57 protein-coding genes (2 of these 57 cut by a window edge) are annotated in these 57,671 nt (G+C 56.6%); 16 read left to right on the top strand and 41 right to left on the bottom strand.

Going from position 1 to position 57,671, the window contains the following annotated elements; all coding sequences use genetic code 11:
- The 4 genes in view from KJ970_06700 to KJ970_06685 are tightly spaced (each overlapping or abutting the next) and all read right to left on the bottom strand, a layout consistent with a single transcriptional unit that may run on beyond the window.
- Positions 1–118: the start of a S1C family serine protease gene (locus KJ970_06700; protein ID MBU2690602.1), read on the bottom strand. 1,190 nt of this gene lie to the left of the window's left edge; 118 of the gene's 1,308 nt are visible here — the first part of the coding sequence; its start codon is at positions 116–118; its stop codon lies off the left edge, out of view.
- Complete coding sequence (locus KJ970_06695) at positions 99–761, bottom strand: zf-HC2 domain-containing protein (GenBank protein MBU2690601.1); 663 nt, start codon at positions 759–761, stop codon at positions 99–101. The genes KJ970_06700 and KJ970_06695 overlap by 20 nt, the downstream gene beginning before the upstream one ends.
- Positions 751–1,494 (bottom strand): sigma-70 family RNA polymerase sigma factor, encoded by a 744-nt coding sequence (locus KJ970_06690; GenBank protein MBU2690600.1) that lies wholly within the window; start codon positions 1,492–1,494, stop codon positions 751–753. Before KJ970_06690 ends, KJ970_06695 begins: the two co-directional genes overlap by 11 nt.
- Positions 1,491–3,278, bottom strand: coding sequence for a tetratricopeptide repeat protein (locus tag KJ970_06685; protein MBU2690599.1), 1,788 nt, complete (start codon positions 3,276–3,278; stop codon positions 1,491–1,493). Before KJ970_06685 ends, KJ970_06690 begins: the two co-directional genes overlap by 4 nt.
- Before the next feature lie 197 nt (positions 3,279–3,475).
- On the opposite strand from KJ970_06685, the gene KJ970_06680 reads away from it, so the two are divergent.
- Positions 3,476–3,955 carry a hypothetical protein gene (locus KJ970_06680; protein MBU2690598.1) on the top strand — a complete coding sequence of 160 codons (480 nt, stop codon included), beginning with the start codon at positions 3,476–3,478 and terminating at the stop codon, positions 3,953–3,955.
- 34 nt (positions 3,956–3,989) lie between these two features.
- Positions 3,990–5,303, top strand: coding sequence for an outer membrane protein transport protein (locus KJ970_06675; protein MBU2690597.1), 1,314 nt, complete (start codon positions 3,990–3,992; stop codon positions 5,301–5,303).
- Positions 5,304–5,319: 16 nt separating this feature from the next.
- Here the strand turns inward: KJ970_06675 and rnc are convergent, their stop codons facing one another.
- From rnc to KJ970_06595, 16 genes are all read right to left on the bottom strand, one after another.
- A complete protein-coding gene (gene rnc / locus KJ970_06670; GenBank protein ID MBU2690596.1) occupies positions 5,320–6,081 on the bottom strand; it encodes a ribonuclease III in 762 nt (253 codons plus the stop codon).
- A 91-nt stretch (positions 6,082–6,172) separates the two neighbouring features.
- Positions 6,173–7,414, bottom strand: a complete 1,242-nt coding sequence (gene fabF / locus KJ970_06665) for a beta-ketoacyl-ACP synthase II (GenBank protein ID MBU2690595.1) — start codon at positions 7,412–7,414, stop codon at positions 6,173–6,175.
- A 49-nt stretch (positions 7,415–7,463) separates the two neighbouring features.
- On the bottom strand, positions 7,464–7,700 hold the full coding sequence (acpP, locus tag KJ970_06660; GenBank protein MBU2690594.1) for an acyl carrier protein: 237 nt from the start codon (positions 7,698–7,700) through the stop codon (positions 7,464–7,466).
- 72 nt (positions 7,701–7,772) lie between these two features.
- On the bottom strand, positions 7,773–8,522 hold the full coding sequence (gene fabG / locus KJ970_06655; GenBank protein MBU2690593.1) for a 3-oxoacyl-[acyl-carrier-protein] reductase: 750 nt from the start codon (positions 8,520–8,522) through the stop codon (positions 7,773–7,775).
- The gene (gene fabD / locus KJ970_06650) at positions 8,519–9,484 is read right to left on the bottom strand and encodes an ACP S-malonyltransferase (protein MBU2690592.1); all 966 of its coding nucleotides are present in this window, start codon (positions 9,482–9,484) and stop codon (positions 8,519–8,521) included. Before fabD ends, fabG begins: the two co-directional genes overlap by 4 nt.
- A complete protein-coding gene (locus KJ970_06645) occupies positions 9,484–10,485 on the bottom strand; it encodes a ketoacyl-ACP synthase III (GenBank protein MBU2690591.1) in 1,002 nt (333 codons plus the stop codon). Before KJ970_06645 ends, fabD begins: the two co-directional genes overlap by 1 nt.
- Positions 10,463–11,488: a phosphate acyltransferase PlsX gene (gene plsX / locus KJ970_06640; protein MBU2690590.1), complete on the bottom strand. Its 1,026-nt coding sequence runs from the start codon at positions 11,486–11,488 to the stop codon at positions 10,463–10,465. Before plsX ends, KJ970_06645 begins: the two co-directional genes overlap by 23 nt.
- 67 nt (positions 11,489–11,555) lie before the next feature.
- A complete protein-coding gene (gene rpmF / locus KJ970_06635) occupies positions 11,556–11,735 on the bottom strand; it encodes a 50S ribosomal protein L32 (protein ID MBU2690589.1) in 180 nt (59 codons plus the stop codon).
- A 15-nt stretch (positions 11,736–11,750) separates the two neighbouring features.
- Positions 11,751–12,287, bottom strand: a complete 537-nt coding sequence (locus KJ970_06630; protein ID MBU2690588.1) for a DUF177 domain-containing protein — start codon at positions 12,285–12,287, stop codon at positions 11,751–11,753.
- Entirely contained in the window at positions 12,272–12,676 is a 405-nt protein-coding gene (gene ndk / locus KJ970_06625; protein ID MBU2690587.1) for a nucleoside-diphosphate kinase, read from the bottom strand. Before ndk ends, KJ970_06630 begins: the two co-directional genes overlap by 16 nt.
- A gap of 28 nt (positions 12,677–12,704) precedes the next feature.
- Positions 12,705–13,577 (bottom strand): succinate--CoA ligase subunit alpha, encoded by an 873-nt coding sequence (gene sucD, locus KJ970_06620; protein ID MBU2690586.1) that lies wholly within the window; start codon positions 13,575–13,577, stop codon positions 12,705–12,707.
- Positions 13,574–14,728, bottom strand: coding sequence for an ADP-forming succinate--CoA ligase subunit beta (sucC, locus tag KJ970_06615; GenBank protein ID MBU2690585.1), 1,155 nt, complete (start codon positions 14,726–14,728; stop codon positions 13,574–13,576). Before sucC ends, sucD begins: the two co-directional genes overlap by 4 nt.
- Positions 14,729–14,772: 44 nt before the next feature.
- A complete protein-coding gene (locus tag KJ970_06610) occupies positions 14,773–16,080 on the bottom strand; it encodes a cyclic 2,3-diphosphoglycerate synthase (GenBank protein MBU2690584.1) in 1,308 nt (435 codons plus the stop codon).
- Positions 16,081–16,230: 150 nt separating this feature from the next.
- The gene (gene rfaE2 / locus KJ970_06605; protein MBU2690583.1) at positions 16,231–16,710 is read right to left on the bottom strand and encodes a D-glycero-beta-D-manno-heptose 1-phosphate adenylyltransferase; all 480 of its coding nucleotides are present in this window, start codon (positions 16,708–16,710) and stop codon (positions 16,231–16,233) included.
- Between the two features lie 34 nt (positions 16,711–16,744).
- On the bottom strand, positions 16,745–17,761 hold the full coding sequence (rfaE1, locus tag KJ970_06600) for a D-glycero-beta-D-manno-heptose-7-phosphate kinase (protein MBU2690582.1): 1,017 nt from the start codon (positions 17,759–17,761) through the stop codon (positions 16,745–16,747).
- Positions 17,758–19,128 (bottom strand): tryptophanase, encoded by a 1,371-nt coding sequence (locus tag KJ970_06595; GenBank protein ID MBU2690581.1) that lies wholly within the window; start codon positions 19,126–19,128, stop codon positions 17,758–17,760. The genes rfaE1 and KJ970_06595 overlap by 4 nt, the downstream gene beginning before the upstream one ends.
- Before the next feature lie 189 nt (positions 19,129–19,317).
- Between KJ970_06595 and KJ970_06590 the strand changes: the two genes are divergently transcribed.
- The gene (locus KJ970_06590) at positions 19,318–20,490 is read left to right on the top strand and encodes a saccharopine dehydrogenase NADP-binding domain-containing protein (protein MBU2690580.1); all 1,173 of its coding nucleotides are present in this window, start codon (positions 19,318–19,320) and stop codon (positions 20,488–20,490) included.
- A gap of 16 nt (positions 20,491–20,506) precedes the next feature.
- Here the strand turns inward: KJ970_06590 and KJ970_06585 are convergent, their stop codons facing one another.
- Positions 20,507–21,355, bottom strand: coding sequence for a transglutaminase-like domain-containing protein (locus KJ970_06585; GenBank protein MBU2690579.1), 849 nt, complete (start codon positions 21,353–21,355; stop codon positions 20,507–20,509).
- Positions 21,356–21,631: 276 nt separating this feature from the next.
- On the opposite strand from KJ970_06585, the gene KJ970_06580 reads away from it, so the two are divergent.
- The 12 genes from KJ970_06580 (at position 21,632) to KJ970_06525 (ending at position 39,031) form a co-directional block, all read left to right on the top strand.
- On the top strand, positions 21,632–22,789 hold the full coding sequence (locus KJ970_06580) for a hypothetical protein (protein ID MBU2690578.1): 1,158 nt from the start codon (positions 21,632–21,634) through the stop codon (positions 22,787–22,789).
- Positions 22,790–22,938: 149 nt separating this feature from the next.
- Positions 22,939–25,023, top strand: coding sequence for a hypothetical protein (locus KJ970_06575; GenBank protein ID MBU2690577.1), 2,085 nt, complete (start codon positions 22,939–22,941; stop codon positions 25,021–25,023).
- Between the two features lie 16 nt (positions 25,024–25,039).
- Positions 25,040–26,065 carry a tRNA dihydrouridine synthase DusB gene (dusB, locus tag KJ970_06570; protein MBU2690576.1) on the top strand — a complete coding sequence of 342 codons (1,026 nt, stop codon included), beginning with the start codon at positions 25,040–25,042 and terminating at the stop codon, positions 26,063–26,065.
- The gene (locus tag KJ970_06565; protein MBU2690575.1) at positions 26,025–26,531 is read left to right on the top strand and encodes a cytidine deaminase; all 507 of its coding nucleotides are present in this window, start codon (positions 26,025–26,027) and stop codon (positions 26,529–26,531) included. Before dusB ends, KJ970_06565 begins: the two co-directional genes overlap by 41 nt.
- 39 nt (positions 26,532–26,570) lie before the next feature.
- Positions 26,571–27,140: an RpiB/LacA/LacB family sugar-phosphate isomerase gene (locus KJ970_06560; protein MBU2690574.1), complete on the top strand. Its 570-nt coding sequence runs from the start codon at positions 26,571–26,573 to the stop codon at positions 27,138–27,140.
- A 253-nt stretch (positions 27,141–27,393) separates the two neighbouring features.
- A complete protein-coding gene (gene deoC, locus KJ970_06555) occupies positions 27,394–28,068 on the top strand; it encodes a deoxyribose-phosphate aldolase (protein ID MBU2690573.1) in 675 nt (224 codons plus the stop codon).
- A 120-nt stretch (positions 28,069–28,188) separates the two neighbouring features.
- Positions 28,189–31,107: a TonB-dependent receptor gene (locus KJ970_06550; GenBank protein ID MBU2690572.1), complete on the top strand. Its 2,919-nt coding sequence runs from the start codon at positions 28,189–28,191 to the stop codon at positions 31,105–31,107.
- Positions 31,108–32,130, top strand: a complete 1,023-nt coding sequence (locus tag KJ970_06545; GenBank protein ID MBU2690571.1) for a PorV/PorQ family protein — start codon at positions 31,108–31,110, stop codon at positions 32,128–32,130. It abuts the gene before it with no gap.
- 43 nt (positions 32,131–32,173) lie between these two features.
- Positions 32,174–33,148: an NHL repeat-containing protein gene (locus tag KJ970_06540; GenBank protein ID MBU2690570.1), complete on the top strand. Its 975-nt coding sequence runs from the start codon at positions 32,174–32,176 to the stop codon at positions 33,146–33,148.
- A gap of 82 nt (positions 33,149–33,230) precedes the next feature.
- Positions 33,231–35,312, top strand: coding sequence for a hypothetical protein (locus KJ970_06535; protein MBU2690569.1), 2,082 nt, complete (start codon positions 33,231–33,233; stop codon positions 35,310–35,312).
- Between the two features lie 12 nt (positions 35,313–35,324).
- Positions 35,325–36,845, top strand: a complete 1,521-nt coding sequence (locus KJ970_06530; GenBank protein MBU2690568.1) for a hypothetical protein — start codon at positions 35,325–35,327, stop codon at positions 36,843–36,845.
- 221 nt (positions 36,846–37,066) lie between these two features.
- A complete protein-coding gene (locus tag KJ970_06525) occupies positions 37,067–39,031 on the top strand; it encodes a T9SS type A sorting domain-containing protein (GenBank protein ID MBU2690567.1) in 1,965 nt (654 codons plus the stop codon).
- A gap of 108 nt (positions 39,032–39,139) precedes the next feature.
- On the opposite strand, the gene KJ970_06520 is transcribed toward KJ970_06525, so the two are convergent.
- From KJ970_06520 to KJ970_06435, 18 genes are all read right to left on the bottom strand, one after another.
- Positions 39,140–39,313 (bottom strand): hypothetical protein, encoded by a 174-nt coding sequence (locus tag KJ970_06520; protein MBU2690566.1) that lies wholly within the window; start codon positions 39,311–39,313, stop codon positions 39,140–39,142.
- 42 nt (positions 39,314–39,355) lie between these two features.
- Complete coding sequence (locus tag KJ970_06515; GenBank protein ID MBU2690565.1) at positions 39,356–40,081, bottom strand: rhomboid family intramembrane serine protease; 726 nt, start codon at positions 40,079–40,081, stop codon at positions 39,356–39,358.
- Positions 40,082–40,149: 68 nt separating this feature from the next.
- The gene (locus KJ970_06510) at positions 40,150–40,590 is read right to left on the bottom strand and encodes a polymer-forming cytoskeletal protein (GenBank protein ID MBU2690564.1); all 441 of its coding nucleotides are present in this window, start codon (positions 40,588–40,590) and stop codon (positions 40,150–40,152) included.
- Between the two features lie 97 nt (positions 40,591–40,687).
- Positions 40,688–42,481, bottom strand: coding sequence for a SpoIIE family protein phosphatase (locus tag KJ970_06505; GenBank protein ID MBU2690563.1), 1,794 nt, complete (start codon positions 42,479–42,481; stop codon positions 40,688–40,690).
- 76 nt (positions 42,482–42,557) lie between these two features.
- A complete protein-coding gene (locus tag KJ970_06500) occupies positions 42,558–42,965 on the bottom strand; it encodes a hypothetical protein (protein ID MBU2690562.1) in 408 nt (135 codons plus the stop codon).
- Entirely contained in the window at positions 42,937–43,407 is a 471-nt protein-coding gene (locus tag KJ970_06495) for a PTS sugar transporter subunit IIA (GenBank protein MBU2690561.1), read from the bottom strand. Before KJ970_06495 ends, KJ970_06500 begins: the two co-directional genes overlap by 29 nt.
- A 153-nt stretch (positions 43,408–43,560) precedes the next feature.
- A complete protein-coding gene (locus KJ970_06490; GenBank protein ID MBU2690560.1) occupies positions 43,561–44,334 on the bottom strand; it encodes a hypothetical protein in 774 nt (257 codons plus the stop codon).
- Entirely contained in the window at positions 44,331–46,181 is a 1,851-nt protein-coding gene (locus tag KJ970_06485) for a BatD family protein (GenBank protein ID MBU2690559.1), read from the bottom strand. The genes KJ970_06490 and KJ970_06485 overlap by 4 nt, the downstream gene beginning before the upstream one ends.
- A gap of 38 nt (positions 46,182–46,219) precedes the next feature.
- On the bottom strand, positions 46,220–48,070 hold the full coding sequence (locus tag KJ970_06480) for a VWA domain-containing protein (GenBank protein MBU2690558.1): 1,851 nt from the start codon (positions 48,068–48,070) through the stop codon (positions 46,220–46,222).
- A complete protein-coding gene (locus KJ970_06475; GenBank protein ID MBU2690557.1) occupies positions 48,067–49,047 on the bottom strand; it encodes a VWA domain-containing protein in 981 nt (326 codons plus the stop codon). The genes KJ970_06480 and KJ970_06475 overlap by 4 nt, the downstream gene beginning before the upstream one ends.
- Positions 49,048–49,053: 6 nt before the next feature.
- Positions 49,054–50,064, bottom strand: coding sequence for a hypothetical protein (locus KJ970_06470; GenBank protein ID MBU2690556.1), 1,011 nt, complete (start codon positions 50,062–50,064; stop codon positions 49,054–49,056).
- Positions 50,061–51,089, bottom strand: a complete 1,029-nt coding sequence (locus KJ970_06465) for a DUF58 domain-containing protein (GenBank protein MBU2690555.1) — start codon at positions 51,087–51,089, stop codon at positions 50,061–50,063. Before KJ970_06465 ends, KJ970_06470 begins: the two co-directional genes overlap by 4 nt.
- Positions 51,046–52,026 (bottom strand): MoxR family ATPase, encoded by a 981-nt coding sequence (locus KJ970_06460; GenBank protein MBU2690554.1) that lies wholly within the window; start codon positions 52,024–52,026, stop codon positions 51,046–51,048. Before KJ970_06460 ends, KJ970_06465 begins: the two co-directional genes overlap by 44 nt.
- Before the next feature lie 132 nt (positions 52,027–52,158).
- Positions 52,159–52,503, bottom strand: coding sequence for a histidine triad nucleotide-binding protein (locus KJ970_06455; protein MBU2690553.1), 345 nt, complete (start codon positions 52,501–52,503; stop codon positions 52,159–52,161).
- Between the two features lie 36 nt (positions 52,504–52,539).
- Positions 52,540–52,980 carry a ribose 5-phosphate isomerase B gene (gene rpiB / locus KJ970_06450; protein ID MBU2690552.1) on the bottom strand — a complete coding sequence of 147 codons (441 nt, stop codon included), beginning with the start codon at positions 52,978–52,980 and terminating at the stop codon, positions 52,540–52,542.
- A gap of 14 nt (positions 52,981–52,994) precedes the next feature.
- The gene (locus KJ970_06445; GenBank protein MBU2690551.1) at positions 52,995–53,489 is read right to left on the bottom strand and encodes a low molecular weight protein arginine phosphatase; all 495 of its coding nucleotides are present in this window, start codon (positions 53,487–53,489) and stop codon (positions 52,995–52,997) included.
- A 134-nt stretch (positions 53,490–53,623) separates the two neighbouring features.
- On the bottom strand, positions 53,624–54,565 hold the full coding sequence (locus tag KJ970_06440) for a hypothetical protein (GenBank protein MBU2690550.1): 942 nt from the start codon (positions 54,563–54,565) through the stop codon (positions 53,624–53,626).
- A gap of 156 nt (positions 54,566–54,721) precedes the next feature.
- Positions 54,722–55,378, bottom strand: a complete 657-nt coding sequence (locus KJ970_06435) for a threonylcarbamoyl-AMP synthase (protein MBU2690549.1) — start codon at positions 55,376–55,378, stop codon at positions 54,722–54,724.
- A 133-nt stretch (positions 55,379–55,511) separates the two neighbouring features.
- Between KJ970_06435 and KJ970_06430 the strand changes: the two genes are divergently transcribed.
- Entirely contained in the window at positions 55,512–56,630 is a 1,119-nt protein-coding gene (locus tag KJ970_06430) for a deoxyhypusine synthase family protein (GenBank protein ID MBU2690548.1), read from the top strand.
- A gap of 1 nt (position 56,631) precedes the next feature.
- Here KJ970_06430 and purE read toward each other — a convergent pair whose 3' ends face one another.
- The gene (gene purE / locus KJ970_06425) at positions 56,632–57,162 is read right to left on the bottom strand and encodes a 5-(carboxyamino)imidazole ribonucleotide mutase (GenBank protein ID MBU2690547.1); all 531 of its coding nucleotides are present in this window, start codon (positions 57,160–57,162) and stop codon (positions 56,632–56,634) included.
- Positions 57,162–57,671: the final stretch of a phosphoribosylamine--glycine ligase gene (purD, locus tag KJ970_06420; GenBank protein ID MBU2690546.1), read on the bottom strand. It continues 921 nt past the right edge of the window; only the last 510 of its 1,431 coding nucleotides appear in the window; the start codon falls outside the window, past its right edge; the stop codon is at positions 57,162–57,164. Before purD ends, purE begins: the two co-directional genes overlap by 1 nt.

The following is a 57,671-nucleotide window of genomic DNA, read 5'->3' as shown; positions in this document are numbered from 1 at the left end:
CGCCGGCAGCCCGGAGAGGGGCCGGGCTCGAAATGAGAGACAAGAGTCCCAAAAGCAAGACCAGAAAGCCTCTCGTTACGAGGATCGGATCTCGAGTTTTAGAATGTGATCGTATCATCTTTGGGAGAAGCATCGCGAACATTGAAGACGCCCCGAGGATAAAGTGGAACAGCGACCTGCCTCAACTCATCCTCCATAATGTAGGGATCCAGGACGAATTCCGGAGCCGTGTTTGCAAGGGAATCGCTCGGTTGAATCACTGCGGCGCCAGCCGCATCCGCCATCCCTACCACCGGTGTCTCACGATCTCCATCGACCGCCAAAGTGGGTGCTTCGCTGCGGGCGATCACGCCGCCCGGCGTTGAATCGCTCTCGCCGGTGAGATGTCCGCCCAGAACCTGGTAGATACCGGCGCCGACAACAAGTCCCAAAACAAGCGTCGCCGCCATTCCAAAAATGGGTCGCGGCGCTTTCTCAAAACGGAACCATTGCGCCAACCGATCACCCCATGGCAGGGACTCCTTCAGAGGCGCCGCGTCGCCCGCGGTCCGGATTCTCCGCATAACACTCTGGCTGAACGCCTCCCCCGGGTCGTCTTGGGGAAGCTGCCCCATGAGATTCACCATATTACGAAGTTTAACAAACTCCGCATGGCACTGGGGGCACCCGTTCAGATGCTGCTCGATGCGATCTTCTTCCTCTATCATCAGCTCGCCGTCGAGGTATGCGCTGAACAGATGGATGACCTTCTTACACTGCATCCTTATCTCCTCCCAGAATCGGTTCCAAACGTTCCTTGAGCGCCTGGCGCGCTCTATTGATGCGTGACCTTACCGTTCCGCCGGGAATACCGACGACTTGCTCGATCTCCTCGTAAGAGAGTTGCTGAATATCTCTGAGGATGAGCACCTCCCGATACTTCGGGGGCAGTGTGGATATGGCCGTCGTAACGATGCGCTCCACCTCTCTTTGGTGCGTTCGACGATCGGGTTTCGGCCGGTCGTCGGCGAAGAAGGGGGCGGAATCCCCCGTCATCTCCAGCAACGCATCGAGGCTCATTTGGCCCCGCAACCTTACCTTTCGCCGAATCTCATTTTTGGCAAGATTAACGGCGATGGTGTAGATCCATGTGCTGAACTTCCCACTGCGCCGATACCTTTTCCTGTGGACAAAAACCCTGAGGAAGACCTCTTGCGATAACTCCTGCGCCCGCTCGCGGTCATTGATGAAGCGGTGCACCAAATTAATAATCTTGCCTCGGTAACGCCGGACCAATTCTTCAAAGGCGTCTTCCCGACCCTGAACGATCACGCCCATGAGATCCTCATCGGCGATGGCGTTCAGCTGCAAGATATCATCGGCTGCGTTTCCAGGTTCCATCGGCCTCTTGTCCGGTCCCTCACTTGTTACCTTGTCGGCGGCTTCCGGTTCCCCGGAAGTTAGATCCGGCGGATCGACTTTGGATCGGATAGGTTTCGATTCACTTGGTCTCACTGGACGCCCTCCCGAACCCCCTCCAAATCCTGCAAAAACTGCAGGGCGCCGACGTGATCGGGACGGTGCCGCAGCACCCGGTGCACCCAGTCGATAGCTTCGTCGATCCGGCCCAATTCTTTCAAGACTCCGGCAACATGAAGATAGATCTCAGGATCATTTCCACCTCCCTCAACCGACTTCAGCAGCCAGGTCAGGGCGTCGTTATATTGCTTCAATTGATAATAACCCCACCCCAGGCTATCGAGATAGGCTGGTGTATCGGGCCTAATCTCCAGGGCCTCCTTGATCCACTCCATCGCCTCCGGGAGATGAATCCCCAGATCGATACACATGTAACCCATGTAATTGAGAGCCTGATGGTTATCAGGCTCCATGGCAATGAGTCTTTGAAAGGTATCGATCGCTTCATCAAAACGGCCGAGACGTTCCAGTGAAACACCCTCTTGAAAGAGGGCCCGAACCCTCGTTGAGTCGATCTCCAAGACAAGCCTGAAGGCCTGAAGGGCATCCTCCCAATGATCTCTCCGGGATTCGATTTCTCCGAGGAGCATATATCCCTGAATATCCCTCGGATACCTCTTCAGAAGATTCCCCAGCATTTCCAGGGATTCTTCGATCCGTCCCGAGTCAGCCATGGCCGCCGCACCGACACGCAGCCCCTCGGCATCCCCAGGCACGAGATCGAGCAAATCCCGGCTGGCCCGATAAACATCACTCGGCGATCCTTGAAGGATGAGGGTTTGCATCCAGACACGCCGGAGTTCGGAACTGTCGGACGACTCTTTTTTCAGGAATTCGAGGAGCGCCTTCGCCTTGGCTGGCTCGTTCTGGCTCAGGAGCCACTGAGCGAGTTTCAGCATCTCCTGGTCCGTGGAGCCGCTTCCGTCATTGAGAAGGCTCAAGACATCGGCGGCATCCTCCCACTTCTCCTCGAAGATCAATAAAGGCAAAACCTGCCGCGCGATCTTTGGGCTCTCCGGTCGCAATCTCAGAGCCTGAAGATAGGCTTCCGCCCCTTCAGCGGGTCTTCCCGATTTGCCCTCAATATCACCGATCAAGATCCAGGCCTCTGCATTCTGTGGATCGTTTTGTACAACCCGGCGAAACATTTTCAGGGCGGATGATTCATGGTTGCGCTGTAACAGGTACATTCCAAGACGGAAGAGCCAACGGGAGGACTCGGAACCTGTTCCTAGGATCCTTTCGAGGGTCTCCGTCGCCAGATCCATCTGACCCGCCGCCGTGAGAACTTGTATGAGGCTCCCCAGATAGAGATCCTTTGAAGGCTCAAGACGGACGGCGTCTTCCAAATCAGGCAAAGATTCCTGGAGAAGATTGGACCGCGCCAGTGACAATCCCCTGATCCAATGCGCCTCAGCCTGGGTGGAATCGGCTTCGAGGGAACGGAAGGCGATCGCGGCCGCCTCATCGAACTGCTTCAACTCCATGTGGCAGGCGGCGGCGCGGGCCAGGAGATAGGCATTTTCTGGATCGGCGCGGAGCGCTTTGACATAGGCTGCCAGCGCGCTCTCGTACTCTCCCTTCATCTCGAAATGGAGACCGGCCGTAAAGGCATCGAGATCAGCCGCGAACGGAGCCGGCGACAATGATGGCGGCAACAAGGGCGATGGCGGCGGAGGGGAGCCGGCGCAGCTGAGCCAGAAGAATGAGATCAGGGGCAGGAAAGAGACGGCCCAACGACAGGCCCGGCGACCTTCGCTTCTATCCCGACCGCCATTAAACCGATTGATACGCCTGCCGATACACCTGCCTGTCAGCACCCGGTAAACCTCCTAACCCGCGAGATCGGAACCCTCGCCGATCCTTGCGGGTATGCATCCTTGAGACGATGGAATCCTCACCTTATCAGCATTGGGATTCGATTGCAGTCTTGTGGAAGATGGCGTCTCTTTGACACTCCTGACCCACAAGCCTATACTTGAATTCAAGTTTGGCCAAGGACATGGGAGTATTGAAAATGAATAAATGGCAACGGTGCATCTCAGGCGCTTGCTTCATTCTCATCGCCGCCTTCCTATTTGTCGGCTGTTACACGGTGCTTCGCCATCCACAGATCGAATCCAATTCGGAAGCAGAGACCTATGAGTGTGCGACCTGCCATGCTGATGCCGATCTCTATCACTTCCGTGATCCATTCCTCCACTCCGGCGGCTACTACGATCGGGAATATAGCCCTTGGTATGGATACTATGTCGTACCCTGGTGGTATGACGGGTATTGGTACTACCCTCAAGACGGCGAAGAAGGTTCCCAAGTTCGATCCGGCGACGGACGGCTATGGGATCGTGGTTCCCATCCGGACCAGGCGCCCATCCCCAGAATAGGCTCCGCGCCGCCGAGCGATCAGCCCGCTCAGCCCAGCGCCGAAAGCGGCAAGAAAGAGGAAGAGAAGAAAGACGAAAAGAAGAAACGGCGCCTCTGGGGCCGCGGCAAATAGTCAACGATTACCCGTCATAGAAGGAGACGCACCCTTGCAGAGCTCTCAAGGTATGGTCGGTTCCGCCTGTTCTTTTCTCCGCATCGCAACCATCGCCCTGTCCCTGCTGGCGACGATATTCGTCACGATCGGCTGGGCTCAGATCCCCCAGGAAATCCCCCTGGCCGACCGGACGGGGGTCGGCGCCCGGGCCATGGGAATGGCGGGGGCTTACTCGGCCGCCGCTGATGACGCCACCGCCCTCTATTACAATCCCGCGGCCCTCGCCCGTGTGGAGCGAATCGAGTTATCGGCGGTCCTGACGCATCACCAGACCACAAAAACGACCAACTATCTCGGCACAAAGTCAGAGAAAACGATGAGCCCGTCTCGGATCTCCCAGATGGGTTTTGTGTACCCCTTTCCGACATACCGGGGATCTTTTGTCGTCGGCCTTTCTTACCACCGGATCACCGATCTCGATCAGGATTATCTGCGCCGTGGCGAGGGGGGGCGCGTTCTCTTCGAAGATGAAAATATCTTTGAAGAAGGGTCCCTCGGCGCCTGGTCGGCCGGATTGGCATGGGATGCCTCACCGCGGGTCTCCATCGGCGCGGCCGCGACCCTTCTCGCCGGAACCTCGTACCGCGAGCGAAGATATGACTACGAGGCCTCCAATGGGGCTTTTGATAACTCCCTCTTCATTGATGATTCAGAATTCAGCGGGGTGACGGGATCGGTCGGCGCCTTGATTCATGTGGCGGACAACGGCCGGTTCGCCTTGACCATCGATCTCCCCAAGGCGTTGGATTTTACCGGGACGGCTTCAGAGGATGTTCAGTACAGTTACCCGAGCGCTGATTCAACCATTGATGTCGATTATATCGACGATTTCGATTTCGAAGACAATATGACGCTTCCCTTCTCCGTCACGACGGGGCTCGCGTGGCTCTTCGGACCTCTGCTCGTCGCCGGAGATCTGCAATTCACCGACTGGACTCAACTCCGTTATTCCGGACCGATGAGAACGCCTTGGCCCGACCAAGAATATGCTTATCGTGAGGTGATCGCGTTAAGGCTCGGCGCCGAGTACTCACCGGAGATCTGGCCTGTCCGTTTCCGCGCCGGGATCTCCCGGGATCCTATCCCGTACAAGCTGATCTTCACCGATGTTTTCAACGGCGGATATGAGACAGCGGCGTTTTCACCGGAGCGCTGGGAGTTTGCTTTTGGCTTTGGCGCGCTGCTTGAGGAATCCTTCACGATTGACGCCGCCTATACACATCGCTGGTACGAGAGAGAGGGCACCGGCATTATTGAGGGAACGAATGAAGATAAGATTTATTTGGGGGCGGCCTTCCGGTTCTAGAAGGTGAGGGATTCTCTCAGGAAAGGCCCTTTTCCAGCGCATCCCGGGCTGCGTTCTGCTCGGCTTCTTTCTTGTTGGAACCAGCCCCGCTTCCCAAGACCTGTCCCTTTAATTCCACCTGAATGGTAAACTGCTTCCGGTGCTCAGGACCCACCTCTCCCACAACACGGTACCGAGGAGGAACCTTGTATCGCGATTGAATAATCTCCTGAAGTTCACTTTTATAATTGCGATGATCCCTGTCCCGCAGCAATCCTTCCGCATTGGCCAGAATCCGGGAATTGACAAAGTGCTGCGACGCATCGAGGCCCTGATCAAGAAAGATCGCCCCAAGAACAGCCTCAAAGGTATCGGCCAGGATTGAAGCTCTTTCACCACCTCCCGAATCCCTCTCGGCGCTGCTCATGAGAATATATTGTCCCAGACCCATCATCTCGGCCCTTTCGGCCAGAACATTCCTGCTGACCAAGAGAGATTTTTTACGGGTTAATTCACCTTCCAGATCATCAGGAAACCGCTTGAAGAGATCATCAATTACCGTCAATTCCAAGACCGCATCACCGAGAAACTCCAACCGCTCATTGGAATCACGGGGATCAAAATCGGTCGAACCCAGAAAAGACCGATGCGTCAGGGCCAACCGCAGAAGATCGGGATTCTGAAACCAAACCCCGGTCCGCCGCTGGAACTCGGTAATCCGTTCTTCATCCTTAAGATTATAGAACTTTCTCTTGCGGGATCCGGTTAGGAAGTTCCTGAAATGGCGCCAAAAATTCATGACAATATCTATGCGAAACAAAATCGACTTCGAATGAAGAAACGAGACATGATAGAGTGATCCTTATATTGCCGTTCTAATAAAGAGATCCTCAATCCACGTATTTTTTGAGTAAGAGAGAGACATTGTGGCCCCCAAACCCGAGAGAATTGGACAGTATCACCTGAACGGGCTTCCTCCGGGCTTCGTTCGGAACAAAGTCCAAATCGCAGTCGGGATCCGGATTTTCATAATTGATCGTCGGGGGGACGATATCCGTCAATAGGGATTGCACGCAGGCAACCGTTTCGATTCCACCGGCGGCTCCCAGAAGGTGCCCCGTCATCGATTTTGTTGAACTCACCATGAGTTTCTTCGCGTGAGCGCCGAAGACATGCTGAATAGCCATTGTCTCGAATCGGTCGTTAAGAGGCGTGGAAGTCCCATGCGCGTTGATATAATCCACATCCTCCGGTTTCATTCCCGCTTCAGCCATGGCTCCCTTCATGGCGCGCGCAGCCCCCTCCCCGCCGGGCGCCGGTGCGGTCAGATGATGCGCATCGGCCGTTGCGCCATACCCACACAGCTCTGCTAGAATCGTCGCCCCACGCGCTTTGGCGAATTCCAAAGTTTCCAACAAAAGGATCCCCGCTCCTTCCGCCATCACGAACCCATCGCGATCCTTGTCGAAGGGCCGGCTCGCCCTCTCAGGATCGTCATTGCGGGTGGAGAGGGCCTTCATTGAACAAAAGCCTGCCAATGCCAAAGGAGAGAGGGGAGCTTCCGCACCGCCCGTCAGCATCACATCGGCAAGACCTTCCCTTAAGACACGGAAAGCTTCCCCAATGGCATGGGCCCCGGAGGCGCAGGCCGAAACGGTGGCAAAGTTAGGCCCCTTCGCGTTCATCTTCATGGAAACCTGCCCGGAAGCCATGTCGGCAATCATCATCGGCACGAAGAAGGGGCTGACCCGATCCGGTCCCCTCTCCATGAGAACTGAATGTTGGGTTTCCAGCGTATTGATGCCACCGATGCCGGAGCCGATAATGACACCGAAACGTTCGGGATCGATTCCTTCCGATTTGAGTTTGCCATGATCGAACGCTTCCTGCGCGGCGACAAGAGCATATTGTACAAAGGCATCGGTACGCCGAGCTTCCTTGGCTCCCAAACAGGCGACCGGATCGAATCCCTTCAGCTCACCCGCAATCTGGGCGGAAAACGCCGAAGGATCGAACTTTGTGATTCTCGTAATACCGCTACGACCCTCAATAAGGGAATCCCAAAAATCTCCGGTATTGAGTCCCACAGGAGAGAGGACACCCAGTCCTGTGATCACCACCCGCCTTTTCATCCATTACCTCACCAACTCCGGCTTCGCTGCCAGGTGAAAGCGATGTCACCTACTTTGCGCGTTCCCGAACATATTCGAGTGCGTCTCCGACCTTCTCCATTTTCTCTGCATCTTCATCGGGGATTTCGAGTTTAAAAGCCTCCTCGAGCGCCATAACCAATTCCACCGTATCCAGGGAGTCAGCCCCCAAATCATCGATGAAGGATGCTTCCGGGGTCACCTGCTCCGGTGAGACGCCCAGCTGTTCAACGATGATGTCTTTGATTTTTTGTTCGAAATCGTCCATGACCATTCCTCCGCACCTCTATTGAGTCTCGATTCCCCTACCAACCCCAGAAAGGCGATACAGCACCGCCTCCTAGGACATAACCATACCGCCATCCACATTCAGGACCTGTCCGGTAATATAGCCGGCTTGATCTGAAGCGAAAAAACCAACGGCCGACCCGACATCCTCACATTTCCCCAAACGGGAGATGGGGATCAAGGGAAGAAGAGCCTCCCGGGCCTTCTCCCCGATGGCGTCGGTCATTGCTGTTTCGATAAATCCGGGCGCCACCACATTCACGGTGATTCCCCGGCCCGCGAGCTCACGGGCCAGACTGCGGGATAAACCGATCATTCCCGCCTTTGCGGCCGCATAATTAACTTGCCCGACATTTCCTCGCTGGCCGACAACCGAGGAGATATTGATGATCCGCCCCCAGCGGGCCTTCATCATATCCCGGGCGAAGGCCTTGCAGCAGAGAAAGGCCCCCTTGAGATTGATATCCAGGACTTTATCCCAGTCCTCTTCGCTGAGCCTTACAGCCAGTTGATCCCTGGTGATTCCAGCATTGTTGACCAGAATCTGCACCGGTCCAAGTGATTCTCTGGCCTTCGCTGCAGCTTCCTCCACCGAGGCGCCCCTGGAAACATCACAGGCAATGTGCCGGCACTTCCGGCCGAGGGCCCGGATATCCTTGACTGTTTGGCCTTCAGGATCTCCCGTCCGATCCATTAAGACAACATCAGCCCCAAGATGAGCTAATTCAAGCGATATGGCGCGTCCGATCCCCCGGCTTCCACCGGTCACCACCGCCACCCGTCCTTCCAATGACGCCGTCATCTGCTTGTCCCTTTCGCGGATTGGAGGTCCTGAGAACGGGTTCGCCAAACCACAAGACTACTCACATCTCCAACAGCCAAGCTGAGGTCCTCGCCATGAATTTGCCGTTGAAGGCCAGATAATACACGACCCGATCCAATCTCAAGAAATAATCTTCCGCCCCACTCCAAAAGATTCCTCATCGAGGCATCCCATTGCACCGCGTTGAGAAGTTGATCTGTCATCGCCTTGCGAATATCCGCCGGTTCCTGAACAAATCTTCCGGAAACATTGGCCATGATCGGGACTCTGGCCCGCCGGACAAAGACCCCATCCAGGGCTTCCTTGAGACCTTCCGCGGCAGATCCCATAAGAGGTGAATGAAAGGCGCCCCCGACGGAGAGGGGAATAACCCTCTTCGCCCCCGCCTCCCGAGCTTTCTCCATAGCCGCTTCGACCGCGGCGACCTCTCCAGATATAACGATCTGCTTGGGAGAATTCAGGTTGGCAACCACGACGGACCCAGGGGTCCCTGCACAAACTTCCTCAATCGTATCCCTGGAAAGCCCCAGAATGGCGGCCATCGTTCCGGATTGCTCAGCGCCCGCCTTCTCCATCAACTCCCCGCGGCGCCGGACAAGGCGGAGCCCATCCTCAAAATCAATCGCCCCTGAGGCGACCGCGGCCGTCCATTCCCCGAGACTGTGCCCGGCGACGGCCGATCCCTCTTCCGGCTGGATCTCCATCGCGGCCAGAGTCGCCATGGAATGGACAAAGAGAGCCGGTTGGGTTACCTGGGTATGTTTAAGCTCTTCCTCGGGGCCTTCAAAACAAAGCTTTGAAAGCGAGAAGCCGAGGATTTCATCGGCTTTATCAAAGATCTTGCGGGCGTCCGGGACGGTCTCAACGAGATCCAATCCCATTCCGACGCGTTGGGATCCCTGCCCGGGAAAAAGAAAGACGATTCCTTTTTGATCGATCATTAGGCCCACCTAATGACACTGGACGCCCAGGTGACGCCTCCGCCGAAGGCGACGGTGAGGACCGTATCTCCTGATTTAATTTTTCCGGAACGCCGGCCTTCATCCAAACCGATGGCAACCGATGCGGCCGATGTATTGCCGTAATGATCTATATTGATGATGACCTTATGATGGGCAATTTCGAGCCGCTTGGCCAGTGCTTCGATGATCCGAATATTCGCTTGATGCGGTATGAGGATATCAACATCCTTCGTGGTCAACCCGGTCTTATCCAAGACCTGCCGGCAAGCATTCTCCATGGCGCGGACACCAATCTTGAAAACTTCATTGCCCCGCATTTTAAGATATTGAAGACGGTTGTCCAGAGCCTCTTGAGACCAGGGAACCCGGCTGCCACCGGCGATCTGCTGAATCAGAGGGCCGAAGGATCCGTCGGCGCCAAGGATCGTTCCCAGAATTCCCGTCTCGGGCGGTCCCGGCCGCAGAACAGCAGCCCCGGCGCCGTCGCCGAATAGAATACAGGTGGTCCTATCTGTATAATCTGTAATTTTCGATAGCGACTCGACGCCAATAACAAGGACGGTCTTCATCTCCTGCGCCATGATAATGCACCGCCCCACATGGAGGGCGTAAAGAAATCCCGAACAGGCGGCCGAAACGTCAAAGGCCAGGGCGTTATTTGCACCAAGCTTGTATTGTAAAAGACAACTTGCATTGGGGAAAAAATGATCGGGGGTCACCGTCGCGACAATAATCGCGTCGAGTTCCAGCGGATCGATGCCGGCATCCTCGAGGGCGCGGCGGCTGGCCATCTCGGCCAGATCAGATGAGGCCTGTTCGGGAGAGCTGATCCGGCGTTCGTGGATACCGGTCCGGGTCACGATCCATTCATCGGTCGTATCCACAATTTTTTCGAGATCAGCATTCGTCAGGACTCGCTCGGGCACATAAGACCCAGTTCCAACAATTTGTACATTTTTAACCGGCTGCTTCGCGGGCATTGGGCTCACCCTGGATCTCCTCTCTAATGAGGTCCTGAATCCTGAGTCGTGCGGAGCGCGCGGCCGTCTCTACCGCATTCCGAATAGCCGTCACTGAGGAGCTACCATGCGCGATAACGGTGATCCCATTGACTCCCAGAAGAGGCGCTCCCCCGTATTCCTCATAATTAAACCGGGACCGGATACGGGAGATCACCGGTTTCATCAGCAAAGCGCCGATTTGAAGCTTGAGATTGTTTTGCAGTTCCCGCCGGGTGGTTTCAATAACCAGACCAAGAACCGATTCGGCAAACTTCAGAATAACATTTCCAACAAATCCGTCGCAGACGACAACCTCAGCCGTTCCCCGCAGAACATCCCTTCCTTCCACATTGCCGATGAAGTTTAACTTTTCTTTGTTCTCATCCAGCAATACGAAAGTCTGCTGCGTCAGATCGTTCCCCTTTGAACTCTCCTCGCCGATATTCAGGAGCCCGATACGTGGTTTGTCGACACCGAATAGATACTTGGCGTAAACCCGGCCCATGATCGCGAATTGCAGAAGATGAACCGGCCGGCAATCGGAATTCGCTCCCGCATCCAGCAGAACGCAATGACCCTTCGGTGTCGGGACGATGACCGCGATGGCCGGTCTAAGGACTCCGGGGATCCGACCCAGGTTGAGAAGGGATGATGCCACAACACCGCCTGTATTGCCGGCGCTGACAACGGCATCAAGTTCCCCTTTCCGGAGCAGCCGGGACGCCACCACAATCGAGGCGTCTGGGCTGCGCCGGATGGCCTCAACCGCACGATCCGACATCTCGACCTTCTGAGTCGTGTGGACGATGGCGATTTTCTTTTCGTCGGCCTTGAGAGCCTCTAAATGAGGCCGGATCGCCTCACGGTCGCCAATGAGAACAACCTGCCACTCATTTTCATGAGCGCGGGCCGCTTCAACGGCTCCACGAACGATCCTTTCGGGAGCATGATCTCCCCCCATGGCGTCGACACCGATTCGCAAGAGCTTGGTCATACACGGGTTCCTTGGAAATCAAGGTGTTTGGTGTGACTCGGCATAGCTCTTCAATCTATGTCGAAACAACAACCATTTCCTGCCCCCGGTAGTAGCCACAATGAGGACAGATGCGGTGCGACCGTTTGGGCTGTCCACACCGTGCGCAGCTCGATGTGCTCGGCCGAGCCAATTTCCAATGCGTCCGGCGCTTCCTCTGCCGGGTATTTGAATGTCTTCTTTTCGGTAACGCCATGAAACCAACTCCTCTTTATTGCCGGTCTTCCTCGCGCAGCTTCTCGAGAGCCGTCCAGCGTGACTCAACCGGGCCCGGCCGGCAACCACACGCACCCTGATTGAGGTTTTTTCCGCAGCGGGAACATAACCCGCGGCAATTGTCAGCGCAAACGGGATTCCAGGGCAATTCCAAGAGTATCGTTTGGCGAATCTCCTCATAGAGATTCAGAACCATCCCATCATGGAAAATCAATCCGCTGTCTTCCAGGGATTGACCATCCTCCTCTGATAATTCCCCTTCACTTCTTTGACAATAAAAATCGAAGTCACCCTCGATAAATCGATCACCGGTTTCCAAACACCGTGAGCAGACGACGCTGATCTTGCAGGCAAAATGCCCGCGGCATCGAATGGAATCACCGGCGCGAAAGAGATCCAAATGAATCTCAATCGGGGACTTTAGCTCCACCTGCTCTAATCGGGCATCCAGCAACTCACCCGATATTTTGACATCCCGGGAGCTCTCCCCTTGGGGAACTCCAAACAGGTCAATCGTTAAGGCTTCCGCCATATCTCATCTAGACCATAATAAGCGATTTCGCTTACAGCGCTCGCTTCGGAATCAGAAGCATGAACCGAGTTTTCTTGTACATTGAGCCCCACCTCACCCCGGATGGTACCGGGTTCAGCTTTTGCCGGATCGGTGGCGCCGACGATTTTTCGCAGCCCCAGGATGGCGCCCTCGCCCTCCAGGACAGCAACGACGATGGGACCGGAAGACATATATTCCACCAGATCGTTCAAAAATGGTTTCCCTTGGTGAACATGATAGAAACCCTTTGCCGCTTCCGGTGTCAGATGAATCAATGTCATTTGCCGGATGCTGAGACCCGCTTCTTCCACAGTTTTCAAGATCCAGCCGCAGAGGTTCCGCCGGACCGCATCCGGCTTGATCATCATTAAGGTCCGTTCCAACTCGGCTTCCTCCTTAAATACGCAAGGCTTTCTTCATGAGGGGGCCGATTTCGGATGGCAACCGCGCGACGCGGATGCCGGCCGTTTCCAGCGCCTTGATCTTTTCGGCGGCGGTTCCCGATCCCCCGGAGATAATCGCGCCGGCATGCCCCATCCGTCGGCCGGGAGGCGCCGTCTGTCCCGCGATGAAGGCCACCACAGGCTTTCCGAGTTTCTCCTTGATATAAACCGCCGCTTCTTCTTCGGCCGTGCCGCCGATTTCACCAAGGAGGACGACGCCCTTGGTCTCCGGGTCATCTTTGAACATCATCAAAGCGTCCATGAAGGTCGTTCCGATGACAGGATCACCGCCGATGCCCAGACAGGTGGTCTGTCCCAAACCGCTCTTTGTCAATTGGTCGACCATCTCATAGGTCAGGGTGCCGCTGCGTGAAACAACGCCGACCGGGCCCGGTCTGTGAATCTCCGCCGGCATAATCCCAAGCTTACACTTTCCCGGACTGATCAATCCGGGGCTGTTGGGGCCGACAACCCGGGCGCCCTTGGCGCGAACCTCTTCATGAACCGCGCACATTTCGAGCGCCGGCACACCCTCGGTCACCACGACGACCAGCTTGATACCGGCGTCGATCGCCTCCCGGACAGCGTCGGGGGCGAACCCTGGGGGAACAAAAATGCCCGAGGCGTTGGCTCCGGTCTGCTCCACCGCTTCGCGCACCGTCTCAAAAACCGGGATCCCATCAAGGGACTGTCCACCCTTCCCTGGGGTCACTCCAGCCACGACATGGGTTCCATACGCCTTCATCGCCTTTGCATGAAACGATCCATCGCGCCCTGTGATACCTTGCACAACCACTTTTGTGGATTTATCAATTAGGATACTCACCGCTGCGCCCCCCCGCCGGCGTTTGTCAGCTCAACAGCACGCCGAACAGCATCTTCCATGGTTCCCTGCGCCTCCACTCCGCTGACCTTCTTCAGGAACTCGCGTGCTTCAGCCTCATTCGTACCCGTGAGACGAATGACGATAGGCAAGGCCACCGGTTTTATTTCAAGCGCTTTGGCAAGACCCTTCGCGACATCATCGCACCGGGTTATCCCACCAAAAATGTTAAAGAGGATAACTTTGACACTGGGATCCTTTGTGATGATATCCAGCGCGGTCACCACCTTATCGGGATTGGAGGATCCGCCGATGTCCAGAAAGTTCGCCGGTTCTCCGCCGAAATGTTTTACCAGGTCCATTGTCGCCATCGCCAAACCCGCGCCGTTCACGATGCAGCCAATATTTCCCTCGAGACGGATAAAGGAAAGACCGTCGCGCCGGGCGCGATCTTCATCCTTGTCTTCCTCATCCATGTCACGAAGCTCAGCAAGATCCGGATGTTTGAAGAGACCGCTGTCATCCAGCGTCATCTTCGCGTCAAGGGCCAGGAAAGAGCCATCTTTTAACCTGACCAGCGGATTAATCTCCGTCAAGGAGGCGTCGCAGTCGACATAGCACTTGGCAAGTTTTGTTAAAATCGCGGCGATGGACTTACGCCCCGCCGGATCGCTTTCGATCCCTCCGGCCAGCCATCGGGCATCGTAGGAACGGAGACCGACACTCGGATGGAAGTGAAATTTTTTCAATTGATCCGGCCGTTCCTTCGCCACTGTCTCGATGTCAACGCCCCCCTCACGGCTCACCATGATCAGGGGCAGTCCTTTCGCGCGGTCCAGCACAATACCGAGGTAGTACTCATGATCGATATCAGCCGCCGGTGTGACAAAAACCTTTTTAACTTCATGCCCCCGGATATCAAGCCCAAGAATCGCTGCGGCGGCGGCCCGGGCCTCTTTGGGCGTCTTGGCCAGCTTGATCCCTCCGGCCTTGCCGCGGCCGCCGGAATGGACCTGCGCTTTAACAACAACCATCCCCCCCATTCGCTCCGCCGCGGCGGCGGCCTCTTCCGGAGACCGAACGAGCTCGCCGCCCTTCACGGTAATGCCGAATTTGGAGAAGATTTCCTTCGCCTGATATTCGTGAAGGTTCACCCTCTTACCTCCCCAACCTGCCTATCCCTGTAGATTCAACTGGATTACCGCACCCCCGCCTTGGAAAGGAATTCATCGAGAATTCCGGCAAGATCCGGCTGCCCGATCGATTGGGCCTCATACCTGACCCGGAGGGCCGGTTTGTTGATTTTGAGAATCCTGCGGATATCAACAGGCGTCGCCGCCAGTACAACATCGCAGTCCACCGCATTGATGGTTGTTTCCAAATCCTTCACCTGGCCTTCCCCATAACCCATCGCGGGAAGGAGGCATCCAATTCCTGGATATTTATCAAACGTTTTCTGCAACTCCCCAACGAGATAAGGCCTGGGATCGACGATCTCAGCCGCTCCGAACTTCATCGCCGCCACAACACCGGCGCCGATCTTCATCTCGCCGTGGGTCAAGGTGGGTCCATCCTCGACACAGAGAACCCTTTTGCCCGTGATCATCTTGGGATCTTCCACGGTCAACGGGCTGGCCATCTCCACCACCGTCGCCGTGGGATTCCACTTCTGGATGGCCGCATGCAGAGCTTGTACATTCTCAAGACAGGCGGCATCGACCTTATTTATAACAATCACATCGGCCAGAATGAAATTTGTGTGGCCCGGGTAATATGCTGTTTCGTGGCCGGGGCGCAGCGGATCGACGACGCAGATCGTCAGATCGGGTTTGTAAAATGAAAGGTCGTTGTTCCCGCCGTCCCAAAGAACGACATCGGCTTCCTTCTCCGCCGCTTTCAGGATGAGTCCGTAATCGACGCCGGCCATGACAATCGTACCGTTCTCAATATGCGGTTCGTACTCTTCCATCTCCTCAATCGTGCACGCATGCTTCACGAGATCATCGAGGGTGGCGAATCTTTGAACGCCCTGTTTTTCGAGATCGCCGTAAGGCATCGGATGCCGGATGGCGACCGTCCGGACACCACGGCTCTTCAGATGCGCCGTCACCTGGCGGCTCACCGGGCTCTTTCCACACCCGGTCCGCACCGCCACAACCGCGATCACCGGTTTGGTGGAGGGGAGCATCGTGGCCTTTGGACCCATCAGCTTGAAATCGGGCCCCATCGCCAGGATCTGATGGGCCTTGGTCATGATGGTTTGATTGGAGACATCGCTATAGGCGAAGACCACCTCGTCGATTTGCTCCTTATCGAGGAGTTCCGGAAGATCCTCCTCTTCAATAATCGGAATCCCTTCGGGATAATTTGGACCGGCCAAAGAGGGGGGATAAGTCCTGCCGGAGATATAGGGGATTTGAGTCGCCGTGATGGCGACGATTTCGGTCTCTGAATCGTTTCGGTAGACAGCGTTGAAGTTGTGAAAATCACGCCCTCCCGCTCCCATAATGACAACCCTGCGTTTCACTTCTCCACTGCCTCCTTTAGAAATGCATGTGACATCTTGGATCGTGCCCCGATCGGGTGCAACATCGGCCACATTGGGTGAGAATTTTCTGCACAGAAAGCTTGACGTTACCAGTGCTTACAGTGCCCGTCAAGAAGGGCTGTTCCCCTCATTTTCCTTCCAGCCGGCCCCTGACAAGCGGGTCGTCGAGTAGCCCTCCAGCGTCGGGACAATCTCGACACGCCCCCCCCATCCCACGACATCATCGCGGCCGACAACGGTTTCCGGCCGGTAATCGCCTCCTTTGACCAGCACAGCGGGTCTCAGGGTCTGGATCAGCTTCAACGGGGTATCCTCGTCAAAAAGGACGACCCCGTCAACAGGGCGCAAGGCGATCAGGATCCGGGCACGGTCCCGCTCGGCGGTCAGCGGTCTTTGAGGCCCCTTGAGGCGCCGGACCGAGGCGTCGGTATTCAAACCGACAATGAGCCGGTCACCGAATGAAGCGGCCCGCTCCAGCAGATGGATATGTCCCAGGTGCAGAAGATCAAAGCACCCGTTCGTGAAGACCAGAGTGAGATTTTGATCGCGGATTCCCCGCGCCCAGGCGGCGGCTTCATCCCAGTCCATGACCTTGGCGGATGAACCCGGCCTGTTGACGGCCTCAGCCACTCTCGGTCCCCTTTCCGGCCAAGCGGTTATTGAAGGATCGAAGGATCTCTTCCCTCCGCACGACGGCGGTGCCGACTTCGCGGATCACGCGTCCCGCCGCGTGGTTCGAGATCACCACCGCCTCCGGCAGGGTCGCCCCGGCGGCCAGCGAAATCGCCAGGGAGGCGATAACGGTATCCCCGGCACCGGTGACATCAAACACCTCTTTCCCCACGGTCGGAAAATGTTGAACCCGGTCATCCTTTGTAAAGAGGCTCATCCCATCTTCACCCCGAGTGATCAGAATCGCCTCGGGCTGCAGATGGCGGAAAAGACCGAGGCCCACCTCTTCCAGCGTCTGGAGATTCGAAATCCGCCGCCCATAAACGGTTCCGGCTTCCAATTGATTCGGTTTGATCACGGTGACCCGCCGGTAGGCCATGAAATGCCTCTCCTTGGGATCGACACAGATGGGAATCCCCTTCTCCCGCCATTTAGGAAGAAGTTCATTGAGAAGGGAGGCGGTGATAAACCCCTTTCCATAATCGGAGAAAATGATCCCGGCGACGCCCTTCATCGCCTTTTTGATCGCTGTCAGAACGGTTTCCAATACGGCCCCATGGATCTCTTCGCGACTCTCGCGGTCAGCCCGCAGAATCTGCTGATGCCGCGCCACTACCCGTGTTTTCAAGGTCGTCACCCTCTCGGGATCGACCACGATCCCATCGGTGGAGAGGCCGGCGCTCTGCAACTCCGAGAGCAGAAGATCCCCCTCGGGGTCGGCGCCCCGTATCGAGACCAAGACCGCTTCTCCTCCCAGTATGGCGATATTCCGGGCAACATTGGCGGCCCCACCCAAACGGTGAGTTTGTCGGTGTGTCTCCACAATGGGGACGGGCGCTTCCGGGGAAATGCGCGACGCCTCCCCCCAGAGATAGCGATCCAACATCGAATCCCCAAGGACAAGCATCTTCTTGCCGGAAAATCCGGCGAGCAGCTCTTCGACCCGTTCGATTTCAAGATAATTCATAAGGATTCAAACCTTGCTGTAAAGTGTCTCAGGAAAGGCGCCTCATAGGTCAGACGCAATCCCTTGAATTCATGCCGGCGCTCCCAAACGTTGAGGATGACCTCGGTCAGGAAATCGATGTGGCTTTGAGTATAGACCCGGCGGGGAATCGCCAGACGCACCAACTCCATCGGTGGTTTCGATTGACCACCCGTCTTAGGATCGGTTTTTCCGAACATGACGGTGCCGATCTCCACACCGCGAACCCCACCCTCCAAATAGAGTTCATTAGCGAGAACCCATCCGGGGAATTGATCCCGCGGCAGATGATCGAGGAATGCACCGGCATCGAGATAAACGGCGTGCCCCCCGGTCGGAAGGATCAGCGGGACGCCGGCGGCATCCAATTTATCGCCGAGGTACTCCACGGAGCGTACCCGGTACCGCAGATAATCCTCATCCAAGACCTCGCGCAACCCCTGCGCGATGGCCGACAGGTCTCGTCCCGCTAAACCGCCATAAGTCGGGAAACCCTCGGTCAGTATAAGAAGATTCCGCGCTTCTTGCGCGAATTGATCATCATGGAGTCCGAGGAAGCCTCCGATATTCGCCAATCCGTCTTTCTTGGCGCTCATCGTGGAAACGTCGGCGAGAGAGAACATTTCCTGCGCGATTTCCTTAATCGATTTTAATGCATATCCCTCTTCGCGGTGTTTGATAAAGTAGGCGTTCTCGGCGAACCGGCAGGAATCGAGAAGGAAGATCGCATCATGCGCGTGCGCCAGTCGCCGGGCTTCTTTTAAATTCGTCATCGAGACCGGCTGCCCGCCGCCTGAGTTATTTGTGACGGTCATGATGACCGCCCGCACATGGCCGCCGGCCGCCTTGAGTTCCTCTTCCAATCGCTTGAGATCGATATTCCCTTTGAAGGGATGCCGCACTGACGGCACCAAAGCCTCGGGGATCGGCAGATCCTTGGCGGTAGCCCCTGTAAACTCGATATTGGCGCGCGTCGTGTCAAAATGTGTATTCCCCAAATAAACGGCGCCCTCGCGGTGTAAAACGGTGAAGATGATCTTCTCGGCGGCCCGGCCTTGATGGGTGGGGATAATATGCTTAAATCCGGTAATGGAACGAACAACCTCTTCGAATTCGAAGAAGGAACGGCTCCCGGCGTAGGATTCGTCCCCGCGCATGATGGCGGCCCACTGCTCCGCCGACATGCTGTTGGTGCCGCTGTCGGTGAGGAGATCGATTAATACATCATCCGCCCTCACCTGAAAGAGATTATAGCCCGCCTCGCGCAGGATCCTTTCCCGCTCTTCGCGAGTTGTCATCCGGATCGGCTCCACTGATTTGATCTTGAAGGGTTCAATAATCGTCTTCATGCCTTTCCTCCTCAAAAAACGTCCCATCCCGGCGTCATGCTAACAGAGCGCGCGGGAAGGGTCCAACGCGACATCTTGCCATCAGGTCTTCATGGGCCTACCTTTGGGCTTTCCGGTCGGAGCCGACAAGGGGCGCGGTCCAATGACGGGCTGGATCATAAAGCAGGTTGATAAAGAAAAGGGGTGATCATGAAGGTCTGTGTCGTGGGGGCCGGTTTTCAAGGGACAGCCTGTTTGTGGGACTTTGCGCGGCAACAAAACATCACGCATCTCGGCGTCGCCGATAAGTCGGCGGAGGCTGTGGCGGCCCTCAGATCGCTTGCGTGGACCCGCGATATCAAGGCCGCCATCATTGACATCTCCAATCCCGCCGCCTGCACCGCCTTCTTGAAGGACTATGATGTCGCCGTCAGTGCCGTTCCCTATTTTTACAACGAGGGATTGACGCGTGCGGCCATCGAGGGTGGTTCTCATCTGGTGGATATGGGCGGCAACACCGATGTGGTGATGGCCCAGCACGCCCTGGACGCCGAGGCTCGCAGCGCCGGCGTCTCTATCCTGCCCGACGGGGGGCTTGCCCCCGGTCTGGTCGGCGTTCTTGCCGGATTCTTGATTCGGGAGGAAAGGGCCGCCGAGGTCTGGATGCGGGTGGGCGGCCTCCCTCAAGAACCCTTCCCCCCGCTCGGATATCGGATCACCTTCTCGCCCTATGGATTGTTAAATGAGTATTCCGGCGATTCCATCATGCTCCGGAACGGCCGGATCACGCGCCGGCCGGCATTGGAAGAAGAAGAGTCTATAACATTCGATGGTCTGGAAGAGTTGGAAGCGGCTCTCACCAGCGGCGCCACTTCCACCCTTCCTTTTACATTCGAAGGCCGGATCCAAGATTTGACCTACAAGACAATCCGCTACAAAGGGCACTTCGCTCAGCTTCGCCTGCTCCGTGACTTGGGATTGCTGGATGACAGATCGCTTTCGATCGCCCCGCCGGCCGGCGGTGAGCCTTCCGAAATCCCGCTTCGGGATGTGATGGCCCGCTTATTGACTGAAAAGATCGGCGGGACGCCCGTTCCCGACAGGATCCTGCTTCGGGTAGGCTCACGCCGGGGCGGGATCAAGGGCGAACCGGCACGGACCCGCGTGTTTGAACTCCACGATCTTTATGACGCCGCCTCCGGTTTGACATCGATGCAACGATGCACCGCTTTCCCGGTAACGGTGGAAGCCCTCATGCTGGGAAGCGGCGTTATCCCGGGACCCGGGGTTCTAAAACAGGAAATTGATGTGGATGCCGTGCGGATGCTGGCGGAACTCAGGAAGCGGGGGCTCGATCTGAAAGAGCGGGTTTTGGAGCGCTAAATCGCAAACGGGCGGATCAGCGGGTCTTCTCCCGGCTCTGGAGAATCTCCATATATTGGGTGAGGCGCCGGATGCGTGTCTTCTCCTGCCGCTTGGAATAACTGATGACGAGGTTGCGCAGCATCCGGATGATAATATCCCGGGATGAAGCGACGGAGATATAATCCTCTTTAAAGTAATACCCCGCCTTTGACAATATCTGCGCACAATCCCTTTTCGTGAGCAAACGCCCCCGGTTGAATGGATCGAGATAAATCTCCATCTGGGGTGTGTCATATTTAGCGAGGAAGTGACCCGGGAGGCCGACACCCCTGATAGGCAGTCCTAGACGTTCCCCGATGAGAACGTACAAGGCGGAAAGAGAGATCGGAATCCCGGTCCGCCTCTTAAGAACCATATTGATAAAATTATTGTCCGGATCGTAATAGTCGCTCGTGTTCCCCGTGAAATTAAGTTTATCAAAAAGATGCGTATTGACGGCGAGGATCTCCTCGCGGGGACTCTGTGCTTCCGCCAAGGCCGGTTGAATCGCCTCGGCGATAAGATCGAGTTTGCGTTTGATCTGCGACGGGCGGACACGGGGATACTCGATCCGAGCCATCACACAGAGGGCCTCTTCAAAATTAAAGACGGCATCATCCTGTGATGCCAGTTTTTGGAATTGCTGTTCGAGCAAATCGAGACGGATCCTCGCCACGGCATACCGGGCTCTGATCCGGATCTTCGGATCAGGATCTTCTGAAGCCGCCTCTAGCAAAGGCAAAGCGCTGTCACTCACCTTCAGCAGGTGTCCCCACACCATGCTTAGGATTTTGGGATCGTCATCTCCGAGGAGAGAGATGAGTGCCACGAGCTCTTTATTCATATCTTCGCCTTACCCTATCTTTGATGAGACTTCTTCCACCTACACTGTAATGATACCAAATCTATGCATTACAACTCAACTCCAACATATGCTCCAAATCCTCTGTCACTTTGAAACTCAGGAAGTTACACCGCTTCAGAAAGGTGGACTCGAGGTTTTATACGGTGTACAAAATTAACGGTTCCCGCTGAAGTGGGAACGTGGCGCCGTCACACAGGATAGAAGATGAGGCGCGGCGCCCGTAAGCAATGCGAACAACAAAAGTGAGGCCGTCTGATGATCTGTACGACATCCAACATTATTGAGAGGGCGCGGCGCATCTGTTCGCCCCCCACCACCTCCTTTTATGAAGAGGGTGTGGCTCAAGTCCTGCTGGCCTGGGCTGCAGAGATCGGACTCCCCCGCCGGATTGATGAGTGGGGGAATCTGCATGTGGGACCCGCTCCGGGCCGCACCAAAGGGAGAACCCTCATCTTGACGGCGCATATGGATCATCCGGGTTTTGTTGTGGAATCCGTTCGCGGCCGCCGGGCCCGGTGCCGGTGGTTCGGCGGTGTTCTCCCCGATTATTTCGACGGGGCTATCGTCAGGATCGAACGCTGGTCGGCGGGGCGGAAAGTCAAGAGCATCCGAGGACGGATAACTTCGAAGAGCTTGAATGAAAGAGGCCGTGTCGCCTCGATCAGGGTTCTCTTCGATGAAGCGGTGCATGCGGGTGAAATCGGCTGTTGGGATCTTCCCTCCTTCCGGCGGGTTGGGAATCATCTTTTCGCCCGCGCGGCGGACGACCTCATGGGTTGCGTCGCGATCACCCTCGCCATGGATGCTATCGCCAAACTGAAGCGGCGGGCGCCTGTCCGCGCGATCTTCACCCGGGCGGAAGAAGTCGGCTTCGCCGGCGCCACCACTCTCGCCCTCAGCGACCTTCTGCCGCGGGAAGCTCTCATCATAGTTATGGAGACCAGCAAGGAACTTCCACGGGCCTTACAGGGCCGGGGACCGGTTCTCCGGGTCGGCGACCGGATGACCCTTTACGATCCCGGTGTCGCCCATTTTTTGCACAAAACCGCCGAATCTCTCTCTGCCTCAGACCGCCGCTTCAAGTTCCAGCGGTGCCTCATGGATGGCGGGGCGTGCGAGGCCACGGCCTTCGGTTTGCTCGGCGCCCGAACCGGCGCCTTCGCCCTACCCCTGCGACATTACCATAATATGAGCCGGACCAGGCTCGCCCCCGAAATGGTGCATCTCGAGGATCTCCGGGGATTGGTAACCCTACTCACCGCCATTGCTGGTGAAGCGGCCGGATTACCCGTGCGGGGATCCTTGCCGGCCGGTGAAGTGAGACAGATTTTAAAGATCGCATCCGAGTATCGGAAGGATCTGAAGCGCCCCTATAAAGACATCGGGCAGAAGCTTGAGCGACCGATCGACTGAGAGAGTCCCGATCGCCCTTCTGATGGTGCGGCCGGGATTCGTCTGCGCTGTGGGATGTTCTGACGAGGGATGGTATGATGACCTTGTTCCGACGGATGGGAAGATGGGATTCCGAGGGGATACTGAAAATGAGCGTGGAGGGAAAAGAGATGAAGGCTGACCGTCGATTCATCACGATCCTGGGGGTTCCCTGGCTCGTAGGGTGCTGCTTCACCGTCGTGGGCTTCAATGCCCTCTCCGCTTCCACCGCGCCCCCGCCTGAAGATCCGGCCGTCATCTCGTCCAAAGAGGATTCCCCCTTGGAATTTCGCGGCCCGTATCTTTCGCCCGAGATCTTTCCCCAGGATCTCTATAATGATCCCCGGCTGGAATATGATGTCCTCGAATATGAGCTGTCCTTCGAGCCCCATTTTGAGGATTCGACTTTGACGGCCGAGACTATCATGCGGATTGTCAGCCTTCGCGCTCTTGATGAGGTGGTTGTTGATCTTAAGACGGCGATGGTGGTCAGCGCCGCTTGGTTGGACTCGCTCGGCACGCCGGTGGACCTCCCCTTTTCACATGAAAATCAACAGGTCGTTTTGTCCCTGCCGGAGATGGTGGCGGGTCAGGATACACTGACGCTGGGACTCTCATGCGAAGGCAGGCCCTCGTCCTCCTTCGCACACAAGATTTTTGGATCCCATGGACGCGATGCTTATAAATTTCCGATTGCCGCAACCCTGAGCGAGCCGGAGGACGCCCATGGCTGGTGGGCCTGCAAGGACCTTCTCACAGACAAGGCTCTCGTCTCGGTCCATCTGACCGTCCCCGAGGGATATGTCGGCGTCTCCAACGGCGAACGGATCAGCACGATCGCCGGAGTGGATCAGCGGACCACATCCAATTGGAATTGCCGTTACCCGATGTCCACCTATCTCGTTTCGATCGCCGCCACCAATTATGTGACCTGGGATACAACGCACGTCACCGCGATGGGCGATACGATCCCTCTGACCTACTATGCCTATCCCGAAGATGAAGCCGACGCCCGCGCCGATTGGGCCATAACCGGCGAAGCGATGACGGTTCTGGAGACCCTCTTCGGACCTTATCCCTTTCACCGCCCCAATTCGGCCGAGGGATACGGCATGGCGGAATTTCACTGGATCACGGGCGCCGAAGAACACCAGACGATGACCAGTTATGGCTCCGGCTTCATCAACGGGCGAAACGTCTATGATCATTTTGTCGCCCATGAATTGTCGCACCAATGGTTCGGCGATGCCGTCACCCTGACTCACTGGGAGGACATGTGGACGAAGGAGGGTTTGGCGACCTATTGTGAAGCCCTCTATCTGGAGAAACGCGTCTTGTTGCGCTTGGGGGAAGGCGCCGAGAAAGAAGCGGCCCGCGTCCTAAAAGAGGCGATGGAAGCCCGCGCTCTGAATCACTTCAGCGGCGCCGTCGGCGCACCGAAAGAAGGTTCCTATTATAGTTCAACCATCTACCGCAAAGGAGCCTGGGTTTTTCACATGCTTCGCCGGATTTTGGGGGATGACCTCTTCTTCTCCGCGCTGGCAAACCACTACAAATTGTATAAGTACGATCTGGCCGGAACCGCCGAGCTGGTTCGAACCATCGAGGAAACGTACGGTGAAAGCCTGAGCTGGTTCTTCGATCCTTGGCTCTATGAAGAGGGGCGGCCGTTGATCGCCTATGATTGGACGACCCGTGAGCTTGATGATGGACGATGGTCGATTCATCTCCATTTGGAACAGAACCAAACCCAGGCTTTGTACCGATTGCCGCTCGATATCCTCCTCACTGCCGGGACCGATTCGACCGCCCGGGAAGTTTGGCTGGAAGGGCGGTGGCAGGATATCTCCCTGGAGGCCGAATTCAAACCGGAGAATCTGATCCTGGATCCCTATGGTTGGATCCTTGCCGACGAGGAAATTCTGCCGATGACCGGCCAGCTTCGACTCGAAAACCCTTTCCCGCAGCCCTCCTCGGTCGGCCACGCGATCACTCTGCGCTACTTTCTGCCGCAATCGGGCGTTGCGGAGATTGATCTCATCGATGTCATGGGACGGCGCGTCGGATCGATCGTTTCCAAAGAACATCCGGCCGGATGGCAGCTGATGGAATGGAGCGGCGGTCTGGGGACGCGTTCTCCGGCGGCCGGGCTCTATTGGCTGCGTCTCCGGCAATCAGGCCGGACATCGGCTCAAAAGATCATCCTCCTGGAATAGGCGGCTCACCTTCAAAATGAATATTGGACCTGTCCAACTCTGTAAAACGCCCCTCTTCCTTGCGCCAATGGAAGATGTCACCGACCGGCCTTTCCGGCTCATCTGCCGGCGACACGGCGCCGATGTCGTTGTAACCGAATTTATAAGCGCCGAGGGACTCATCCGCGAAGCGGCGAGGAGCCGAAAAAAAACGATCCTTTCTCCGGAGGAACACCCGGTCGGCATTCAAATCGTCGGGTCGCGCCCCGAAGCCATGGTGGAGGCGGCCCATATTGCAGAGGCGGCCGGCGCCGATTTTGTGGATATCAATTTCGGCTGTCCCGTAAAAAAGCTCGTCCGCCGGGGCGAAGGAGCAGGGTTCCTCAAAGATCCGGCCCTTATGGGTCGGTTGACGGCGGCGGTGGTCGAGGCGATTGATGGACCCGTTACCGTCAAAACCCGCTTGGGGTGGGATGCCTCGTCGATCTGCATCGAAGAGGTAGCCCAGCGAGTGGAGGAGGCGGGGGCATCCGCCTTGACGATTCATGCCCGGACCCGTCATCAAGGTTATAAAGGAGAGGCCGATTGGGAATGGATTCGAAGGGCCAAAGAGTGCGTCTCGATCCCCATCATCGGCAATGGTGATATTAAGGGACCCCACGATGCATGGCGGATGTTGAACGAGACCGGTTGCGACGCTATCATGATCGGCCGGGCCGCTATCGGGAATCCATGGCTCTTCCGCCGCTGCCGTATCTTTCTGGAAACGGGTGAAGATCCCGGCGAGCCCCGCTTTGAGGATAGGAAAAGGGTTATCCTGGAACAGCTCGAGGATAAGATTCAGGAAAGCGAAGAGACCAGGGCCGTCATAACCTTCCGGAAATTCTATTCGGGTTATCTCAAGGGATACCCCCTGGTGGCAAGACTCCGGACGGCGCTGATGGAGGAGGTCACCGTCGCGGGAGTCGAAGCCTGTTTAACATCTTACGCCGATTCTCTGAGAAAGTGGGAGGAGGCTCGTTTTGAAGCAACCCCTGAAGCGACCCGGGAAGAAACCGGCTAGATCCGGCCTTCCGGGCGCCGGTGGCACGATGGAATCCCCTCCCCCAAAAGAGGTGATGGAGGCGCTCGGCCGCGCCCGCTCTTTGGCGGCGATCGATTTGACCCCCGTCACACGGCAACCCCGCGGCGCTGTTGTCCTGGATGGATCAGGACGGACAGCGGAGGGTTCATCGGTTGAGTTCGCGGAGCGACCCGGTCTCAGTGTTTGCGCGGAACAGGTCGCTCTCTCGGCGGCCGTCATTGAAAAGGTCTCACCGGCTGCTATCGTGATATGGACGAAGGCAGGCTCATCATCGCCTTGGCCCTGTGGCGCTTGTCGGCAGGTTCTGATCGAGCTGGCGCCGGCCGCCGTTCTCTGGCTTCAAGTCGGCGATCAGCCTCCCATGCAGGTTAGGGTGCAGGCATTATTGCCCCACGCCTTTGGCGGTGAGGATTTGCCGGTGCCTCCCGGTCTGGCAGATCGCTAATTGCGGCCGCCGAGCCCAGCGGCGATGGAAGGATGTCTCATGACGGATAGGATCCAGCGCATCATCGAGGATGTCGTCACTGAGGTGCTGAAAGAAGTCCAATCCGGCTCCGTGGCGCCCCCGGCCCGTCTCATCGCCATCGGCTCCGATCATGCCGGCTTCCAGCTGAAACGATCGCTGATCCGCTTTCTCACCGAGGAATTGGAAATGGAACCGCTCGATTGCGGGACCTTCAGCGAAGAATCGGTCGATTATCCCGATATCGCGGAGAAGGTCGCCCGCTCCGTCTCCGAGGGCCGTTGCCCGCGGGGCATCATGATTGACGGCGCCGGTGTCGGATCGACCATGGTCTGCAACCGGATACCGGGTGTTCTTGCCGCTCCTGGTTTTGATCTCTTCACCGTTCGCAACAGCCGGGAGCACAATGACGCCAATCTTTTGGTTCTCGGGTCTAATGTCGTTTCCTCAGGCGAGGCCCGGCGTCTTGTTCGTGTCTGGCTCAAGACGCCCTTCGCCGGCGGGCGCCACGCCCGGCGGGTAGAAAAGATTCGCAAACTCGATCCGAAGGGAAATCGCGCAAGCACCCCACCGGAAACCTATCCGCAATAGATTTTGGCAGATGGCCTTAAGAGGAATCAGTCTCATGGACAACCGCTTGACACCCTCCATTCCGGCAGGACTGCTTGAGACCATCACTCAAGAGGTCTTGAGAAAACTCCAGGAGCCGGAATCCCAGAGTCTGGCGGAATCAAGCGCGCTCTGCTCGGATTGTACATCCGTCGGATTTTGCGCCAGCGAGTGTATGGAGAAGACCTCTTTTCTCGCCTCGCAGGGTGTCGATCGGGTCGGAGGCCGTTTGGGGATGGGACCGGTCCCCCAAAATATCGCCCCGATGATCGATCACACGATCCTAAAACCCGACGCCACCGAAGATGAGATCCTCCGTCTCTGTGAAGAGGCCCGCACCTACCGGTTTGCCTCTGTCTGCGTCCAACCCCGCTATGTCCGTCTCTGCGCCCGCGCCCTCGAAGGATCGCCGGTCGCGGTTTGCACCGTGGTCGGCTTTCCGCACGGCGCGAATGAATCGGAAGTCAAAGCTTTTGAGGCACAACTCGCCCTCGGCCGGGGCGCCCGGGAGATCGACATGGTCATCCCGATCGGCGCGGCGAAATCGGGTCGATGGGAACAAGTACGAGAAGATATCCGCAGTGTTGTGAGAGTGGTCCCCCCTCCCAATCTCACAAAGGTCATTCTAGAGATGGCCTATCTCACGACATCGGAAAAGCGAACCGCCTGCCAGATCGCCAAAGAGGAAGGCGCCGCATTCGTCAAGACGTCCACAGGGTTCGGACCCGGAGGTGCGACGCTGGATGATATCCGCCTGATGCGGGATGTTGTCGGTCCCTCGATGGGGATCAAGGCGGCGGGTGGCATCCGTGACAAGGAAACTGCTGAGAAGATGATAACAGCCGGCGCCACAAGGATCGGCGCCAGCGCGAGTATACGGATTGTGTCGGGAAACGGGGATTCGCGATAAACTTGGCCCACGAGCAAACAATCCTTGCCGTTGAATATCACCTTCTGTTAGATTGAGCGCCCAGAGTCAGTTTTAAAGCTTTGCGTGTCGGAGCCCTTTTCAGAGACACATGGAGGTCTCTTGAGAACGCCGAAAAATCGGATGTATAAATTAGCCCCCCCATGCTCCCGGCTGGGTTTGCTGCTCTTGTTGGGAATCTTATTTCTATGCCACCCTCTGCAGGTCCAGGCGCAGGATACCGGGCAGATCGCGGGCACCGTTTTTGACAATGAAACCGGTAAGCCGCTTCCCTACGCCAATGTTGTCGCGGTCGGCACCGGTCGCGGAGCTGTGAGCCAGGCCGACGGATCATTCCTCATCAACGGGGTTCCGCCGGGGCCGCAGGAAGTTCGCGCCAGCTATATCGGTTATACCCTTATGTCTATCGAGGTTGTTGTTGAAGTCGACCGGACCGTTGATGCCGATTTCAAGCTCGTGCCCGAGGCACAGGAGTTAAAGACGGTCGAGGTTCGCGCAGAACGGCCCCTCGTTGAGGTCGATAAGACCTCTACCGTCCGCTCTTTTAATGCTGAAGAGCTGAAGAACCTGACCCTGGAAACAACGCTGAATAGCGTCGTCGAACAACAACCTGGGATCACCGAAGATCGCGGCCGGCTTCATATTCGCGGCGGCCGGTCCGATGAGACGATCCTCATCGTCGACGGTGTGCGGATGAAGGATGTCCTCTCCGGCAATTCCGAATCAGGATCGATTTCGGCCCGGAGCGTCGCCGAGGTCGATATCATCACCGGTGGATTCAATGCAAAGTACGGCGAAGCCCTTTCCGGTGTTATCGAGACGCGTTTAAAAGACGGCACCGAGGATTGGCACGGTTCCTTCCATTACGAGACCGATCATGTCATCTCCGACTGGGAAACCGATCACGGTGAGTTCCAACTCAGCGGCCCCAATCTCATTCTTCAAGGGATCCAGAACCTCTTCGGGCTGGGCGGCGAGACGCCCACCTTCTTTGCCGACATCTCCGGCGAAGTGACCGATACGAACCTTCCGAGTATCGGTGATCTTCCGGGACGCTATCTCAACTCCTCTTATGAAGACAATTTCTTCGGTGGGTTTAAATACGGCCGGTTCTTTTACCCAAGAGCCAACAACGCGTGGCGCGGCGTCTTTAAGACGGCCTGGAAACTCGGCCCGAAAGACAAGGTCAGCGCCACCCTGACAAAATCACTTTCGTTCAGTGAAGGATTCGGCGACGTCGATATCGCAGATATTGATCGAAATAACTACACCTATCCCTGGGTTTGGAAGAATCGTCTGGATCATTATTATACTTTTACACATGATCAGAACAGCTTCTCGAGCACGTGGCAGCATACGTACGGTGTAAAGACCATCCAGACATTAAGACTCTCCCGTTTCTTTACATCGACACACCGGGATGTGGCCGGCAAGCACTGGACCGAGTACGATCTCTCACAAGACCGGGATTTCCCATACCAATATTATGAGAATGATCCCTATTTTATCGATTACGGCGACGCCCCCGATTACCGGGATCAATATGTTGAGACCTGGGGTTTGACGGGCGATTGGGCCTGGACGCCTTCTAATCACAAGATGGAGTGGGGATTCCATTCACAGGTTGAAGAAGTCCAGTTCTTGACGATCAATGCCGCATCGGTCGTCTGCGATTCCCTCTCCTGCAGCAAGCCGCTGGGTGATGAATTCGATCTCTTCCGCGTCTACCCCACAACCGGCGCCTTTTATCTTCAAGATGCGATGGAATATGAGGGTTTTATTGCGAGACTCGGCCTTCGATATGATTATTGGTTCCCCGGCGAGCAGGTCGAACGTCTCGTCAATGAAGCGAACCGCCCCACGATCACCGAAGGCTTGAAGGATGATTTTTACAAAGACACCAACGGAATCTTCGGCCGGCGTTTCAAGGGCCACCTCTCTCCACGTATCGGGATCTCGTATCCGATTTCACAGAGAGATCATGTCTTCTTCCACTACGGGCATTTCAGTCAGAGACCGGCTTATTTTTACGTCTATGCGAAATCGGGCAGCCAGTCGAGCGAAGCCTTCCCCCGCATTGGGAATCCCAATTTAAATCCCGAAGTATCCGTACAATACGAGATCGGGATGGGCCACCAATTCACAAACACCATGGCGCTCAAGCTGACCCTCTTTAACAAAGATATCTATGATTACCCGACATCGACAACAATCGTCATTCCCGGAAGCACAACCGGACGCAGCAACTATTACATCTATCAAAACATCGATTATGCGCGGACGCGTGGCCTGGAATTGGAGCTGAAAAAACGACGGACGAATTTCTGGTCGGGTTCTGTCGCTTATACTTACTCGGTGTCAAAGGGAAAAAACTCCGACCCCAACGCCCTGCGACAAGTCCAGGAAGCGGGCGGAGACGCGCGCGAAACAGAATTAGAAGAGATCTTTCTCTGGTGGAACCGGCCTCACAAACTCGCCGGCTGGCTCGATATCCGGTTCTATGAAGACGAGCAACCGCCCAAGTGGCTCGGCATTGCCTGGCCCAAGGACATCGGATTGAACATTTATTATATGATCCGCAGCGGGCGCGCCTATACACCGCAAACAGTAGACGGACTCGAATCCGGACAAAAATATTCGAGAAACGGACCTTTTGACAGCACTCTGAATTTCACCCTCACCAAGGGCTTAAGTTTCTGGGGAAAACGCTGGGAGGTCTTCCTGCAGGGATGGAATGTCTTCAATCATCGAACGCCCAGAAGCTTCGATTGGGCTACCGGGAAGAAATATAAGCTGGGGGAAGGCAGTCTGGACTCCCCCTTTGAGAATCCGGAGAATTTAAACCTCTCCGATGAAGAGTTGATTGACGTGGCGGGATATGAGGTGGGACCGGATCAGACTCAGGAAGAGGTGGCCACTGGGATACGGCGCACCATTCAAGCCAACATCAGCCGGTATGCCAATCCCTCATACCTCGACGACCCCCGGCATTTCCGTTTGGGTTTGACGATGGAGTGGTAAATGATGACTTTCCGCTCGCCTTTCATCCATGGTCTTCGAACGTCCATCCTGGTTGTCGCCCTGCTCATGGCCGCTGTGCCGGTTCTCGAAGCCCAAACTGATTTGGGGGGCCAGCGTGTCGGAACGGCATCGGGCACCTTTTTAAAGATACCTTTCTCCGCCCGCGGCGCAGCCCTCGGAGGAGCCTATGCCGCCCTGGTCACGGGACCGGAGGCCGTCTTTATCAATCCGGCCGGTCTAAGCCTCCAAGAAGGTTCCGGCGTCGCCGTCGGTTTTGTACAATGGCCGGCCGACCTGACCATCACTTCCGCCGTCTATTCGCATTATCACCGGGGATTGGATATGCATCTCGCTATTTTTGGCGCTGGTATGCATACAACCATGACTGAGACAACGGAGTTCAATCCCCTCGGCATTGATGGGCGTGAGTTCTCCTTCTCCGACTGGGTTGCGGGTCTCAGCATGTCACGGCACTTCACCGACCGGCTCACCATTGGTGTCGGCATCCGGTATTTTCGGGAGAACCTGGGAACCGAAATCGGCGGCCCTTCGATCAATGCCGTCCTCTTCGACGCCGGGAATATCTACCGGCTGGGATTTCGAGCCGCCAGACTCGCCTTTTCAATCAATAATTTCGGTGGAGACCTCCGGCCCGGCGGATCTTATGTCAGCAGTACGCAGGGCACAGAGATAAGATATGCCGCCTTTTCCGCTCCCACCCTCTTCCGACTCAGCTTCGCCATCGACACCTGGCGGCGGAATGATCAGGTCCTCTGGATGGTGACGGAAATCCAGAACCATGCCGACAATGAAGAGACATTTATCGGGGGGATGGAATACGGATACGGAAACATTCTAACACTGAGAGCCGGATATAATTTCAATAGTGACGTGTTCCGGCTCGGATTGGGCGGCGGCCTGAAAACCGAAGTGGGAGGAAATCCATTGGCGCTCGACTACGCCTATAGCGACGGCGATTACCTTGGAGATGTTCATCACTGGAGTTTAACGTTTAACTTCTGAGGAATGTATGGCATTGGCTGAACGGTCGAATAAATCCAGGTCCTTGAAATCCGGCATCCCGGCTGTGATTCTGGCGGCGCTTACCCTGATCTTCATCGCCGCATGCGGCCAAAAGTTTGACCTGCCGCCTCAGCCCGAGCCCGGCCGCCTGCCGGAGCCTGGAACCTACAATCTCTTCACCATCTGGCCGATGGAGGCCCCCACCGATATCGCGGTGCGCGGATCCTACATTTTTGTTATCCAAAACGAATCAGAACTCTCCGCCTATTTGAGCTACCGGAAAGACGTCGCTCCGGCGACGGTCATCGAGCCCTTCAACGGATTGATCCAACCGGTGCGCATCGCCATCGCCAAACGCGATTCCACCTTCGTTATCGTCGCCGACAAGGGCGATATGACGATCAAGAGATATTTCTATCTCGGCGGCGATCCGGTTCACACCTTTACTGATTCCACCTGGGTTGAATTCTCCGGTCTCACCGCTGATGCGTATCTCAATGTCTATATCGCGGATGCCACGCGCGACAGCATTCTTGTCTATGACGACCAAGGACATTTCAAACGGCTGCTCTCCGATCGCGGCACCGGTTCCGGCTACGTCATCGCACCGCACGGCTTGGATCATAATGGTGATATGGTCATCGTTGCGGACACCGAGAAAAACTGGGTGCAGCGGCTGGATCCCGATACGACAAACATCGCGCTCTTCTCAAGACCGATCGGGCTCGATGTCGATCTACTGGCCCCCTTCGACGTCGCCGCTGATCCAAATGCCGAGTTCATCTTTGTTGCGGACACGCAGGTCAAAAACGACACCCTCACCTGCACACGGGTGCTGAAATTTCTGACCACCGGGGCCTTTGAAGACACGGTCTATACGGCCACAAAAATCGATCTGAACTTCCCCATCATAGCGCCGAGCTTTGTCGCATCATGGAATGATCTGGATGCCGATTTTGTATACGTATCGGATCCGCTGGGGAACCGGGTCGTTGTCCTGCAACTTGTGAGTCAATAATGGCACTTAAATATGGTAGTTAATTATGGTTTTTAATCACAGTGAAAAGCTAAAAGAAAACCACCACCGCCGCGGGGGAAGAATGGATCGCCGGACCTCCAAACTCGTGTTGATCGTGCCGACGATCTTCCTCCTCATCGTCCTCACCCAACCCTCCGGTCTTTTTGCCGATGAGGACCATGCGGCCCCCTGGTGGGCGCGCTCGGAGCCTGTGCCCATGCCGCAGGCGTCGGATACAACGGTTTATTCGATTGTGACCGGGGGAAACGAAGTCGGCCTGTCGCTTTTTAACAATGGCTTTTTCGGGAATAATCTCGCCAACCGCTCCCCCTCCCTCGAATATCCTCTCGGATCGTCGGAAGATCATCTCGTCCGGGCGGGCCCCTGGGTCGGCGGTATCAAGCCGCGCAGGGATGAAGACGGAGTTTATGACTCCCTGGTCACCACGGCGACGACCGACGGTACCTACGGCTCCTTCAGCAGCGAGGCCGTCAGCGAATTTTATCCTGCTGACACGATCGGTTTTATTGAGAAGTCGATCCTTCCGAATAGCCGCTATTTCAGCCGGGACGCCAAGAGCGAGCAGGATCTCATCGCCACCTACTTCGACCGGCATGGACATGCCAGTGAGTATCACAAACCGCTGGGTATCAAGATCGAGCAAGAGGTTCTACAATTTTCCTTCGAGCCCTTTGACGCGATCATTCTCGTCAATTTCAAGATCATCAACGTGGATCCGATTCTTCCCATCTATGACCTCTATATGGGGTTCTACGCCGAGTTCACCTCGGGCTGGAAAGACGGCCATTCAGAGTGGCCACCCAGCGGATGGTTCAAGAAAAAAGATATTGCCTATGTCGATTCATTGAGGCTCTTTTCCGAGCATCACTATAACCTTGATAACGGCAACTGCCCATCCTGGGCCGGGCTGAAGCTCCTCGGCATCCGGGGGCCGACCGAGCAAGATACCGTCTCGACAAAGAGGGTCTCTTTCAACTGGTGGGATTGGGATCCAAACGGCAACCTCCCCGGCACTCCCGATGTCGATGTGGAACGATACCAAACCCTTTCCAACGGTTCGATTGATGCAACCTCACAGGTCGAAGCGCCGAATCATGACCCCGTTTCAACCCTCTCCGTAGGGCCCCTCGGATTCGCTGCGGGTCATTGGCCCGACTCCCTCGGCGGCGGGGAACGCTTCATTCTGGATTATGGGGATACGGTCACCGTATCTTTCGCCCTGATCGGTGGCGAGCCCGTCCCCCATGAGGGACGCTCGGCCGCGGAAGATCTCGCTTTTAACGCAAAGTGGGCTCAAACGGCATTCGATCTCAATTTTAATATTCCCGTCCCTCCTCCATCCCCCGACCTTTGGGTCATCCCCAATCGCAACCGCATCACGCTGCGGTGGACCGATATCCCTGAATCGTTCATCGATCCCAAGACCGCCACGGAGGATTTTGAGGGGTATCGGATCTATGTGAGTGAAACCAAGGAAATGAGCGATTTTAAACGGGTGAGGGAATTCGATCTCGTCGATTCTGTCTTTTACAATACCAGTCTAGACGAAATCGTGGCCGATCCTATCGTCGTCATCAACGGCGAGGACACGCTGACCTACACCTACGCTTATGACATCACAGAGGTCCGGGACGGATTTAAATATTGGGTGGCGCTCACTTCTTTTGATACCGGAACCCCTGAGGTGGCATCGCTCGAGAGTGGGACGTCACAAAACAGAACCATGGTCATACCCGGCGCCCGTTCAGCGGATGAAACGGGAACAGCGAACAATGTCATTGTTTTCCCTAATCCATACCGGGGAGATGCCGTGTGGGACGGCCCCCTCTCCCGGGACCGCTACCTCTGGTTTATCAATCTCCCCAGCCGTTGTACGATTCGTATCACCACGCTGGCCGGCGATCTTGTCGATACGATCGACTTCGACGGCGGCACCTACAATGCTCAGGAGATCCGCGGAATTTTTGATCCGACCGACCCAAGGGATCCCGATCGTGATCTTCCGATCCTCTCAGGCGGTATGGCGGCATGGGATCTGATCTCAAAGAACGATCAGGGCATCGCCACAGGCCTTTACCTTTTCTCCGTGAAGGATCACAACACGGGGAAAACACAAGTCGGCAAGTTTCTGATATTGGAATAGGATGTCCCGGCTATGCGCAGTTATACTATTTTTAGACGAAATCTCATCCCATCCTTGATCCTTTGCGCGGTCGTGACCGCCGCTATATTCAGTAATGGATGCGAAGTCGATTCGGGTGTCGGGCGTCCCAACCTGCCGCCCCAAACAAACATTTTCGTTAAGCAGGACACTCTGAATCCCCTGAATTACCAGCAGGTCATTCACTGGTGGGGATCCGACACGGATGGCTTTGTGGCGGCCTTTCTCTACAAATGGAGCGCTCCCTGGACTCCCGCGCCCGAAGACACCCTTTGGACCGAAGATTCCACCTGGGTATGGACCCAAGCCACCTCAGACACCTTTCTTCTCCCGGTGGAAGGTTCCTATAGACGGCTCACTTTTGAAGTGATGGCGATCGATAATGAGGATCTGACGGATCCAACCCCGGCGACCCAGGTTTTCACCGCCTTGAACAACCCGCCGACGGTTGAGTGGAGCCGCGGATGGGTCCTGCCGACCCGTTCCCTGCCCGCGACCAGTTTTGCCTGGAGCCCGGAAGATCCCGAGGGGCGGAACACCGTCGCCTATGCCCTCCTCTGGTTGGAGCCCGATTCCGCGGGAACGGTTCAGCGCGTGGAGCGCGATACGGTCGCTTCCGTTCTCCCCGAGCAATTCAAGGTTGACGGCGTTCCCCTCTATGGCGAACGAACGATGAAACTGCAGGTCTTTGATGAGGCGGCCACCGGATCCAATGTCTTGGAGCATACTTGGACGGTCGACGGACCGAGCGGGCCCATTCTCCTCATCGACAATGTCTCGGCCTGGGTGCCGGGATATACAACTGAGGATAATTTCTATCGAAATATTCTCGAATCCATCGCTCCCGGCCTCGTACATGTCCTCGATGTGGAGCGGGATGGCGGATTCCGCGCCGGCGCCGAAGTCTTCCCCCTCTTCTCCCTTTTCGACGCGGTGATTTGGTATTCCGGCCCCGCGGTCGAATCAAATGACGCGTCGATGAAAGAGAATCTCGAGAAGGCCGAAAAGGGTCTCGCCGAATACCTGCAATGGGGCGGCCATCTCTACCTCAGCGCCACCAATCTTTTCGGCACGAATGGAGGGCTCACGAACAGCTCCTTTAGGGAGCTCACCGGGTCCGACACACTCTACACACACATTTATAATGAGGCGGTTACGACCAATATCACCCTCCCAAGCCCCAATTATCCGATACTCCTGAATCCCGATGTTTTGAATCCAACCGCCGATCCGATCATCTCACCCCCCGATACCCTCACGATGCAACAGAGGGCCGTGAATGTTGAGTTCTTCTCCTCCCCGCCGGAAGAAAACCGCCTGCTCTGGCTCGCCCCGGCGACTCTCGATACCTCAGATATTCATCAACAAGCCTATGCCGAATTCCACTGCGGGATTCGCCGGCAAGTCTCGGAGGGGCGCCTGGTTCTGATGACCTTCCCCCTCAGCCGGGCCAGCCGCTTGGGGAATCACGTGGCCGTCGGGACCGCCCTGCTCGAGTGGCTTCTCGAGCCCTAATCCTCCGGGTGCCGGAAGGTCGCTTCGCCTAACTTCCTGTTGGATATCAAATTAATGCAAATGTCTTGGGATGGGGCCTATTTTTGATTGTTTGACGCCGGGTCGCTTATAAGTTATAATATGAGTGGAATTGTATGGTTGGAAACCGGTTCGCCGTACAGCGGTTACGACGGATGGGTGACCTTTACACTCTGGGGCAGATCCATAGGAGGCACCAACGCATGAAGCGTTTTAATGGTTTTCTATTCATCCTTTGCGCCTTTCTCCTGGTGAGCTTTATTGCGGCTCCGGGAACGGCCCGCGGGGATGATTCGATCTATGATATCGAGCTGGGGGTATACAATGTGGGAGACCCCGTCACTGTAGAAGGTGTGATCGTGACGGCAACCGGTTTTTGGGGCATCAATGTCCAGGAACCCGTTGCGGATGGCACCTGGGGATATAAGTGGAGCGGTATCTGGGTTTATACCGGCAATACCCATCTGGGCAATGTCACCCGTGGCGACATTGTCAATGTTACGGGTGTTTATCAGGAGTATTACGAACTCTCCGAGATCGATATCACTCTTGGCGGCGGTTCCATCACCGTCGTCTCCTCAGGCAATACCCTGCCCGCTCCGGTCGATGTCCTCATCTCCGAGGTCAATGACACGGGTATCGATGCCGAAGCTTATGAAAATGTTCTGATCAAGGTGGATCGTAATGACACCTCTCTCTTCTCCCGGGCTCCGGATACCTATGACGAGTGGTATCTCTCTACCTCTGCGACGATCGGCGCCGGCGACTCCCTACTCATGGAGCATATCTCCGCTGATCCTGACGGAGACTTTCTTTATGAAACACCCGATTCGGGAACAGAGCTGGCGTTCTCGATCGGTACCCTGACCTACAACCATAATCAGTACAAACTCGCCCCGCGCGACTGCAATGACAACGGCGGCATCTGCAAGCCCTCTCTCCTGAGCGCCTATTCGACAGGACCCAATAGTCTTGGTGTTCAGTTCTCCGTCGATGTCGAAGAAGCGAGCGCCAATGACGCCGACAACTATGAGCTTCTCTCCGGCCTGCTCATCACCAGCGCCCAGCGGGACCCCAACAATCACAAGAAGGTCCACCTGACAACTCAAACCCAAACCAATGCGGCGCCCGAGCAGATTATTGTCAACGCCGTTAAATCGGAAAGCGGCGGATTGGAGATGGATCCCGATCAGACCTATGATTTCCTTGCCGGGATCACCACGATCTATGCCATCCAGCATATCGATCCCCCTTACACCATCGACGCGTCGCCCCTGCTCGGCTCGGTGGTTACCGTTCAAGCAACCGTCACCGCCGTCGATGGCACCTACTACTTCCTCCAGGAAGCCCCTGGCGGCGCCTGGCATAATATCTATAGCCGTATCGCGGCCACCGGAGCCGGCGTCCGCGTCGGCGATGTTGTCCAGGTCGCTGGTGAGGTTCGCGAATACTACGGCCTCACCCAGATCGGTTTCCGCAACGGCGTGAACCACTTCGTCAATCTGGGTGGATCGCGCGATGCGGTCGTCATCACACCCGTGACGGCTTCCGAGATTCACTACAACGCTTGGACGGTCGGTCTCAACGAACCGGAACCGCTGGAAAGCGCCCTCGTTCACCTCGGACCGGCGATCGTCGATTCCTCGCTCGTTTTCGATGACGCGATCTATAACGAGTGGTTCCTGATTCAGGAGCCCGACACGGCCGCTTGTCATTTGGCCTTCTTGACCGGCGTCACGATTTATTACACTCCGTGTGTCGGTGATGAAGTTGAGATGACCGGTGTGCTATCCTACGACTTCTCGCAGTACCGGGTTGTCCCGAGAAATGATGACGATATTACGATCATCAGCGGCTGCAATATCGCCTCGGTCGACGAACTCAACGGCAACAAACTCTGGTTGTCGCCCGCCCGCCCGAACCCGTTTGGCCAGATCTCCTCGCTGGGATTCGGTCTGCCGGCAAAGGGCCAGGTTGATCTGGCCATCTATGGAGCCGATGGACGACTCGTTCGGACACTCTTCAATGGCACCAAAGAAGCCGGCGCCCACATGGTTCAGTGGGACGGCAGGAATGACGCCGGACACAAAACGCCCGCCGGTCTTTACTTTATCCGGCTCCAGACGCCGCAGGGCGATCGGAATGGAAAGGTTTTGATCGTTCGGTAAAGCTGTCTGGAATTGAACAAAAGGTGATCATTAAATCGCCGGGTCCTCATTAGGATCCGGCGATTTTATTGATCTGTAGGCTTATTGCTGGAGTTGATCGCTGAAGTATTACCGGCGGAACTTTGGACGCTTTCTGTGCTGCCGGCCGCTCGGCCATGCCGGGGTGAAGGACCGCAGGCGGCCCCGCTTAAGGGCATTTTTCGACCGCAACCGCATCCCTGAATATCCCAGCCAAAACGAAATGAGTAGGATGATGGCGATAATGGCGACAACGGGGTTCATGGGCGCCTCCTCCCCGCTCTCACTCCCCGGTCTACTCCAAGATCATGTCCAGGGGCTGTCATCCTTTGAATCATCTCCCTCGATAATCCGGAAACTGCTCCGCAGTTTATCCCTCCGCCACCGATCGCGGCTGCTGCCCCCAGGCCAACCCTTGAGGAAGATATACCCGAAGACCATGCCGCCCAAATGCGCAATATGGCTGATCCCGTCGTCGGATTGAGAAACTGAAGAGATGAACTCAATCGCACCGAAGATGAGAACAAAAATCCTTGCGGGGATGGGAAAGAGAAAATAGAGCAGGATGGGGCGGTTGGGAAATGTCAAACCAAACGCCAGCAGGAGCCCATAAATGGCTCCCGATGCGCCGATAGTGGGAATATAAATGGCGCGCGGGTTGCCGAAACCCAATTTAATCGCCACATAGGCGAAAGCGATCGTCGTGAGACCGGCTCCAATCCCTGTCAGGAAATAATATTTCACCCAGCGTTTGGTACCCCATTGATACTCGAGCTCCGACCCGAACATCCACAGGGCGAACATATTGAAGAGCAGATGAAAGAGGCCGCCATGCAGAAACATGTAGGTGATCGGCTGCCAGAGGAAACCCTGCCCCATAACCGAATAGGGAATGAGCCCCGCATACCGCGTCATGCTGGATCCCAGCAGCTGCTGCAGCAGATAAAAGATCACATTCCATATCATGATCATTTTTACTGCAGGGCTGATTCGAGGTCCGAAAGAAACGCCGCTCGATTGGCGAAAAGCCATGCCTCAATCCCCTTATTCAATCCTCTTAAGCTGGTGGTATCCCCAGCGCCTGCGGGCGCGAGGCCGGTCTAGGACGATCCTTTTCCAGCCTGTGTCCCGGTCCGCTGCGGCATGGGAAGCTCCTTCTTCTCCCCATGGGGAGGGGTCTCCCCCATTGTACAATTTCCTTGGAAAAAGGCTCCATCCTCGATTTTAAAGACCGCGGCATGGACATCACCCTCAATCCTGGAGCCCTTGTGCAATTCCACCCGGCCCTTGGAGATAATCTTCCCCTGGATCCTTCCAGCGACAACAGCGTCCTGAACATGGATTTCCGCCGTCAGCACACCGGAAGGACCGACGACCAGGCCGCTGGAAACGATGACATGCCCTTCCACCTCACCATCGACTCTCAGGCTGCCGTTGACCTTTATCGTTCCATTGATATGCGTTCCCTTGCCGATGAGAGTGCCCACGGAGGATTCTCCGCCGCTCACGGCTGGCATGGGTCTTTCATCCTTCTTAAACATTCCGGTAATCCCTCCTCCATTACTTCCTCCACAATTAATCCATCCTCAATCACTTTCTCCCCAATGACTTCATCGACAAAGGGAAAGGTCTCTGTTCCTATTTATCTGTCGGGAGTGATGCCTTAAGGACCACTACCGTTAAATCATCGGCTTGAGACATCTCTTCATGCACCCGCGTGGCATCGACGACCCCACGACAGATGACATGTGGGCTTTTACCCCGCAATTTCCGGACGGTTTCCACCAGCCGCTCCGAGCCAAATTCCTCTCCCCGCCCATCCGTGGCTTCTGTGATGCCATCCGTGTAGAAAACCACAATATCACCCGGTTCCAAAGTTACAAATTGCTCTTCAAATGTTAGATGCGGGAAAGCTCCCAGCACCGTGCCGCCTTCCCAAAGCCATTCAACGCGGTCATCGGCCCGGAGCAGGAGCGGTGGATTATGACCGGCATTAGAGTAGGTCAGACGCCGCGTTTTGATATCGAGAACGCCATAAACCGCTGTGATAAAACTCCCCGCATCCCCACTTTCCAAAAGAAGATCATTGACCCTGCCCAAAATGGTCGCAATGGCGTAATTATTGCGGATTTCAGCTCGCATCGAGGCCTGAAATCTGGCGCCCACGAGAGCGGCCGGAACCCCTTTGCCCGCCACATCGGCGATGAGGATCCCTGTATGACCCGGATGAACCGCGAGAAAATCGTAGAGATCCCCACTGACCTGCCGGCTGGGCACATTGAGACCCGCCAACCCCATCCCTGTTATTTCCGGGGACCGGCGCGGCGCTGAAGCCTCCTGAATCGACCGGGCAATCTTGATTTCCTGCTCCAGGCGTCTTTTCTCCAGAAGCTCCTCATGCAGCCGGGCCCTCTCGATCGAGATCGCCGCTTGAGAGGCAAAGGTCGTCAGCAGCTTCACATCCGACTTATTAAACATCCCCAGATGATCCGATTCGAGGTTGAAGGCCCCGATGACCCTGCTTTCCGATACGATGGGGACCACCAATTCACTGCGTGTCGTGGCCCGGGCCCTAAAATACCGAACATCTTGGGCAACATCCTCCATCAATAGAGGTTTCCCCGTCTTGGCCACCCAGCCGACGGCCCCCTGTCCCATTTTTAAATGAGCCTGCCGCTCGGAGGCGGCGTCATATCCCTGACCCATGAAAAACTCGACGTCCTTGCCCTCGGCATCAGTGAGATATATGGCGGCGGCGTGATAGGGAATCGCCTGTTTCAGAAGATCCAGAAGCAAGGGAAGAATCTCTTTTAACTTCAGTGTCTGGTTGAGCTTAAGGCTGATTCGGTAGAGGCTTTCCGTTTCCAGCTTTTCCCTTTGGATCATGCGGTAGAGCAGGGCGTTCTCGAGAGAGACGGCGATTGTATCGGAGAGAGAACGAAGGAGATTTTCATCTTCCTCGGTGAATCCACCCTCACCCTTGTTCAGCGCCTCGATGACGCCGGTGATGCGGTGCCCCCGTTGGAGGGGGATGCCAAGGACCTCCCGGATCGGGAGTTGAATGCGTCCTCCACATTCCGTCTGCACGCGCGGATCTGAGGCCGCTCCGCGAATCCGAACGACGAGGCCGTTCTTGAAGATCCAGCCGGCCAGCCCTTCATCGAGCCCGAGTTCATAATGTTCCCCTTCAGGACGGATGTGATTCGCGGCGACATAAAAGCGTAAGCGACCCGATTCCTCTTTGTAGAGAAGGAGCGAAACCGCTTCGCACTTGAGACCCTCCTGGACGATCTCAGTAATGATGGCCAGGCGCTTCCGCAGCTCAAGCGAGGTGTTGAGGCGATGGGCGGATCGGACCAGAAAGTCCAGTTCGCGGATTTGGGCGGCGAGATCGGCGGGTAGGTTTGACAGTGTGGAATCATCCAACCGCATGGCCAATCCTCACGAATCGAGTATAGATTTCGGTACAAGGTCGAGAGGGAAAGGGTCGATTTCCGTCAAGACCGCTCTAGGGGTGATCCCGGCCGACGGTCCAATGGAGAATGCGTCCGCAGTTCTCGCAGCGGGGGATGGCTCCACGCTTGATGGCCAGCATTAAGCCAGCCATCGGCTGCGTTGCCCAGCAACCGAGGCAGATCAGATCAGCTAATCGCTCGACGGCCCGCTCGTGGCGTTGGCGGATACGATCATAAAGGCGCAGATCCTTCTTCAGCGTCTCGTCTGCCAGCATCTCGGCGGCCTGCCGATCTCTGATCGCTTGGAGTTTCCCCACCCCCTCTTCAGAGATGACAAAACCCATCTCCTCTTCGGTTTGCCGGAACTTCGGATCCATGGCCTCCCGAAGATGGATATCCAGATCCTGGAGAAGCTGGAGTTTATCTAACCGTTCAGCTAGAGAGAGCTTCTGAGAAGACACTCTTTAAATCCTCGAAGGTTGCAACCTGCATTAAAGCGTCCCGGGCGGTGTCCGTCTTAACCGCTTCCACGATTTTCCCAAGGAGGGGTAGATATTCATTCTTTGGGTCATGATAGGGCGCCACGATGAGAAAGATGAGGTGGACCGGCTCGTTATCGATGGCATCGAAGGGGATTCCCTTCTTCGACCGGCCAAAGGCGACCTTGAGCTTGCCGGTAGCGAGGGTTCTTCCATGAGGAATGGCCACTCCCTTCCCGATTCCGGTGCTGCCCAATGTCTCCCGGCGCTTCAGCATTTCCAGCAGGAGTTGCGGATCATGGACCTCCCGTTCCCGGGCCAGAAGTTCGGTCATCTCCTTCAGAGCACTATCCTTGGATCGCGCCTTGAGCTCACGGACAAAACGCTTTTCACTGAAATAGGTCAGAAGTTGTTGGGATGTCATCCCTATTGTCAAAACCTCCTCATCGGGTTCAAACCCATTGAACATCCATTCCGGTCGATAAGCTATAGTCAATCTAGCAAATCCAAGTGAGGAGGAGCAACTCTCTTCGAAAATTCCAGACCCAGTTCTTTACACCGTCATGATGATATCACGCTATAAATTCCGGAGCTTGTTCTGTGGCACCCAACCTCGGACCCCTTCCCCCACTTCAATCTCATACCACTCACCGAGATGCCGCCTTTGACGGACCAGGGTCCCTTCCGACAGCTGGGTCAGCTGCTGAACATCGGATTGAGGAGCTGAATAGACCGCCGTCGTTTCGACCAGGACCCCGTTAGGCCAGTGCTCGACCTCCCATGCCTTGAAACCAAGGGCCAATACCGCTGGAATCGCCAACAGGACCGTGATCCGAAACAGGGCATGAAAGAGGGGGCGCTTCCGGCGCAAGAGGAGGGCCGCTATTCCCAGGAGAGCCCCCGCCCAATACAGGCCGGCGCAGATGAGGACAGCATCCGAGATGGAATAGGCGGCGGTGAGGCCGCCAAGCCATCGGAGCCAGCGAATCCGGCTGGAGCCGTTCGGTGTCATCTCCAAACCCAGGACCGAACGGACCATGGCATAGTTGTGCTGAAGATCCGGATCTCTGGGATTCGATCTGAGGGCGCGTTCATAGTAGAAGACGGCCCTTCCAAACTGATGGGATCGGAAAGCGGCGTTTCCCGTATTATAATCCAGAACCCATCCCCGTAGTCCCTCCTCTTCAATCTCCTGATATATCTCCAGAGCCTGGATGTAGCTCCCGCTCCGGTAAAGATTCTCGGCCTCACCGAAAGATCGGACCACTCCCTCGGGCAGCGCCCGCTCCGCGGCCCGCGTCACGCCACCGCAGAGCAGGAGAAGAGTTACCAGGACGGCGAGCCGTCTCATACCCGCCTCCCCCGGAGGTCCGCATCCAGCCGGTCGAGAAGCTTCCCGGTCCGTTCCTCCGGTTTCTCATCCCCCGGTCGGCCGGGCGCAGAGGGAGCGAAGGCCGAGGCATCGCAGAACTCCAGAAAATCCGAGAGGTCCTTCATCAGGGAATCTTCCACACCGAGGAGACGCATCTTCTCGAGCAGGAGACGGCGTTGAACTCCGTGGCGCTCATAGTATAAGCGATCGGCCAAATAATCCTCGAGGATGGCGCCGCACCGCTGCCACCGGTGGGGTTCATCGGATCTCAACTTGCGAATCCGGTCTTTGGCGCTCTTCAGGGCTCCATGGCGCCGAAGCCCTTGGAGGTCCCTCTCCAATCGCCGCCGTCTCCTGGAATAGACAAGGGCCGCGCCCAGACCTAAAAGAGGCAGTCCATGAATCCAGGGCAGCCATCGATCCAGAATGGAGGCGGATCCCAGGCGCAGGCCGGTGAGATTGGTTTTAAGGTAACGGATATCTTCTTCGACGATGGGTAAACCCCGTCCCCCCAGGGTGATCAGTTCCTCCGATTCACCGGGCAAAACCTGGATTTTAAGTGGTCTCGATGCGGCCCGGGTGAACCGTTCCTGGTACGGATCAAAATAGGATAATGTTAAAGGAGGGATTGTCACATCCTCCGCGCTTGTAGGAATGAGAATCCACGTGAATATCTTCTCCGCATCAATCCGTCCTTCCAGCGGTATGGAGCGCGCCTTCACACCGGAATCAAAAATCCGGACCGACTCCGGCGCCGGCAACTCCAGAGTCCCGAGGGCATTCACTGATCCGGTGCCGGTGATGGCCGCTGTTATTGTAACCGCCTCATTTGCTTTGACGGTGGTGGCGTCGGCCGTCACCTCAATGGCGAATTTACCGACCGCCCCGCTGAAATCGGCCGGCTGGCCTGTTCTTGGGATGGAACGAACGACAACTTGAATCGGTTCGGATTGACACACCTTCTGTTTTTCACGGTATTGTCGACCGAAAATCGAAAAGGGGCTTCGCGTCGGTTTGGTCCGGTCCTCAATAGCGCATTGAACCTCTGCGGGGCTGATGGTCAACACACCCGCCCGCGTCGGGTAGAGGGCGGTCTTGATTTCGGTGACCGAATAAACGGTTCCATTCCTTCTCACGGTGAACCGCTTTTGCTCTCCCATCGGCTCTTCGATAAAACCGGTCGTCGCCGGCGGGGAATAGTTCGGCCGCTCGGTGAAAGAGACCTCCGGGCCGGTGTAAAAACGAAAGATCAGAACCACCTGTTGATGGATATAGACGGTATCCCGATCGACCTGTGTCGTGACAAAAATATCATCTCCGCCATCCGCCCGGCCGGGCATCTGACTTTGCGGGCGGTTTCGTGTCTGCGACGGGGTCGGCGCAGCGGCGCCCACCGTCAACTCCAGCGGCGCAACCTCATATTTTTCGCCGTCCATCGCAACCTGGATCGGTCCGACGTGGATCAGCCCTTCCCTCCGGGGAATGATCCGGAATGTATAACTCGTCGTCGAGGAGGCCCGTCCGTTGACAAATGAGAAATTTTGCGAGGTTCCCTGATAAGTGGAGTGGTATCCATCCCCGTTCATCACCGATGGCTGACCGTCGGCGCCGCCCCCTTCCACGGTGACGGTCAGGGTTACGATATCCCCCATCTGCACCTGCGGCCGGTCTAATTGTGCAACAATCTTCGGATCGGAACCAGCCGCCGCACGTTGGAGGAGTCCCAACCCCATCAGGAGCGCCAGGAGAGCCGAAAGCAGGGGTAAGCGGATCCGGCAACTCCGGATCACTCCCATCCGCCTTTTCATTGTCCCCGTTCTTGACATCACCCGTCCCTAAGGCCCGTCGCTCTTACCATTCCTCTTTACCAATCCTTAGCTACTGTGACCGATTTTAAACGCGCTTTCATCCTCTCAGCCTGGATCGTTTTCTCCTGCAGGGCCAGGCTTTCAAGAAGACGCCCGATATCCTGCTGGAGGATCTCCGAGGGTGTGGGCTCTGCTCCCTTCGGCTCCTCTTGCTGATTTTGAGACTCCGCCGAGTCCTTCTTTTCGTCCTCAGATTCGGGAGGCTGTTGTTGCTGATTCTGCTGCTGGTCCTGTTGCTGGTCCTGTTGCTGATTCTGCTGCTGGTCCTGTTGCTGGTCCTGCTGCGACGGATCTCTCTGCGAGGAGGAATCGGGCGGGGCGCCTTCTTGTGATGGATCGGACGCCCCGTTCTCGGATGGCTCCTGCTGCTGCTGTTGCTGCTGTTGCTGCTGTTGCTGATCCATTTGGCGCAACAGGAATTCCAAATTCACCTTGGCATCTTCATCTCCCGGATCGAGCAGAAGCCCCGCCCGGAATGACTCCACCGCTCCCTCCATATCCCCGGAGCGGTATTGGGCGCATCCTCGATTGTAGAGTGATCGCGCCTGAATCGCGGCATTCCCCCCCGACAGGCTGGAGGCGCCGTCAAACTGCGTCACTGCCGTCGGGTAATCCTGCGCCCGATAGGCCACATTCCCGAGGTTATAGGGGATCCGCGGATCCTTGGGATGATCCTGTCTCAGTTCTTGCAAGCGGGACTGGGCTTCATCCATCCGGCCCTCTTCGTAGAGCTTGAGGGGATCGTCACTCGTGCCCTCATCAGCGATAAGTCCCGTCGCGAGGCACAACAGAATCAGGGAGGCTTTTGCCACCGAATTCAGGGCGCGGCTCCCTTTTTTGTGATGTCTTTTGCCCTGGCGCCGGATGCCCAGAAGGATTCTCAGAATGAGGAGTATCAGGGCCGGAACAACAAGCTCGCCGTATCGATCGCGATAAATGATCCGAATTCCTCCTTCCACCTCACCCTCTTCCAATGCGTCGATATACTTCATGAGAACATCGACCTCCGCGCCGCTGCCCGTAGCCCGAACATAAAAGCCCCCCGTCTCTTTGGCAAACTCCCCCAGGAGCGTTTCATTAAGGCGCGTCATCACGATGCGGCCTTCAGTATCACGCTTGTGCTCCGTCCGGCCATCGCCGGCGGGGATCGGGATCGGCTCACCCTCCGGGGAGCCCATTCCCACGGCGACGACCCGTATGCCGCTGTTCCTTAATTCGGTTAAAACGTTTTCGACTTCCCCCTGATGATCTTCCGCATCGGACAGGAGCAGGATAACCCGCGTCCGGTCGTCCTGATCACCCACAACCTCCATGCCCTTGCGGAGCGCCGCGGCCAAGGCCGTGCCCGGCTGCCCCACCAAATCGGTGCTGAGAGCATCGAGAAATATGTACAAGGCCGTACGATCCAGAGTGAGAGGACATTGCACATAAGCTTCGCCGGCGAAGGCCACCAATCCGACCCGGTCTCCCGACATGCGATCAAGGCAGGATTTCAGGACGCGGCGCGCATAGGCGAGCCGCCCGGAGGGAAGATCCTCCGCCAGCATGCTGGTGGAGACATCCAGGACAATGGCCACATCGCGGCCGCTGCGGGTGACGGGAACCTTTCCGGCGGGAACCTGGGGCCGCGCCGCCGCAAGGATCAACAGCACGGTGGCGATGACGGCGAGACAACCGCGCCGAATTTCACCCCAAGGATCGAGATGGCGAAGGAGGCGGTCCATCCCCCCTTCCCCGGCGAAGCGGCGGAGACGCGCCCGCCGCCGGCGCTCGATCAAAATCAGCCCACCGATAAAGAACGGCATCAAACCGAGGAGCCAGAGGATTTCCGGATGGACGAATCTCATGGCAACCTCCGGAACCAAAAGGCCGTCAGGAATCCCTGCAACATCAGGCAACCCAGCGCCGGCCAAATCGCCCAGACCCCGACATCCTTTCTGGAAATATGTTCGATCATCTCCTGCGGCCGCAGTTCGAGTTGATCAATTTCTGAAAAGATCATCTCCAGGGTTCGGGAATCGGTCGCCCGATAGTAGCGCCCCCCTGTGGAATCAGCGATCGCCTGCAGCGTCACGTCATCGACGGCGGAGGGAACATTCACATAATGCCGCCCCAGGATCGGATCATCGACCGGGTAGGGCGCCTCACCAAGCGTTCCCACTCCGATTGTATAAACACGCACGCCCAAAGCCTTTGCCATGGAGGCGCTGGTCAAGGGATCGATGGTGCCGGAATTGTTCTGCCCATCGGTCAGAAGAATGACGACCTTTGACGGCGCCGGGATATCTTTTAGACGGGCGAGGGAGTTCGCCAAGGCCATTCCGATCGCTGTTCCATCCCTGATCTCTCCAAAAGTAACATTGTCCACAAGTTCCAATAGCAGTTTATGATCGACCGTCAGCGGGCATTGAGTATAACTATCCGCGGCGAAGACAACGAGACCGATCCGGTCTTCAGGCCGGCCGAGGATAAAATCGCCGGCCACGATCTTTGCCGCATCTAAACGGTTCTTCGGCTGAAAATCCTCGGCCTTCATACTGCCGGAAATGTCGAGCGCCAGAATGATATCCAATCCTTCACTGACAACCTTCTGCTCCGACTCCCCCTTCTGGGGATGAGCGAGGGCGATCACGAGCAGGATCAAGGTGGTGAATTCCAAGACGCCCGGGATCCAGGCCAAGCGGGCGCGGCCGATCGGCAGTCCCTTGATAAGATCGACATCCGAAAAAAGAACACCTCCCCGCAGGCGCAGGGTTCTACGAACCACGATGAGCAGCGGCACCAAGAGCAGCAGAAGGAGAAAGCCGGGTTGACCAAAGTTCATCTATTGTTAACCCTCCTTCCCGGCGGCCGATGCAGCGCCGTCGCCCTTCAATCCGTCCGATTCAGCATCACTCAGCGTCGATTCATGAATCCTGTGGACAATCTCCCGGCCTTCATTCATAAGGTTCCCACACTCGGCAAGGGTGGGAACGGCGCCGGCAAACTTGATCTGATCGCCCACTCCCAGCCAATTGAGGAGGCGGTTCCCCAATTTCAGATCGAAAGCCTCTTGGCGGGTCCAGCGGCGGATCTCCGCCGTTGTCATTTCAAGGATCGGCTTCTGATATCTTCGCTCCATGTAGCGGCGCACCAGCCAGCTCAAGCGCAGGGTGTACAATCCCCATTCCCCCTTTTCCGGGAAGCGATCCGCCTGAAGTTTAACAAGACCCAGGTCGAATTCCTCCAGCGGCGGCAGGGCCGGGCGGGCGAGAGTCCCCATCTGTCCCCGGCGGCGGCGCAGCAGATAATAGGCGGCGGCGGCGGCGAGCAGCAGCACCCCCCCCATCACTATCCACAACAACCGGCTGCGCTTCATCGGAAGCGGGGGCTTAATATCCCGCAGATCGGCGACCTGTTGAGAATCATTGATCACACGGGCGATGGATATGGCCAGGGTATCGCTCCAGAGCAGGAGTGAATCGGCTCCCAAGAGATAGGCCACCGGCAGGGGGCCTAAACGGTGGTGACCGGGCTCGAAGGCGGCCAGCTCCACGGATTGTGAATAATATGTCAGGGAATCGCCAAGGTTCCGTTCCTTTGGCGCGGATCCCTTCCGGAGGGCAAAGGGAGCGGGCACCGATTCAAAGGGTGATGCCAGCAGGCGGCTGCCCGCCGGCAGAGCACCCGAAAGCCGAATGTGAAAGGGATCCCCAAGGGTCAGCGAATCCTGCGGTATCGCCTCCCACTGAAGCCGCCATTGACCTTGGCCTTCCTCGGTTGGAGTCTCGCGGGCGCAGGAGGTCAATCCCATGATCAGCGCAAAGATGATCGGAAGGATGCCCGCAAGGAAGCGCCTCATGACCGCGCCCCCACGTTCGGACCGGCCACGATACCACCGCTCGATCGCCGCTTCAGGCGGACCTTGAACAGGTGTTGCAGAGCCGCCGCCGGATCTTTCTCTGTTTCGAGCCAGACGGCGTCAAGACCGGTCCGTCCGAAAATATGGCTCAAGACCTCCCGGCGATGCCGGCCCCGCTCTTCAAAGAGTTTCCGGACACCGGCATTCGATGTATCGACCAAACGCCGCCGCCCGGTCTCGAGATCCTCCAGCTCCACCAGCCCAACCGGCGGGAGCACCTCTTCCCGTTGATCGCTCATCACGACGGGGATGAGATCATGGCGGCCGGCGACGCGGCGCAGAGCATCCGTTGGGTCAGGGAAAAGAAAATCACTCATGAGAAAGACGACCGCCCGGCGGCGGAGAAGGCGGGCAACCTGTTCCAGCGGCTGGCTCAGGTCGCTGCCGCGTCCTTCGGGGCGGAATTCCAAGAGCTCGCGGAGCAGGCGGAGGCCATGGCGCCGCCCCTTGCGCGGCAGGATGACCTTCTCCAAACGATCGGTGAAAAGGACAAGACCGACCTGATCCCTGTTACGGATCGCAGAGAATATAAGGAGGGCCGCTGTTTCGGCCAGGAGATCGCGTTTCGCCTTGCCGCCCGTACCGAAAAGGGTCGATGCGGAAAGGTCGGCCATCAGGAGAACCACCAGCTCGCGGGTTTCTACAAATGTTTTAACATAAGGTTCGGCCGCTCTCGCCGTGACGTTCCAGTCGATGGCCCGCACGTCGTCGCCGGCGACATAGGGGCGGACATCGTGAAACTCCATCCCCTGTCCACGGAAAATGGAGTGGTACTCACCTGAAAATATCTGATCAACCAACCGGCGGGTGCGGATCTCAAGATGCCGCACTCGCTTCAGGACCGCTACGGGATCTTCCGTTTCAAAATCATCCCAGGTAGGCAAATCCGCAACCGATGCATCTCCGCCTCCCCGGAATGGGTTACGGAACTTCCACGTGGTCCAGGATTTTTTGGACCAGGTCATCGGAGCTGACCTCCTCGGCTTCCGCTTCATAGGTTGTCAGGATGCGATGGCGCAAGACATCGGGAGCTATCGCTTTAACATCTTCTGGGACGACATAGGGCCTGCCGCTGATGAAGGCGTGGGCCTTCGCGGCCAGGGCGAGATTAATCGTGCCCCGGGGAGAGGCGCCGTAGGCGATCAGTCCTCCGATGTGGAGACCCACCCTTTCCGGCTCCCGGCTGGCAAAGATAATTTGTACAATATAATCAGTGATCTTCTCATCCATATAGATCTGGCGAACCACGGCACGGCTGTCAAGAATGTTCTTCGGCGTGATCACCTGCCGCACCTCAGGTACGTGGCTGCCCGTCATCCGCCCCAAGATCTCTTTCTCTTCTTCGGGACTGGGATACCCGACGCGCAGTTTGAGCATGAAACGATCGACCTGCGCCTCCGGCAACGGGTAGGTCCCCTCTTGCTCAATCGGGTTTTGTGTGGCGAGGACGAGGAAGGGTTCTTCGAGGGGATAGGTGGTTTCCCCCAGTGTGACCTGCCGTTCCTGCATCGCTTCCAACAGGGCGCTCTGTACCTTTGCCGGCGCTCGGTTGATCTCATCGGCAAGGACAATATTGGTAAAGACCGGTCCCTTGTGGACGGTGAACTCCCCCGAGCGGGGATTGTAGACCATCGTCCCGGTAAGATCGGAGGGCAGCAGATCGGGCGTGAACTGAATCCGGCTGAAACGGGCCTGAATCGCTCCCGACAGAGCCCTGACCGCAAGGGTCTTGGCCAAGCCGGGAACGCCCTCCAACAGGACGTGGCCATCAGCCAGGAGGCCCACAAGGAGTTTCCGAACCATATCCTTCTGCCCGACAATGACGCGGGCTATTTGCTCTTCCGTCGCGTTGATCGCCGGGGTCAACTCTTCCAATTGCGCCTTAATGGCTTGCAGATCCATCGGGGGCAAAGCTCTATCCTCCCTTCCATCAACACAGACTCAAAATGATCATGCCGATCTTATTCAACACAACCGGACACACGAAGTTCCAACATGGGCTCAGCAGAGTGTTAACTGAGGTTCAACTCGGCATCAACCCGGAGGCCACTTCATCGAACGCCCGCCCAGAAGGTGGAAATGGAGATGAAAAACGCTCTGTCCCGCGTCGGCAAGACAGTTGACGACGATGCGATACCCCAATTCATCGATCCCCTCGGACGCGGCCAACGCCCGCGCCTGAAGATGAATGTGGCCGATGAGCTCCGCATGGTCCTTCTGAAGATCGTTCACCGTGGCAATATGCTCTTTCGGGATCAACAAGATGTGGGTCGGCGCCTGAGGATTGACATCGCGAAAGGCGATGATCAAATCATCTTCATAGACTTTATCCGCCGGAATCTCACCGGCGATAATCCTGCAAAATAGACAATCCTTCATCATGCCTCCCCTGTTCCATCAATGGCTGTTCAAGGTCTAATCACACAATCTCTCCGCGGCCATCATCTTCTGAACGCGTTTCTCATGACGGCCGCCCTCAAACGACGCCTTGAGCCAGCTTTCTAAAATCTCAAGGCCCGCCTCCATCGACTGATTGTCGGCCCCGAGGCAAAGCACATTGGCATTGTTATGGCGGCGGCTCTGATCCGCCATGGCGGGTGTGCAGCAGAGCGCGGCGCGGATCCCCTTCACCTTATTCGCGGTCATGGCCATGCCGACGCCGTTGGAGCAGATAAGGATTCCCCAGGTATCCACACCTGCGACGACCTTACGGGCGACGGCGAGCGCGTAATCGGGATAATCGGCGGCATCGGGAGATTTGGGACCGGCATCTTCAACAACGAATCCCTTGGACTCCAGCCAGGTTATAAAATGGGCTTTTAACTTATAACCCCTATGATCGGAACCGATGACCATCCGTCTTGATTCTCTCATGAGTGGGTTTCTCCGGCTTGAGTCTTGGCATTGACCATTTCGCGAATCAGCGGATCGGCCTTTTCCGTGAGGCGCTCCAAGATGGCATATGTTTCTTCATAGGCATAGCGGCCCGCCCCAATCGGATCCCCAACACCTTCGTCCCCCTCGCCGACGAATTCCGTGATGATAAAAACCCGGTCGGCGAGATCCGGCGCCATCGTGAGAATCTCCATCTGGTGATACGGCTCCATGACCAGAACCAAATCGACATCACCGAGGAGCGTCCGGGTCAGCAGCCGGGAGCGGTGCTTGCTGATATCAAGTCCCCGCTCGGCGCACACATCCACGCCGTGTTGTGAAGCGGGAACCCCTTCGGGCGCGGCCGTGCCGGCGGAGTCGACGAGGACCGGCAAATCCCTCAGCCGATGTGTGAGCAGTCCCTCCCCGATCGGGCTCCGGCAGATATTGCCGGTGCAGACAACCATGACATGAAACAGCTTTTCCCCCATGAAATCTCCGTCCGTTAGCCGAATATCGGTCTTTTTTGGGATTCTTTGCTTCAAACCTGGATTTTATAAATCCCGGAGGGGGAACGCAACGGTTCCCCGCCCAAGGAGGTGGAATCGGTAAACCGAATTCTGGATTATTTCAGACGGAGGCAGCGATTGTAGGAAATATCGTCGCCGATCCGGCAACGGATGAAGTAGATCCCCGCCGGCGCTGGATGTCCGGCGCTATCGCGGCCGTTCCATTGATACTCATGGCTGAGGCCGCCGGTCGATGACAATAATTGAATCCGCCGTCCTGATACGTCAAAGACACCGATTTCAGGAGGCGTCCCCTGAAAGGCGCCGAGACTCACCGTCACCGGCCCCGCAGAGGGATTGGGCCATATCCGCACCTGGGGGCTGACTCCCATCCGGCCGCCGGCGGCGACCCCGGAGAGCCCGTTCGTAGTGCCATCGGCCTTCAAGATGATGCGGACCGGCATATCCTCACCCAAGGGATTCTCCTCGGCGGGAACCGTATCCTGAGCCGCCGCATTAAAACGCAGGGTCGCTGTATGAATCGTCGCCTCGCCGCTGGAGGCCGGATTCTCGCAAAGAATGACCTCCCCAAAGCAGCTCTCGGAGATAATTTCATAATCCTCCGATGCGCCGAAGAGAGGATCATAGGTAAAGTGGACGATCATCGGCAGAAACTGATTGAGGGAAACCACCCCATCCGTGGGATTCGGATCGGTTATTTCTCCAAAGGCATCTTTCGTCGGATCGGTTTGAATCGTGATGTTCCGAAGAGCGGCAAGTCCGGCATCAATATCTTCAACCGTCGCATCGAGATCCCACAAAATATCCCAGGCGCCCGCTTCGATCCCCGGATCTGTGGCAAAGTAGAAGGTCCCGTCGGCGGCTCCCGCGAAATCAAACCCAAAAATCGTCATGGTGACTGAACTTTGTGCCGGATCGATATTGTAGAAGATCGCATCCGCCCTTGGGATGCCGATCAGGAGGCAGAGCATGAGGATCAGATTCCCGAAAATCCAAACAGCCTTAACAGGTCGTGACACAACGGATTGAAGCTTCATTTTTGACCTCCCGGGATACCCGGATGTGACACTTTTCAGGAGTGACATCCATGCCTGAACCACCCGATATACCGGGTGATTATAACACGGACTGATGGGAACAGGTAGCTCGAGCTCGGAGCCCCTGCGTCACGAGGAACTCGGCCGGAGAGCTCCTCACCCATCAAACTCGATCTTGATATCCCCTTGACGGAGGATGTCGATCCGGCCCACCGTTGGAACACGGATCAGCGTCGAGGGGGGGCGGGCGCGGGGCCCACCATCGATGATGGCATCCACCTGGCTTTTCCAATTTTCGGAAATTTCCTGAATCGTCGTCGCCGGCTCTCGTCCTGATGGATTGGCGCTGCTGGAGAGAAGAGGAACCCCAATATCCTCTACCAAACGATTGAGAAAGGGGTCATCCGGCCACCGGACGGCAACCGTTCCATTGGTCTGAACGGCAGGCGGCGCCGCCGGGCCCGCCGGAAGAATCATGGTGAGGGCGCCGGGCCAGTACCCCTTTAATTTCTGAAAAAGCGGGGTTTGCGGCGGTGAAGCCACCCATTCCAGCATCTCCATCGAGTTGATCAAGCACAACAGAGACGAACCGGCCGGACGTCCTTTGAGTCTCAGGATCCGGTAGCGGGCTCCAGAATGGTCCCATCGGCTGTGAAGGCCGTAGACGGTATCTGTCGGCAGGATGCCGACCCCTCCCTCTCTCATGAGATCGACGAAGCGGCCCCAGCCGGCCTCGGAAGGCGTTCCGGGTCTGGGCGGGAAGAGATCCCCTAGATCAACATTAAATTTCGGATTCCTGACATGAGCGGCCATTCGATACCTCAAGCCATCAGCGGGCGTCTGAGCCGGATCGCTTTACGCTGCCCCCATCATGCCCTATGATCCTACCAGGGTTCAAGGTCCGGTGGCATGCAGTCTATCCGTTGGTTTTTCCAAGCGAGATGATATGAACCGGCATACATTACAGCATCTGCATCTATCGCCCGGTCCGGGAGATCCTCCTCCACAGAAAAGCAGGCCGTCACAGAACTCCTCACCACCGGCGGCCATCGAGTTTCTCAATGCGGATGGAGTCCGCGACCTTCTTCAAAACGAACTATCCCGTACCGAAAGATTGCGATTTCTCCTCATCTCGCGCAAAGCCCTCATCGATGAGTGCGCGCCCTTCGATGTGATCCCCTTGCTCAAGGCCGGTGTCTTTGACGCCATTATCGCCAGCCCGCTTCTGCTTCAATTGGAACTCGGCCTGCATCCTCAGATGTCGAATGGCGACCCGGCGCCGGTCGCGTCGATCCAAGAAGCCCGGGGCGTTCTCTGGCTTCACGACGTCGCCATTGAGAAGAGGCTGTTATCCAATCCCAGGGCGGTATCATCCTATCTGCTCTCTTCACCCCCGTTCCAACATATCATGCCGTCATCAGCCTTATCCCAGAAGCTGGGACGGTATTTAAAAGAGAAAGAACGGCTTTTAAAAGAGCCCGAAAGCCTGCTGTCGGTAGCCTATACATTGGGGGTGCCGATTCTGACGCCATATCTCATCGCCTCACAGCTTGGAAAACTTCTCGCGGCGTTGGCGCTGGGAGGGAACCGCCTGACTCATGATCCGGCCATTGATCTCAACGAAATGGCGGGAATGATCCATGAGTCTCAACAATCCGGCGCCGGATCCCTCTTTGTTTCGCTCTGCGGCAGCGGACCTTTGTGGTTCGTCCTCAGAACACTTCAATTCCTCGACACCTCGCTCGGTATTAAGACGGACCAGGCGCGGATCCTGACACTGCTTGCCGATTCGTGCATTAAGCGGGATTTGAAGGAGACACCTTCGGTTCAAATTTTAAAGGAAGAAGCCCCGTCCAAGATCTTCTCGGCCTATATAACAAATATGCCTTCACGTGAAATAATGGCGCAGCTCGATGAGCTTGCCTCCGCCCTCCCCGAACGCGCCCCGCGATCGCTTGAAAACCATAGAGAAGACCTTGTCGAGCGTCTTCGCAAATCGCACATGGAGGCCACGACATTGAAGAGATGGCCGCCGCTGCGGATGCGCTTCCCAAAACGAGGTTAGATCACACCCTCCCGCCTTCAGCCATGTGCTGGATCAGCTTATCGAGACGATCGGCGATCTCTTTGTTCTCCAGGGCCAAAATACGAGCCGCGAGAAGGGCGGCGTTTCGCGCGCCCACCTTGCCGATCCCCAGGGTTCCGACAGGGACACCGGCCGGCATCTGAACGATTGAGAGCAAGGCGTCCATCCCATCCAGATTGGGTCCGGCGACAGGGACGCCGAGTACGGGAAGGGATGTATAAGAGGCGATCACACCGGGGAGATGCGCCGCCAATCCGGCGACACCGATGAGGATCTTTATCCCCCTGGCCTTGGCACCTTTAACATATGTGCGGGTGGCATCGGGCGTCCGATGAGCGGAGAGGACCTTGCTTTCGCAGGGGATCTTAAAAGTTCCTTCGAGGATTTTGATCGCTTCAACCACAATCGATTCATCATTCACGCTGCCGTAGAGAATGCCGACCCGTGGCTTTGTCTCTTGCTTTGCGCCCGATTTTGGCGCGGGTCTGGTTTTCTTTTGCGTTCCCGTCATCAGATCTTTCCTTCCTTCAAAGCCGCGATACCCCTATGCCCTATATCGCGCCTCATCGTCTTCCCCTCGAATGTGACAAGACTCGCCGCCTCATAAGCGCGTCGCAAGGCGGAGGGAAGGTCATCCCCCCTTCCAACGGCATTGAGGACACGGCCGCCGGTTGTCACGATCCGGTGGTTGCTGTTCATCGAACCCTCGGGCGATTTCGCGCCGCCGAAAGGAGCGGGTGATGGATGAAAGGGGGATTCACCCCGGCCCGTCGGTCCGATCTCAGCCCAAGCTGTTCCGGCATGGAAGATAAAAGCTCCGGGTAGCTCTCGCGCTTTGGAAATCCCACTGATGGGAAATCCCTTGGCATACGAGCCCGGATATCCCTTTGAGGTGAGAACAACCGTTGCAGCCCACTGATCCGACAACTCTAAATCCGGGGTCTGTGTATCACGGCCCGACGCCCAGGAAAGAGCCTGCAGCAGATCGCCCTTTAGGATGGGTAAAACGACCTGTGTTTC

It is taken from the genome of Candidatus Eisenbacteria bacterium (assembly GCA_018831195.1).
GTDB lineage: Bacteria > Eisenbacteria > RBG-16-71-46 > CAIMUX01 > JAHJDP01 > JAHJDP01.
Note: the sequence above shows the minus strand (reverse complement) of the source record. Positions and strands in the feature narration are given on the sequence as shown.

What these genes read in the sequence shown, in the direction of transcription:
- KJ970_06695 (MBU2690601.1), bottom strand. Translation starts at nt 761, where the DNA reads ATGCAGTGTAAGAAGGTCATCCATCTGTTCAGCGCATACCTCGACGGC.
- acpP (MBU2690594.1), bottom strand. Translation starts at nt 7,700, where the DNA reads ATGGACGATTTCGAACAAAAAATCAAAGACATCATCGTTGAACAGCTG.
- KJ970_06560 (MBU2690574.1), top strand. Translation starts at nt 26,571, where the DNA reads ATGACGGATAGGATCCAGCGCATCATCGAGGATGTCGTCACTGAGGTG.
- KJ970_06470 (MBU2690556.1), bottom strand. Translation starts at nt 50,064, where the DNA reads ATGAGGCGCTTCCTTGCGGGCATCCTTCCGATCATCTTTGCGCTGATC.
- purE (MBU2690547.1), bottom strand. Translation starts at nt 57,162, where the DNA reads ATGACGGGAACGCAAAAGAAAACCAGACCCGCGCCAAAATCGGGCGCA.
- KJ970_06435 (MBU2690549.1), bottom strand. Translation starts at nt 55,378, where the DNA reads ATGGCCGCTCATGTCAGGAATCCGAAATTTAATGTTGATCTAGGGGAT.
- rfaE2 (MBU2690583.1), bottom strand. Translation starts at nt 16,710, where the DNA reads ATGGACTGGGATGAAGCCGCCGCCTGGGCGCGGGGAATCCGCGATCAA.
- KJ970_06580 (MBU2690578.1), top strand. Translation starts at nt 21,632, where the DNA reads ATGATCTGTACGACATCCAACATTATTGAGAGGGCGCGGCGCATCTGT.
- rfaE1 (MBU2690582.1), bottom strand. Translation starts at nt 17,761, where the DNA reads ATGAATTATCTTGAAATCGAACGGGTCGAAGAGCTGCTCGCCGGATTT.
- fabF (MBU2690595.1), bottom strand. Translation starts at nt 7,414, where the DNA reads ATGAAAAGGCGGGTGGTGATCACAGGACTGGGTGTCCTCTCTCCTGTG.
- KJ970_06610 (MBU2690584.1), bottom strand. Translation starts at nt 16,080, where the DNA reads ATGGGAGCGGGAGGGCGTGATTTTCACAACTTCAACGCTGTCTACCGA.
- dusB (MBU2690576.1), top strand. Translation starts at nt 25,040, where the DNA reads ATGAATATTGGACCTGTCCAACTCTGTAAAACGCCCCTCTTCCTTGCG.
- KJ970_06590 (MBU2690580.1), top strand. Translation starts at nt 19,318, where the DNA reads ATGAAGGTCTGTGTCGTGGGGGCCGGTTTTCAAGGGACAGCCTGTTTG.
- rpiB (MBU2690552.1), bottom strand. Translation starts at nt 52,980, where the DNA reads ATGGTCATCGGTTCCGATCATAGGGGTTATAAGTTAAAAGCCCATTTT.
- ndk (MBU2690587.1), bottom strand. Translation starts at nt 12,676, where the DNA reads ATGATGATCAAGCCGGATGCGGTCCGGCGGAACCTCTGCGGCTGGATC.
- KJ970_06445 (MBU2690551.1), bottom strand. Translation starts at nt 53,489, where the DNA reads ATGGGGGAAAAGCTGTTTCATGTCATGGTTGTCTGCACCGGCAATATC.
- KJ970_06545 (MBU2690571.1), top strand. Translation starts at nt 31,108, where the DNA reads ATGATGACTTTCCGCTCGCCTTTCATCCATGGTCTTCGAACGTCCATC.
- KJ970_06440 (MBU2690550.1), bottom strand. Translation starts at nt 54,565, where the DNA reads ATGAAGCTTCAATCCGTTGTGTCACGACCTGTTAAGGCTGTTTGGATT.
- KJ970_06505 (MBU2690563.1), bottom strand. Translation starts at nt 42,481, where the DNA reads ATGCGGTTGGATGATTCCACACTGTCAAACCTACCCGCCGATCTCGCC.
- KJ970_06645 (MBU2690591.1), bottom strand. Translation starts at nt 10,485, where the DNA reads ATGCCCGCGAAGCAGCCGGTTAAAAATGTACAAATTGTTGGAACTGGG.
- KJ970_06510 (MBU2690564.1), bottom strand. Translation starts at nt 40,590, where the DNA reads ATGTTTAAGAAGGATGAAAGACCCATGCCAGCCGTGAGCGGCGGAGAA.
- KJ970_06575 (MBU2690577.1), top strand. Translation starts at nt 22,939, where the DNA reads ATGAAGGCTGACCGTCGATTCATCACGATCCTGGGGGTTCCCTGGCTC.
- fabG (MBU2690593.1), bottom strand. Translation starts at nt 8,522, where the DNA reads ATGACGGCGTCATTGGAAGGACGGGTGGCGGTGGTGACCGGTGGAAGC.
- KJ970_06680 (MBU2690598.1), top strand. Translation starts at nt 3,476, where the DNA reads ATGAATAAATGGCAACGGTGCATCTCAGGCGCTTGCTTCATTCTCATC.
- KJ970_06465 (MBU2690555.1), bottom strand. Translation starts at nt 51,089, where the DNA reads ATGACCTGGTCCAAAAAATCCTGGACCACGTGGAAGTTCCGTAACCCA.
- KJ970_06520 (MBU2690566.1), bottom strand. Translation starts at nt 39,313, where the DNA reads ATGAACCCCGTTGTCGCCATTATCGCCATCATCCTACTCATTTCGTTT.
- rpmF (MBU2690589.1), bottom strand. Translation starts at nt 11,735, where the DNA reads ATGGCGTTACCGAAAAGAAGACATTCAAATACCCGGCAGAGGAAGCGC.
- KJ970_06430 (MBU2690548.1), top strand. Translation starts at nt 55,512, where the DNA reads ATGAACCGGCATACATTACAGCATCTGCATCTATCGCCCGGTCCGGGA.
- KJ970_06485 (MBU2690559.1), bottom strand. Translation starts at nt 46,181, where the DNA reads ATGTCAAGAACGGGGACAATGAAAAGGCGGATGGGAGTGATCCGGAGT.
- rnc (MBU2690596.1), bottom strand. Translation starts at nt 6,081, where the DNA reads ATGAATTTTTGGCGCCATTTCAGGAACTTCCTAACCGGATCCCGCAAG.
- KJ970_06535 (MBU2690569.1), top strand. Translation starts at nt 33,231, where the DNA reads ATGGATCGCCGGACCTCCAAACTCGTGTTGATCGTGCCGACGATCTTC.
- KJ970_06585 (MBU2690579.1), bottom strand. Translation starts at nt 21,355, where the DNA reads ATGAATAAAGAGCTCGTGGCACTCATCTCTCTCCTCGGAGATGACGAT.
- KJ970_06475 (MBU2690557.1), bottom strand. Translation starts at nt 49,047, where the DNA reads ATGAACTTTGGTCAACCCGGCTTTCTCCTTCTGCTGCTCTTGGTGCCG.
- KJ970_06530 (MBU2690568.1), top strand. Translation starts at nt 35,325, where the DNA reads ATGCGCAGTTATACTATTTTTAGACGAAATCTCATCCCATCCTTGATC.
- KJ970_06495 (MBU2690561.1), bottom strand. Translation starts at nt 43,407, where the DNA reads ATGACATCCCAACAACTTCTGACCTATTTCAGTGAAAAGCGTTTTGTC.
- KJ970_06630 (MBU2690588.1), bottom strand. Translation starts at nt 12,287, where the DNA reads ATGGCGGAAGCCTTAACGATTGACCTGTTTGGAGTTCCCCAAGGGGAG.
- KJ970_06455 (MBU2690553.1), bottom strand. Translation starts at nt 52,503, where the DNA reads ATGAAGGATTGTCTATTTTGCAGGATTATCGCCGGTGAGATTCCGGCG.
- KJ970_06480 (MBU2690558.1), bottom strand. Translation starts at nt 48,070, where the DNA reads ATGAGATTCGTCCATCCGGAAATCCTCTGGCTCCTCGGTTTGATGCCG.
- KJ970_06525 (MBU2690567.1), top strand. Translation starts at nt 37,067, where the DNA reads ATGAAGCGTTTTAATGGTTTTCTATTCATCCTTTGCGCCTTTCTCCTG.
- KJ970_06460 (MBU2690554.1), bottom strand. Translation starts at nt 52,026, where the DNA reads ATGGATCTGCAAGCCATTAAGGCGCAATTGGAAGAGTTGACCCCGGCG.
- fabD (MBU2690592.1), bottom strand. Translation starts at nt 9,484, where the DNA reads ATGATCGATCAAAAAGGAATCGTCTTTCTTTTTCCCGGGCAGGGATCC.
- KJ970_06515 (MBU2690565.1), bottom strand. Translation starts at nt 40,081, where the DNA reads ATGGCTTTTCGCCAATCGAGCGGCGTTTCTTTCGGACCTCGAATCAGC.
- KJ970_06595 (MBU2690581.1), bottom strand. Translation starts at nt 19,128, where the DNA reads ATGAAGACGATTATTGAACCCTTCAAGATCAAATCAGTGGAGCCGATC.
- deoC (MBU2690573.1), top strand. Translation starts at nt 27,394, where the DNA reads ATGGGACCGGTCCCCCAAAATATCGCCCCGATGATCGATCACACGATC.
- KJ970_06490 (MBU2690560.1), bottom strand. Translation starts at nt 44,334, where the DNA reads ATGAGACGGCTCGCCGTCCTGGTAACTCTTCTCCTGCTCTGCGGTGGC.